The sequence below is a fragment of the Xylanibacter muris genome, assembly GCF_013166605.1.
Classification (GTDB): Bacteria; Bacteroidota; Bacteroidia; order Bacteroidales; family Bacteroidaceae; genus Prevotella; species Prevotella muris.
Window position 1 is genome coordinate 1 of record NZ_JABKKF010000002.1, and the last position, 57,671, is coordinate 57,671.

The following is a 57,671-nucleotide window of genomic DNA, read 5'->3' on the forward strand; positions in this document are numbered from 1 at the left end:
ATAGAATATCAGGTGGTTATTGCGTCGGGGTTCCACCTCTTCCCATTCCGAACAGAGAAGTTAAGCCCGTCTGCGCCGATGGTACTGCACTGCAATGCGGGAGAGTAGGAGGCCGCCTTCTTTATTTTAATCCCCGGACACTAATGAAGTGTCAGGGGATTTTTTTTTGTGTCTGTGTGTCCCATTCTGCTGCAGTGCCGTTTTTTTGTATTTGTGTGTTCCTGTCCCGGCCCCTTCGCCATACTGCCGGCTCCGGCTGGTGCGGGAACGTTTGCCGCCCATCCGGCAGACGGCTCACCCGGCAAACCAGGTTTGATTACGGCCATAGCCTTGTAAGTCAGAAGAGAGGATATGATGGCTCAGTAGAGAATCAGTGGGGATAGATATAGTGGCGGGTATCGTGTGGGAATATCCGTATTGTCGTGGGGAGGAATTCCCGTATTGCCGGTGGATACATCCCCATGTAGGGACATCGCTTTGCGATGTGTCCGATGTAATGTATGCTACAAATACAGCTTGTTCATTAAGGGATATTTCCGTCTGACACGTGCCAAAGGCACGTCCCTACTTGTGGGATGCTCATGTGGGGGGCCTCCGCCCCTTCAATGAATGATGGCACATATTATACAAACCATGGTACATTTATACCATTGCAGATTCGGAATATTCCACATACCCATCCTTTCTCTCCCCGAAAGGGAGTCGGAGGGGCTGTCTGGCATGTCTATACTCGAGCATAGGAAGGTTTATTTTGCAGTGGAGAGCATATTCTATGTTCGGATGGTTCTATGCAACACTTTATAGCCGGAATTTTAATCTTCTGAATTTTCGTCTGATTGCACATATTGCAAGGATATGTCCATGCTGAACTGCCCCACAAAAAGTTAGACACAAAACTTTTTTGGGGGTACACTTCAATCGGTGGGACTCTTTTAGGCTAAATGTCAGGTGGCCATCCAAGATTCGAATTTGAAGATGGAGTTATTTTGATTTCTGTTTTATGAATTTCATTTGTTTTGGCAGTTTCTGCCACTTACCTTTATTAGGGACTTTAATCGTACTTCCATTCCCTTGTGTTAGTATAAGTGTGGAATCATTCTGTAGTGTCAGAGTAGCTTCCAGATCTTCACTTCCATAGTCATTAATGAGGTTAATAGTGGCTTTTTTAGTGTTTTTGCTTTTTATTTCTTTTGATGTGATCAGCCAATAAAAACTATTGTTTGGTTTGGCAAGATATCCGGGTATATTGCCGAATATTTCATGACCGGGTACAGCCAATCCTTCTCCATGTAGATCTAATCTTATATATACATTATATTCATCATTCAGGAAATATCCCTTGAAGTTATATTCTTGGGAGTAAATAGATGTTAGGTATGATATGAGTGCTATTGTGATTAAAAAGAGTTTTTTCATGTCGTTATATATATGAATAGATGTTATATTATGCAAGTTACAAAGGTAAGGCAATAAATGTATTTTGTGCAATCCTTTACGTATAAATTTTTAATTTTAAAAGTTTTTATTTTGCATTTTGCATTTTTTTAGTTATCTTTGCAGCATTATTTATACTTTGTATGGGAAAAGAAATGTTAGTTCCTGACTATATATTCGAGTCAAGTTGGGAAGTTTGTAATAAAGTTGGTGGTATATATACTGTTCTTTCTACCAGGGCAAAAACATTGCAAGAGTCTTTTCATGATAGAATATTCTTTATAGGACCAGATTTCTGGGTAGAAAGTGAGTCTCCGTATTTTGAGGAAGATAAAGAGCTTTTGGCAGATTGGAGGAATGCCGCTTTGAATGATGGTTTGAAGGTTCGTATAGGACGGTGGACAGTTCCCGGCAATCCAATTGCAATATTAGTTGATTTCCGGCCTTATTTTTCAATAAAGAATGAATTGTATGGAAGTCTGTGGGAAGATTTTAGAGTAGACAGTCTTCACGCATACGGGGATTATGATGAAGCATCGATGTTTTCTTATGCCGCAGCTCTCGTTGTTGAACATTTCTATAATAACAATATTTGTTCCGGACAGCGTGTTATCTATCATGGAAATGAATGGATGACAGGTTTGGGCTTATTGTATATTCATAAGAAACTTCCACAGATCGGTACTGTTTTTACAACGCACGCTACAAGTATCGGACGTAGTATTGCCGGAAATATGAAACCTTTATATGACTATCTTTTTGCATATAACGGTGATCAGATGGCTTCAGAGCTTAATGTCGAGAGCAAACATTCTATAGAGAAGCAGACCGCTAAGTTTGTTGACTGTTTTACAACGGTAAGTGATATTACGGCGAAAGAGTGTGAAGAATTGCTTGACAAGCCTGTTGATGTGGTTTTACCGAATGGTTTTGATGACAGTTTTGTTCCAAAAACAGCATCGTTTGGAAAAAAACGTAGGTTTGCTCGTGAAAGATTATTCAAGGTGGCTAATGCTCTTTTGGGAGAACTGTTTGATGATGATACATTGATAGTCTCGACGAGTGGACGGTATGAATTTAGAAATAAAGGTGTTGATGTATATCTTGAGGCAATGAACCGTTTGCTTCGTGACAAGGATTTGAAGAAAAAGGTTCTTGCTTTTATTGAAGTGCCAGGATGGGTAGGAGAGCCCCGTAGGGATCTTGTTGAAAGAATGAGCGAGGGGCTTACATACGATACTCCGCTTGAGGTTCCTCAGGTGACGCATTGGCTTCATGAGATGACTCATGACAATGTTCTGAGTATGATGAAGTTTTGTGATATGCACAACCGTAAGGAAGATAATGTAAAGGTGATATTCCTTCCATGCTATCTTGATGGCAACGACGGGGTGCTTAACATGACATACTATGATGTTGTCTTGGGCAACGACCTTTGCATTTATCCTTCGTATTATGAGCCATGGGGGTATACTCCGCTTGAGGCCGTGGCTTTTAAGGTGCCATGTATTACGACCGACTTGGCCGGTTTCGGTTTGTGGGCAAACAGTGTCAAGGGAAGATACAGCGACATTTCTGACGGTGTCAAGGTTATTCATCGTACAGACTATAATTATTCGGAAGTGGCCGATGCGATAAAAGATACGGTTACTCAATTCTCAAGATACACAAAGAAAGAGATTGATAGTGCAAGGAAGAATGCCGGTGCTTTGTCGAAAAAGGCTTTATGGAGTGAGTTTATAGGATATTATTATGAAGCTTATGATATTGCTTTGCGTAAAGCCAGTGAAAGATAAGATGTGAAGATAATTAAATTAGAATATTTTTAGATATGAAAATTAAGGCTAATTATGTAAATGCTCCTCAATGGAAAGAAGTAAATGTCAAATCAAGTCTTCCGGAAGAGTTGAAGTGTTTAGACGAGATGGCTCACAATATGTGGTGGGCATGGAACTATGAGGCAAGGGATCTTTTCAGAGACCTTGATCCTGTACTTTATCATGATGTAAGACACAATCCTGTTCTGCTTCTCGAGAGGCTGAGCTACGAGCGTAAGGAAGCGATTGTAAAGGATGCGGAAATGATGAAACGTATCAATAGCGTTTACAAATTGTTCCGTGACTATATGGATGTAAAGCCGGACTCAAACCGTCCTTCTGTTGCTTATTTCTCAATGGAATATGGTCTGAATCAGGTTTTGAAGATTTATTCCGGTGGTCTTGGCATGCTTGCCGGTGACTATTTGAAGGAGGCTTCTGACAGTAACGTTGATATGTGTGCTGTTGGTTTCCTTTATCGTTTTGGCTATTTTACACAAAGCCTGAGCATGGACGGTCAGCAAATTGCGAAATATGAAGCTCAGAATTTTAATTCCCTGCCAATAGAACGTCAGCTTGACAAAGACGGGAATCCCCTTGTCGTGGCAGTTCCTTATACAAATTATCAGGTACATGCCTACGTGTGGGTGGCTAATGTAGGACGTATCAAACTGTATTTGCTTGATACGGACAACGAGATGAATTCAGAGTTTGATAAGCCTATTACCCACTCACTTTATGGCGGTGATTGGGAAAACCGTCTTAAGCAGGAAATACTACTTGGTATTGGAGGTGTGCTGACACTTAAGAAACTCGGTATAAAGAAAGATATTTATCATTGCAATGAAGGCCATGCCGCCCTTTGTAACTTGCAGCGAATATGTGATTATATTGACAGCGGCTTGTCTTTCAATCAGTCACTTGAGCTTGTAAGGGCATCTTCCTTATATACAGTGCATACTCCTGTTCCTGCCGGTCATGACTATTTCGACGAGGGACTTTTCGGTAAGTATATGAGTGGATATCCTGCAAAACTGGGTATCACATGGGACGAGTTTATCGGTATGGGCCGCAATAATCCTGAGGATCATTCCGAAAGATTCTGTATGTCGGTATTTGCCTGCAACACCTGTCAGGAGATAAATGGTGTAAGTAAGCTTCATGGTTGGGTAAGTCAGAAGATGTTTGCCCCGATTTGGAAAGGTTACTATCCGGAGGAAAATCATGTAGGATATGTAACAAATGGCGTACACTTCCCGACATGGGCTGCTACAGAGTGGCGTAAGCTTTATACGAAATATTTCGACAAGAATTTCATGGCTGACCAGAGTAATGAGAAGATTTGGGAAGCTATATACAATGTGTCTGACGATGAGATTTGGGAGACACGTATGGCGTTGAAGAATAAGCTTGTCGATTATATACGCGGACAGTTCCGTGATACATGGCTTAAGAATCAGGGTGATCCTTCGCGTGTTGTGGCATTGCTTGAAAGAATCAACCCCAATGCTCTGATAATAGGTTTCTGCCGTCGTTTCGCGACATACAAGCGTGCCCATCTGTTGTTTACAGACCTCGACCGCTTGTCTAAGATTGTAAACAATCCGGAACATCCCGTACAGTTCCTTTTCTCAGGAAAGGCACACCCGGCCGATGGTGCAGGCCAGGGACTTATAAAGAAAATCTATGAGATTAGCCAGCGTCCTGAATTCCTTGGCAAGATAATCTTCCTTGAGGATTATGATTTCCAGCTTGCACGCCGTTTGGTTTCCGGTGTTGATATATGGATGAACACTCCGACACGTCCTTTGGAGGCTTCCGGCACATCAGGTGAAAAGGCTGAGATGAATGGTGTTGTAAACCTTTCTGTGCTTGACGGATGGTGGCTTGAAGGCTATCGTGAAGGTGCAGGATGGGCACTTACCGAAAAGCGTACATATCAGAATCAGGGATATCAGGATCAGCTTGATGCCGCAACAATCTACAGCTTGCTCGAGCGTGAGATTATACCTCTTTACTATAACCGCAATGAGAAAGGATATAGCGAGGGTTGGATAAAGGTAATCAAGAATTCTATAGCACAGATTGCTCCTCATTATACAATGAAGCGTCAGCTTGATGACTATTATGACAAGTTCTATTGCAAGGAGGCTGCACGTTTCAAGGTGCTTTCTGCTGACGATAACCGTATAGCAAAGGAGATTGCCCAGTGGAAAGAGGCCGTAGCTGAGCGTTGGGATGCCATAAACGTTGTTTCGGCAGAGTGGACCGTTCCTGCTTCAGGTGCTGAAACAGGTAAGGAATATACTCTCCGTTACGTAATAAACGAGCAGGGACTTGACGATGCGGTAGGCCTTGAGCTTGTAAATGTTCAGAAAGACAATAACGGTGAGGAACGCGTATGCAATATCTTCCCGTTCACGGTTGTTGGACATGAGGGTAATAATTATGTCTTCGAAGGTAAGGTCGAGCTTAATAACGCCGGTACGTTCAACAGTGCTGTGCGTATGTATCCGAAGAACAGCAAGCTGCCTCACCGCCAGGACTTCAGTTATGTCAAGTGGTTGCAGTTGCCTAATGTGAATGCATAAGTATAATATATTCTTATATAGATAAAATAAAAACCCTTCCAAAATGCCGTTGCCGGTTTTTGGAAGGGTTTTGTTTTACCATTAATAAATGGGATTAAGAATATATTCTCACGTTAAAAGCCGATGGTTTAAAAGTCAGATAAATAGACTTTTAAACCATCGGCTTTTATTAACGGTATATACTGTATATTACGGATAATATAGAACCGACCGTTAAGCATGTGTGTTAATGTTCGATATGCATTGACATCGCTTTGCGATGTGCACACCGTTCATCCGTCTTTATTTCAGGCAGCTTTCCACATAATCTTGGAGTTCCTTTCCCCTAAGTCCCTTTTTCAGGATCTTTCCATTTGTGTCAACCACTACTGTGAATGGTATGCTTTGCACTCCGAACATCTGTGCCGCTGAATTCTGCCATCCACGCAGGTCGGACAGTTGCGGCCAGTTCATTTTCATTGCGTTGACACCGTTCTTCCATGCCTCCATGTTCTCGTCAAGCGATATTCCTACTATTCCGAGTCCTTTGCTGCTGTATTTGTTAAGGATATCCTGCATTAATGGCATTTCCTGTCGGCACGGTCCGCACCAGCTCGCCCAAAAATCGAGTATCGTGATTTTGTTTTCCCCGATTAGTTTTTTTATGCTTTGCGGAGTCCTGTCCATATCATCCATATTGAAATCCGGTATGATTTTTCCTTCTGCCACATTACTTCGTCTGCTAAGCTCTTCCCTGATTGCTTTTGCAGCAGGTCTGTTCTGTTTGTCCTTTGGCATTTTGTCTATCAGTGCCAGATGAGCTTCCACCGGTATAACATCCTTATAATATGTAAGGATGAAATATCCGAATTCATTGCTGATATTCTTTTCCGCATAATTCATTATTACGGATTTGAACCGTTTCGTAAGTCTGTTTATCTCGGCCTCTTTTTGTTTTATTATTTCATGGTCGGGTCTGTTTGTATAGATTTCAGATGCTATGCGGTTTATCCTTATTCCTATGTTCATTACCGTGTCATTCATTTCCTGCCATTTTCTGTTGGTGGATGTTCCTTTCACGTTTGACATCATAGGACTGTCAGCCAGACTGATTTCAATTTTTCCGGGTTCGATGAAAAACGGAATGTTGATATTCCTGTTTTTCGGACTGTATAGCATGCAGAGAAATGTAGAGTCGGCATTGCCTTCCGTGCTGAACTTTCCTTCTTTTACAATAAGCGTATCTATAGGTGTGCCGTTATAGAAATCATTTGTTATAAAGAGAGTGTCGCCGTCTGCAATGTTCCTGCATGTTCCTTCTATCTTATATGATTCGGACTGACACGCCGCAAGTATCAAGCTTGCGGATGCCAGTCCAAGAATATTCCTTATGTTCATAATTCAAATGTATGACTACACCAGATATTGACTGCTGATGCTTTCATTGTTTATAACCCTGCGTATTGTTTCTGCAAACATATCCGCCACCGACAACTGTTTAACCTTTGCACAACGGTGGGAGTAAGGTATTGAGTCTGTGAATACTATTTCCTCGAGTGATGAGTTTTGTACGCGTTCGCTTGCCGGTCCGCTCATGACGCAGTGTGACGCACATGCCCTGACAGTCTTGGCTCCGGCCTCTTTCATTATATCCGCCGCTTTTGTTATAGTTCCGGCAGTGTCGACCATGTCGTCTATAATGACAACGTTTTTCCCTTTTACGTCTCCAATGATCTGCATGCTTTCCACCACATTTGCCCTGGCTCTTGTCTTATTGCAGAGCACCAGCGGGCATCCGAAATATTTCGCGTATGTGTTGGCACGTTTGGAGCCGCCTACATCGGGTGATGCGATTACCATGTCGTTCATCTTCAGGCTTTGCAGGTATGGCATAATGACTCCTGACGCATACAGGTGATCTACCGGGACATTGAAGAAGCCCTGAATCTGGTCGGCATGCAGGTCCATGGTTATGAGACGGTCTATTCCGGCAACGCTCAGGATGTCGGCAACGAGTTTTGCTCCAATGCTTACACGCGGCTTGTCCTTACGGTCCTGTCTTGCCCATCCGAAATAAGGTATTACAGCGTTAATAGTGCGCGCCGAAGCTCTCTTGGCAGCATCTATCATCAACAATAATTCCATAAAGTTGTCTGAGTTCGGGAATGTGCTTTGTACCAGGAACACATCTCTACCACGTATAGACTCTTCGTAAGATACAGAAAACTCTCCATCGGAGAATCTTGTAACGACGAGCTGTCCTAACGGGCATTTTAAACTTAGACAGATTTTTTCTGCCAGGTATCTCGAATTTGTGCCCGAGAAAACCATGTAAGAGTTTTTTTCACTCATTGTGTTTTTGTTAGTTTTGTATATGTATTTTGTTTTATCCTATTGCTTTTCTCAGTTTGTCAAAGTGGGATATAAGTTCTTTGTAGTCCAGTTGCTGATGTATGTCAAACCTGTTCCAAAGATCACCGCATATTACAACACCTCCGAATCCGAGGTCTTTGGCTATGCGTATGTTGTCGAGATTCATTCCTCCCATGGCATAGACACGGCGGTTGATGAGCCCTTTTTGTGAAGCCTCCTTAAGCTGTTCAAATGATAGTGTCGACTTGTTGTTGTCGTCCGACAGGCTGTCGAAGACATATTTCAGCAGGATATAGTCTGAATCTTTTCTGGCAACGCTTAAATCGTCAATGCTTTGGCATGTGCGGCTTAGGCGTCCCTTGAAGCCGTCGGGAGCCGGAGAAAAAGAATCGTCTATGTGGATGCCTCTCAGTTTGTATTCCTCTTTGAGATAGAAATGCTCGTGTACGGTTATCTTTCCGGCATAATCATCGGAAAGCAGGGTGAGAAGCCTCTCTGAATATATCGGAGCAGCACCGGGTTTGTATAAGTGCAGGCTTTCCATACCCTCCTCAAAAAGTGATGTGAGTATCTTGTCTTCTTCCACGAAAAACGTGGGTTTAGTCATTATTATAAGTTTCATTTACTGACTGTCTCTCTTCTGACTGCAAACTTACACATTTTTTTCCATTTATCCGTCTGTTTGATTAAAAAAGTATTGCTACGTGGCTATTCTTTTGACCTGGCACAATTTTTCGCATCAGCACTTTTGAGATAGTAAGGGCGCATGTCGGATATATGTCGCCCGCCACAATGCCATACATATATAAGGTTATATTGTTGTTTGTTGCGCATTGTATGACTTGTGCCAATATCGTGTCGGTTCTTTCATCATTATAAGCGAACATTATGTTTTTGACACTGTGATATGTAATAAAAATTCATGGCCTGCTCAGCGGTATGCGACGGCCCGTATGGTTGTGTTTGTAATTAACTGATATACAGTGGATTAATGTTTGTTAAAAGTATGCCAAAAATGAACAGCCTGTTCTTGCCCGATGAATAGGCTGTTCATGCTTGATGAATAGGCTATTCATTGAGCATGAATGGTATGTTCATCGGAAAAGGATTTTACGTATGGGTGGAAATGTAAATAGATTTCAAAAAAAATGCACCGTCGCTTCTTTATTAACCTTACTGCGTGGCTCTGTTATTATTAAATGAAATAAGGCAATCTGTTTTTTCAGTTTCGGAAAAATGGCTATCTTTGCATTCCATTAAAATACTACAAATGAGCAATACATATAAGAACATACCCACACCTATATATATAATAGAAGAGAAACTGCTGCGTCGCAATCTCCGGTTGATATCAGATGTTGCCCGCATGGCAGACATAGAGATCATACTTGCTTTTAAGGCATTTGCCTTATGGAAGACGTTCCCCATATTTCGTGAATATATAAACTCTACAACAGCAAGTTCGCTTTCCGAGGCTCTTCTTGCCCTTGAAGAATTCGGTGCGCCCGCGCATACTTTTTCCCCTGCCTATACTGACTATGAAATAAAAGATATCGCACGCTGCTCAAGTCATGTTTCATTCAATTCCCTCACACAGTTGCAGCGGTATGCAAAGACAGTGAAAGACGCAAATCCGGATGTGTCTATAGGATTGCGTGTCAATCCTGAATATTCGGAAGTCGGCACATTGTTGTATAATCCATGTGCGCCGGGGACGCGATTCGGGGTGATTGCGGATGAATTGCCTGAGGAATTGCCCTGCGAGATAGAAGGCTTCCATTGTCATTGTCACTGCGAGAGCGGGGCGGATGTGTTTCAGCGTACGTTGGCTCATATAGAGGCAAAGTTCGGAAAATGGCTTCCTCGGCTGAAATGGATAAATTTCGGTGGCGGGCATCTTATTACGCGTGACGGCTACGATGTGGAACTTTTAGTGGGAATGATGAGGGATTTCCATAAGCGTTATCCTGGTCTGCGGGTGATTCTTGAGCCGGGGAGTGCGTTCGCATGGAGGACTGGCTCGCTTGTGTCGCATGTTGTCGACATTGTGGAGAATCATGGAATAAAGACGGCGATTCTTGATGTCAGTTTCACATGTCACATGCCTGATTGTCTTGAGATGCCTTATCAGCCGGCAGTGCGTAATGCCGAAATGCTTCCGTTGGATAAGGCTGACGAGGAGAATACATATCGTTTAGGCGGGAATAGTTGTCTTTCCGGTGATTTTATGGGGTCTTGGCGTTTCCCGGCTTCTTTGAAAGTCGGTGACACTGTGGTTTTTGAGGATATGATACATTATACAACCGTAAAGACAACCATGTTTAACGGTATTGCCCATCCTGCTATTGGAATGGAGAAAACGGACGGCAGCATTGAAATATTGCGTGAATACGGTTATTCGGATTATAAAAATCGTATGGATTGAACTTTTTTTTGAAAAAAACATGGAAAAGTTTTGGCAGTTGAAAAAAAAGCAGTACCTTTGCAACCGCAATCGAGAGAGATGCTCCTTGTAAAAGGATATATGCGGAAATAGCTCAGTTGGTAGAGCACAACCTTGCCAAGGTTGGGGTCGCGAGTTCGAGTCTCGTTTTCCGCTCAGCTTTTTGAACAAAAAAGAGATTGAAAGAGGTTTCAATTTGTTAAATGCCCAGGTGGCGGAATTGGTAGACGCGCACGTTTCAGGTGCGTGTGTCGCGAGGCGTGCAGGTTCGAGTCCTGTTCTGGGCACTCTTTTTTATTCGCATTCTTATATGTTGGAGAGGTGGCGGAATTGGTAGACGCGCTACTTTGAGGGGGTAGTGTCAATCGTGACGTGGGAGTTCGAGTCTCCTCCTCTTCACCATATTCTTGTTTATTGCGGAAATAGCTCAGTTGGTAGAGCACAACCTTGCCAAGGTTGGGGTCGCGAGTTCGAGTCTCGTTTTCCGCTCTTTATGGTTATAAAGAATTTTTTTTCATTTGAAAAACAACACTTCGTTATGAATTTGTATTTGAGATATTTTGATAGAGAAATATTAGTTACCAATGTAGATGATGCCATTTCCTTTTTAGCCAGCATAGATGAGATAGGTATGAATCCTATATTGGAATCCGATGTGAGAGACTATGTGGCCAGTGATGTTTTTTATCCAAAAAGATATAAGATACGTCCGCGTGTTTATTTTATCATAATAAAGACAGAGGCGCCGACAATGGCGGATTTCAAGAACAAGAAAGCCTTGCATACCACTTCTCCTTCCGAAAAAGACCGTACGGGGTCTCCGGTATTGGTGAAGCTTAATGAGGAAGTGTTCGGATGGTACGAAGGGGAGGTTGACTTCAAGCGGGTGCTTCAGGTGCCCGGTACAGGAAAATTCCAGTATCGTGACACTCATTTTGTGGCACGTTGCAAGGCGTATTCCGGTATCGATTGCTATAACCGTATAATCGAGCATCTGCGGCAGCGGGTAGACTCACGCAGTCAGTTTCCTTCGGCTAAAGGAAAGAATTTCAGGTTCAGGTTTCTCGGTCTGTGCAAATAGTCTTTTTTTATTGTATCTTTGTATGTTTTATATTTAAGGTATGAATAAGGTGATGCTTATAGGTAATGTAGGTAAGGAGCCGGATGTCCGTTATGTGGATGCCGGAACCGCTGTGGCCCGTGTTACCGTAGCCACTTCGGAACGCGGATACACCTTGCCGAACGGTACACGGGTGCCTGAGCGTACAGACTGGCATACTGTGATATTTTGGAGGAGGCTTGCAGAGATAGTTGAAAAATATGTCCATAAGGGTGACAAGCTTTATATAGAAGGCAGAATACGTTATACTGTGTATGACGATAAACGCGGAGTCAGGCATAACGCTACCGAGATATGGGCGGAGAATATGGAGATGCTTTCTTCCAAATCCGTTTCATCCGCAGTGGTGGAACAAAATGGAACGGTTGCCGCAAGTGCTTCACAGGAAGACTGCCAAAGGGATAATAATTCGATAAATACGGAAATAGGCAAAGATATGCCTTTTTAAAAATATACAGTTTTGTTAGAAGATTTACAAGCCGCACTGTTACAGGTGCAATTTATCTCACCGGATTTGGGTACGGTAGTTTCCGGAGTACTTGCTTTTTTGCTTTTGTTTATGTCGGCATTTGCATCCGGTTCCGAAATTTCGTTATTCTCGCTGACACCGTCTGATATAGCGGAAATAGAGGAAGAGAAAGACAGGCGTGATTCAATGATAAAGGTATTGAGGAATGATTCCGAGCGCACATTGGCTACGATTCTTATAGCCAATAACCTTGTGAATGTTACTATAATCATGCTTTGCAACAACTTTTTTGAGCATATTGTTGATTTCGGCAATGCGCATATATTGCAGTTCTTGTGTATTACGGTCCTTCTGTCATCATTGTTGTTGCTTTTCGGTGAGGTGATGCCCAAGATATTCTGCGTTCAGCATCCGCTGATGTTCTGCCGCTGGTCGGCTTCCGGCCTTATTCTTGCAAGGAAGATATTCCGTCCTTTTGCCTCGGTTTTGCTCAGTTCCGGAATAATTGCCGGTAAGGTGATGCAGAAAGAAAGCCATGTGCTTAGTGTTGACGATCTGGAACAGGCTTTGGAGCTTACCGACAAAAACGACATCAAGGATGAGCAGAGAATGCTTGAAGGCATAGTCCGCTTTGGTGACGAGACAGCTCAGGAAATCATGACCAGCCGTCAGGATGTTGTGGATTTGGACTTCAGGTCTACTTTTCCCGAAGTGTTGAAATGTATCGTGGAGAATAATTATTCACGCATACCGGTATATCAGAACAATAAGGATAATGTGCGTGGTATATTATATATAAAGGATTTGTTGCCACACTTGGGCAAGCCTTCGAATTTTCGTTGGCAGTCGTTGATACGTCCTCCACATTTTGTTCCTGAGACAAAGAAGATCGACGCCCTGTTGCGTGAGTTTCAGGAGAACAAAGTGCATATTGCCATTGTGGTGGATGAGTTTGGAGGCACGAGCGGTATCGTTACGTTGGAAGATGTCCTTGAAGAGATTGTCGGGGAGATAAATGATGAATATGACGAGGAAGAGAAAAATTATGTGAAGCTGAGTACGAATACTTATATTTTTGAAGGGAAGACATTGCTTAGCGACTTTCATAAAATATTGAATGTCGATGACGATGTGTTTTCCGCAGTGGAGGGAGACGCCGACACCGTAGCCGGCTTGCTTCTTGAATTGAAGGGGGATTTTCCCGCCTTGCACGAAAAGCTTGAATATGCTCCTTTCGCGTTTGAGGTCATGGAGATGGACGAGCGGAGAATATCCAAAGTGAAAGTGACTATAAAAGAAATGGTGCCGGTCTCTGCTGATGGTAAAAAAGATTTATGATGCGTTATTTTATTGAACTTCAGTATGACGGCACGCGTTATCATGGCTGGCAGATACAGCCAAACGGTGTTTCTGTTCAGGAGGAGTTGCAGAATGCCCTTTCCACCTTGCTAAGGGCAGAGACAACGGTTACCGGTGCCGGACGTACGGATGCGGGCGTACATGCGCGGATGATGGTGGCTCATTTTGATTCTGACAAGAAAACAGACTGTGCCGGACTTGTCTATAAGTTAAACCGTTTTCTTCCGCGTGATATATCTGTCGGCAATATATGGCCGGTTTCCGGTGACATGCATGCACGGTTCAGTGCGGTATCACGTACATATCATTATTATATACACACACGAAAGCTGCCATTTGCCGTTTCATATTCGTGTGAGTTGCATTATGAGCTTGATTTCGACCTGATGAATGAGGCGGCCTCCGTTCTTTTGGAGTATAAGGATTTCGGTGCATTCTGTAAGAGCCATTCGGATGCCAGGACTACATTATGTGACGTGACGGATGCCGGATGGCGGAAGATATCATCATCGCAGTGGTATTTTACCATAACGGCCAACCGTTTTCTTCGTAATATGGTGCGTGCTGTTGTCGGCACTCTTATCGAGGTCGGGCGTCACAGGTTGACACCCGAGGATTTCAGAAAGGTCATTGAAGGCGGAAAACGTACGGCGGCAGGAGAGTCTATGCCGGCACATGCATTGTTCTTGGAAGAAATAAAGTATTGACATGTGGTTGGTTTTAGCATTTTTTTCTGCCGCTTTATTGGGATTTTATGATTCTTTCAAAAAGAAAGCATTAGGCGGCAATGCCGTAATACCGGTATTGTTCCTGAATACGCTTTTCTCGTCTCTCATATTTTTGCCGTTTGTCTTGTTGAGTATGTATACAGGAATGCTTGACGGAACTGTTTTCCATACTGCGGCAGGAGGATGGGAGGAGCATAAGTACATATTGCTTAAGAGCTGTATCGTGTTGAGCAGTTGGGTTCTGGGGTATTTCGGCATAAAGCATCTTCCGTTGACTATTGTAGGGCCGATAAATGCCACACGTCCGGTGATGGTGTTGGTCGGTGCGTTTGTGTTTTTCGGTGAGCGTCTGAATTTGTGGCAGTGGACCGGTGTGTTGCTGGCTGTTATGTCGTTTTTCATGCTCAGTCGCAGCGGAAAGAAAGAAGGTATCGATTTCAGGCATGACCATTGGATATGGATGATTGTCGGGGCGGCCGTGCTTGGAGCCGTTAGCGGTCTTTATGATAAGTATCTGATGGCTCCGGCGGGAGAAGGTGGTGTCGGCCTTGACCGTATGATGGTACAGAGCTGGTATAACATCTACCAGTGTTTTATGATGGGAGGTATGCTGTTGCTTTTGTGGTGGCCGAAGCATAAGACAACCACACCGTTCAGATGGGATTGGGGAATAGTATGTGTGAGCATATTTCTAAGCGCCGCTGATTTTGTATATTTCTATTCTCTGAGTCTTCCCGGAGCCATGATAAGTGTTGTTTCGATGGTAAGGCGCGGAAGCGTATTGGTCAGTTTCCTCTTTGGAGCCGTTGCTTTTCACGAAAAGAACCTTAAGTCTAAAATTGTCGATCTTGCCCTTGTGCTGCTTGGAATGATATTCCTTTACATTGGTTCCGACTGACAGTTTGTAGGATTTTGTATCAAGATAGTGGATTTTTGTTTCCAGACAAGAGATAAAAGGTAAGAATATTTGTATATCCGGATATTAATGTTTATATTTGCATGGCAAGTATAAACATTAATATCAAGATATTATGATAGATTATATCTCCGGACATCTTTGGCAACTTTGGTCTGTAATAGCATTTCTATGTCTTATTTTCGAGATGACCACGGGCACGTTTTACCTTCTGTGTTTTACGGTTGGTGCCGTGGGTGCGTTGTTGTCTTCGTTTGTGTGCGGCTTTTATGCCCAGATTGTCGTGTTTGCGGCAGTATCTGCAATATGCGTGTTTCTTGCGCGTCCTTTTGCAGTTAGATACTTTCATCATGACGGAGAGGCACGTGTGAGCAATGCTGACGCTATAATAGGGCGTATAGGCACTGTAACTCAGGTTATAGAGAAAGACGGCTACGGACGTGTGGCAATTGACGGTGATGACTGGAAAGCGGTTTGCTCTGCCGGATTGTTGATTCCTGCAGGAAATAAAGTGAAGGTTATAGGGCGCGACAGCCTGATTATCGACGTTGTTCCGGCATCGTCCGTGGATATTGCCTGATGGTGAGTATTACTGTAATTTTAATTATTTAACTATACGTTTATGGATATAGCATTTTATGTAATCGTTGTTCTCTTGGTCTTTGTTGTAGTGTTGGCCAAGAAGGCTATTTTGATAATTCCTCAGAGTGAGACGAAGATAATCGAGCGTTGGGGACGTTATCATGCCACGTTGAGTCCCGGTGTGAATTTTATTGTTCCGTTGATGGACAAGGCAAGGAGCATTGTCGTTCTGCGCCGTGGTCTATACACATATTCCACGACTATTGATTTGCGCGAGCAGGTTTACGACTTTCCTAAGCAGAACGTCATCACCAAGGATAATGTTCAGACAGAAATCAATGCCTTGCTTTATTTCCAGATTGTAGATCCGTTCAAGGCTGTATATGAGATTGATAATTTGCCGAATGCGATAGAGAAGCTGACCCAGACGACATTGCGTAATATAATCGGAGAACTTGAGCTTGACGAGACACTCACAAGCCGTGATACAATAAACACAAAGTTGCGGATTGTGCTTGATGACGCCACAAATAAATGGGGTATAAAGGTTAATCGGGTGGAACTTCAGGATATCACACCTCCTGCAAGCGTGCTTAATGCCATGGAAAAACAGATGCAGGCTGAGCGTAACAAACGTGCCACTATTCTTACGAGTGAAGGAAAGAAGGCATCGGATATCCTTCAGTCAGAGGGAGAGAAGGCTGCAATAATAAACAGGGCAGAGGCAGACAAGCAGCAGGCTATTCTCAGGGCAGAGGGTGAGGCACAGGCGCGTATACGCAAGGCGGAGGCCGAGGCTGTCGCTATACGTAAGATAACGGAGGCTGTCGGGCAAAGTTCGAACCCTGCAAACTATCTTTTGGCACAGAAATACATACAGATGCTTCAGCATCTTGCGGAGGGAGATAAGACAAAGACCGTTTATCTGCCGTATGAAGCGACGAATCTTATGGGAAGTATCGGTGGTATAAAAGATTTGTTCAAGTCGGAATAAAGACACAGACTGCCACAAAGGCCGGAAGCCTGAAATGATAGGGCTTCCGGCCTTTGTGGCGTTTCTGACAACAGCCTTTACATTATATTCAGACCATAGGTATGGTTTTAAAGTGAACTGAATCTTTCTGTGAGCTTCTTGCGGTATACTTTTCCGACTCTCACGTGAAGGATATTGTCGAAAGGCGGATAGAAATAGCAGGTGTTGTTTCTTACTTCCAGCAGGTAGTTTATGTTGATTATGAATTTCTGGCTTACTTGTATGAAACGCTTGTCTAATGCCAGCAGGTTTTCATTGTTGATGTTACGTTTCAGTTTTATTGCTTCTTTGCTGCATGCCACGATGACCTCCCATACTCTTGTCTCGGAATTATATTGAAACACGCAGATGTCTTGGGTGTGCACAAGTTTGAAGTCCGCGGTGTTTGTATAAAATAGGATTTTTTCGTCTGTTTTCTGTTTTATAAGTCCGCTTATCGAAGTCGACACCCCGTTTTGATAGTTGGCATATACTCTCTTCATCACTTCTTCGAGTTCGTTGTCGTCCACCGGTTTCATCAGATAGTCGAACGCATTGCTTCTGAATGCCGGAAGCATATAGTTGTGGTGTCCGGTATACATGACAATCTGACACCATTCCGTTAGAGTCTTGTTCAGTTGTTCCAGGATTGTGAGCCCCGACATATCCGGCAACTCTATATCAAGAAATATAAGTTCCGGATTTGTTTCTTTTGCAGCGGTTATTCCATTTTCTCCATTATATGCTTTTCCTACTATTTCTATTCCGTTAAACTTTTTGAGTTTTTCGGAAAGTATTTCCGTTGCTGTGATGCTGTCGTCGATAATTAATACTTTCATGAGTCGTTGGGATCTATATTTATATTATATTCGTTAGTTTTATCTTTTGGGGAATATATAATTCTACCGTGCATCCGGATATTTCATTGCCGTTCTTCACGTTTTGTATGTTCATTTTAATCCTTGCATTTTCCCTCTTGTCCTGATTTATAATCATGATAGTCTTTCTGATTATGTCCAGTCCGTTTTTCCCCGTTTTGTTGTTGAAGTTCCTTATGTCAAATCCGGTTCCATTGTCGGTGACCGCAATAATGGTGCCGCGTGGCCTTCCGGAAATGTTTATATCAAGACGTTTTTCTTTAATTGTGTTTTTAAATCCGTGCTTGATTGAATTCTCAACAAGTAACTGTATGAACATTGACGGTATCATTATTTTATCTGGTTCTACATTGCTGTCTATGTTCATGCTGAATTTTATCTTGTTGTCAAGCATACTGTTTTTCAGTTCGACGAATCTTTGTACGAAATCAAGTTCCTCGCTTAGTGTTATGTACATTCTGCATGACAGGTCGAGGTTCGCACGTATAAGTCTTGACAGTTTGTAAAGACCGTCGGTTTTCTGTTCGTTGTTTTGTTTGCCTATTTCTGCATTTAAGATGTTGAAAACAAAGTGTGGTGTTATTCTTTGTCTGATATTTTCCATTTTGAGGTTGAGCATTTTTATCTGTGCCGTAGCCTTTTTATTCTTTGTGTATACGACAGATGCCCCGAGACATGTGCTAAGCAGGAGCACGACAAATGCCATCAGCCATAAAGTTGTTGATGTCTTATATAAGTCCGCGTCTTTTTTACTTATCTCGATTGCGTGGTTTAGTTTTAGTGTGTCCTCTGTGAATTTCTGCATTATCTCTGAGGCTCTCATGCCCATTTTGTTATGCATCGCAGAGTCGGAGGCTGCCGTAGCCTTGCTAAATATCTCGTATGCCTTTTTGTAGTTGTCGGTTGCCTTATAGTATTCTGTCAGGTATCTGTCCCTTATATTTATGAGGTTTTGTTCTTTGATTTTTCTTTCATGTTTTTCTTTATTCATTATTCTTTCGACCTCATCGTATCGTTTCTCTTTTATTGCTGTGCCTATCTTGATTGTGTTTACGTAATGAATGGCGGGAAGAATGTTTTTCTTGATGAAAAAATCCTCTGCGTCATTGATGTATTTCAATGCCGCTTCCGTACTGTCTAAGTTTAAATATACGTCTGCAAGGTTGATTCTGCATAAATACACGTCTATGATGTTGTTGCATTTATTGGCGTGAAGATGATTTTCCATTCGTTTGAATACTTCAAGAGCTTTGGGATAATCCTTTTTGTAGTAATACATATTTCCGAAATTGTTAAGGAAATACAGTTGCATATTGAGTTTTATCCTGTCAAAATGTTTGTCGGTCTGTTTGTAGAAATATTCGGCAGATGTAAAGTCTTCAAGATTTGTGTATATCTGTGCCAATCCCATGTATAATGAGATGTTCTTCCTTTCAGGAAGTTGAAGCGAGTCTACAAGAAACAGTGCTCTTCTGTACCATTTTGCAGCTTCGGGCAAATTGTTGGCCATTGTGTATGCATCAGCGAGGTTTGCGGCAATTTCCGGTGAAAAGTCTATTATGTCGCTTCTCATTGCCAGTAGATATGCATTATAGTTTGTTTTTATTGTGTTTTCGTTATTGCGTCTGAACACGTAGTCTGTTGCTGCCTCGATGGCCAGACTTTTTGCCAACAGTCCGTTGCGTCGTGGTGATTCTGGCTGTTTTTCCGCAAATGCCTTTGTCTTTGCGGAAAAGTGCAGAGAAGTGTCGTTGGATTCCGATATAAGATAGTGTTTGCCTTTCAGAAGGAAATAATCGTAGAATGTAAAGCTGTCTTTAGCCTGTGTCATCATGCTGTCGCAGAGCCTCAAGGCATTTGGCGCCATTTGTTCAATGGAGTCTGTGATGTTTCTAAGGGTTGTTCTCTCTTCTTCGGAACGGTATCCGTTGTTGTCTGTCTTACACGAAAAGAGATAGGCTATGATGACAAATAAGACTAAATGTAAAAATTTCCCCCCCCCCATAAAATATAGGTTTTTGCTGTTTCATACATACTTTTATTACTCTATATTATTCATGAGTGCAAATATAAGAAAAATAATACAAATACAGCGAATCTGTATAGTTTATTTTATTAAAAATATGAGGCTTTGTATGTTTTTTGTCGGATTTCACACGGCTTTTCCAGCCTTGTCAATCTTTCTGAAGCCGGCTATCGCCGGTGGGGCTTGAACGAAACGTTTCTTCAGGGTTACGTTATATATGACGCTGTCAGCATAATGCATGCGTGTTTTTTCTTCGGTAATTCTATTTGATAAAATGATTTTGTTTTGGTTTAAAAACGTTCGAATTATAAAAAATAGATTTAAAATATTTCTGATTACAATATTATTATGTAATTTTGCAATCTAAATTTAGAATAACTCCTTATGGTGCATAATATTTTTAAAGGATTAGGCATTGCCTTGATAACTCCGTTTTCCGATGACGGTTCTGTTGACTATGATTCATTATCGCGTTTGATTGATTATCAGTTGTCTAATGGGGCGGATTTTTTCTGTATTCTTGCAACGACCGGGGAGACTCCTTGTCTTACTTCCGATGAAAAAATCAAGATAAAGAATTTTGTTGTGAGTAAGGTTGCCGGGCGTGTCCCGATTTTGATGGGATGTGGAGGAAACAATACTCTTGCGGTTGTTGATGAACTGAAAAACGGTGATTTTAGTGGTGTTGACGGTGTTCTTAGCGTGTGCCCTTATTATAATAAGCCGTCTCAGGAAGGACTGTACCAGCATTTTAAGGCAATTGCCGGTGCAACCAGGCTTCCTGTTGTGCTTTATAATGTTCCCGGCCGTACGGGGGTTAATCTGAAGGCGGAAACGACAGTGCGTCTTGCTGTTGACTGTAAGAATATCGTGGCGATAAAGGAGGCGAGTGGCAATTTGGAACAGGTCGATGAGATTATAAAGAAAAAACCGGATGGCTTTGATGTTATCAGCGGTGATGATGCTCTTACGTTCCCAATGATTTCATGCGGAGCAGTGGGAGTGATAAGCGTTATAGGAAATGCATTGCCAAAGGAGTTCTCAAAAATGATAAGGCTTGAGTTCAGGGGCGAATATGAAGGTGCGCGTAAGATACATCATCGTTTTACGGACCTTTTCAGTTTGCTTTTCGTTGACGGCAATCCGGCCGGTGTAAAGGCAATGCTTCATGAGATGGGCATGATAAAGAATGTGTTGCGGTTGCCTTTGGTGCCAACACGTATTTCTACCCTTCAGCGCATGAGCGAATTGATGAAGGAGCTTAAAATATAAATGTGATGCACTGGGTATGAAGGTAAATGCACTGATGTGAGGTATCTTCAATTAAAATCACAAAAAAAAGTGTATTGAAAATTTGGTGGTAATAAAAAAAAACAGTACCTTTGCATCGCAATTCGGGAAGCGAGGCTTTTGCCAACGATTTTGCGTATGGAATAAGGACGGCTCCTTAGCTCAACTGAATAGAGCATCTGACTACGGATCAGAAGGTTGCAGGTTTGAATCCTGCAGGAGTCACGAAGAAGGACATAGTCTTTCTTTCCGATTCCTTATAATGTTTATAGCCAGTTTTGTCGGCTCCTTAGCTCAACTGAATAGAGCATCTGACTACGGATCAGAAGGTTGCAGGTTTGAATCCTGCAGGAGTCACGAAAAGCGGAAAGTTTGTAATAAGCTTTCCGCTTTTTTATTGCATGTAAATGTTGCCAGTGGATTTATATAAAGGAGCACTGCCATATAAATATGGAAATTTTCTGAATTCAACAAAAGAGGGACATCTCTTTGCTATGTGGATAAAAGTTTCCATGATTCCACAAATGGGAGAGAAAGGGCGGTTTATGGAAACATTCCCTTTGGTAAATCACCCCGGTTGATGTTCAAGAATTTAAGGAAATCTCCCCTCTTATGCTTTTTGTCATGTAATGTCTCACATCATCGGGATCGCTGTATTGCGCCTGAAGATACATCAGTTTTGTCACGGCACTTTCCACCGTGCTGTCATATCCGCTTATCACTCCGGCTGACTTCAAATGAAATCCGGTGTCGTATAACCCCATCTCAACGCGTCCTGTCATACATTGACTGATGTTTATTATGACTTTTCCTGAGTCGGAAGCCTCTTTGAGCATATTTGTGAGCCATGATTGTTGAGGGGCGTTGCCGCTTCCGTAGGTCCTCATTACAATTCCGCGTAGTGACCGGAAACTTAAAACATGATTGACCAGTTCTTTTGATATTCCGGGAAACATTGTGAATACTATCACATTGTTGTCCAAAAGAAAATGGGGAGTCATTTCTTTTGTGTAGTCGGGTTTCATCATCCTGTCTTCATGGTATGTGATGTTTACCCCGACATCGGCAAGGTGCATATAGTTGAAACTCTCGAACGCATTGAAATTTTCGGCACTTTGTTTCGTGGTTCTGTTGCCTCTCATAAGATGCCCGCTGAAATAAATGCCGACTTCCGGCACCATTGCTTTCCCGTCTTTATTCTTTGCAGATGCAATTTCGATGCTTGTTATAAGGTTTTCCTTTCCGTCTGTTCTCAACTGTCCTATGGGGAGTTGGCTTCCGGTAAGAATCACTGGCTTTGTAAGGTTCTCAAGCATATAACTGAGCGCAGATGCCGTGAATGCCATAGTGTCAGTGCCGTGAAGAACAACAAAACCGTCATATTTTTCATAGTTGCCGGCAATGATACGGGCAAGATCGGTCCATAATGCCGGAGACATGTCGCTGCTGTCTATTGGAGGTGTAAACTGGTAGGTGGCAATGTTTGTTGATACATGTGCCAATTCCGGAACATTGTTAAGCAAGTGTTCAAAGTTAAAAGGCTCCAAAGCTCCGGTTATGGGGTTGCGGTTCATACCGATTGTACCTCCCGTGTAAATGAGCAATACTTTATTTGTACACGTCATCGTTTACGTTAATTTTTCTGCAAAAATAATGAAACTTTTCGAGAATACGGAATTTATTTATTAATTTTGCGACACAAGATATGAATAATACTTAAAACAAATAAAAAACATCTGAATCTTATGAAACAATTTAACGATGAGAACTTCCTGCTCGATACAGAGGTTGCTCAGGACTTGTTCCACAATCATGCGGCAAAGATGCCGATAATAGACTATCATTGCCATCTTATACCGGAAATGGTGGCCAATGACCATAAGTTCAAGAGCATAACCGAGTTATGGCTTGGCGGTGACCACTACAAGTGGCGTGCCATGCGTACGAACGGTGTTGATGAGAAATACTGCACAGGCAAGGACACCAGCGATTGGGAGAAGTTTGAGAAGTGGGCGGAAACTGTTCCTTATACATTCCGTAATCCGTTGTATCATTGGACCCATCTTGAACTTAAGACAGCGTTTGGCATAACAAAGCAGCTAAGCCCGAAAACAGCACGTGAGATATTCGACGAGTGTAATGAAAAACTTAAGTCTCCGGAGTTCTCTGCCCGTGGTCTTATGCGTCATTACAATGTGGAGTGTGTATGCACAACGGATGATCCTATTGATGATTTGCGTTATCATAAGCAGACACGTGAAAGTGGTTTTGAGATAAAGATGATACCGGCATGGCGTCCGGACAGAGCCATGAATATAGAAAAACCTGATTTTTCTGATTATGTGAATAAGCTCGGTGAGGTGGCCGGTGTCACCATTACGACCTTTAAGGATATGACAGATGCCTTGCAGAAGCGTCATGATTTCTTTACAGAGAACGGATGCCGCCTGTCTGATCATGGTATTGAGGAGTTCTATGATGAGGAATATACGGATTCCCAGATAGAGATAATATTCAGTAAGGCAATGCGTAAGCAGCAGCTTTCCGAATTGGAAATACGTCAATATAAGAACTGTTTCCTTACCAAGATGGCTGAAATGGATGCCGATGCCGATTGGACACAGCAGTTCCATTATGGTGCCATTCGTGATAACAACACCTTGATGTACAATAAGCTGGGCGCAGACACGGGCTTTGATTCAATAGGAGAGTTCAATACGGCACGTGCGATGAGCAAGTTCCTTAATAAGCTTAACATGGAAGGCAAGCTTACACGTACAATATTATATACGCTTAATCCGTGTGCAAATGAGGTAATTGCGACCATGCTCGGTAATTTCCAGGGCGGATGTCCGGGAAAGATACAGTTCGGATCCGGATGGTGGTTCAACGATCAGCTTGACGGTATGACACGTCAGATGAATGCATTGTCGGTGCTTGGCCTTCTTAGCCGTTTTGTGGGCATGCTCACAGACTCACGCTCTTTCCTGAGCTATCCGCGTCATGAGTATTTCCGCCGTCTTCTCTGCAATATTCTTGGTAACGATGTCGAGAAAGGCCTGCTTCCTAACGATACGGAGATACTCAGCCGTATGGTGGAGGATATTTCTTACAACAATGCCAAGAACTATTTTAAGTTCTATTAATGTACTGGGCTTTTGAAACCATAGGATAAAAATCAAGTCCTGTCAGGTAGGAAAGTAAATAAAAAAACTGAAGGGTATACCGTTTCTTTCGATTCGGTATGCCTTTTTTTCTGCCGTTTTATTTTTCTATGTATTTTTTTGTTTAATTAGAAAAATAGGTGTAAATTTGCAGCGGTTTAAACAGTTTTACTAAATGACAATCAAGAGAAATATTATTTTGCCGATAGTTCTTATAGCTATTGTTGTAATGTTTGGCAGTTGTTCAAGCACCAAAAACGTTGCTTATTTCCAAAATAGTGACACAGTCAGTCTGGAACAGTCAAAAGGACTTTATGATGCACGTATAATGCCTAAGGATCTTCTGACAATCACTGTAAGTACTTTGGACGATGCCGCTGCCGCCCCTTTCAATCTTACTGTTCCTACGACATATTCTGAAGCCACAAATTCCGTGACTTCACAGCCAAAGCTTCAGAGTTATCTTGTGGATAACAACGGGGATATAGTGTTCCCGAAAGTAGGAAGAGTGCATTTGGGAGGCTTGACGAAATCTGAGGCGGAAAAGGTTATAGAGGATAAGATAAAGCCGTATATGAGTGAGACGGAGAACCCTATTGTCACAGTAAGGATGTCGAACTATAAGTTTGCGGTGATGGGAGAAGTTGCCCGTGCCGGAGTGTATACGGCGGCAAATGAGAAGACAAGCATATTGGAAGCTTTGGCCCAGGCCGGTGACCTTACTATATATGGTGTGCGCGATAATGTCAAGCTTATACGTGAGGATGCCACAGGGCAGAAAACAATACATGTGCTGAATCTAAATGATGCACGCCTTATAAACTCTCCTTATTATTATCTTCAGCAAAACGATATAGTATACGTTGAACCAAATAAAGTGAAGGCACAGAATTCGAATATCGGCAGCATGACCACACTGTGGTTTTCGGCAACCTCGATACTTATTTCACTGACATCGTTGCTGTATAATATATTGAATTAAAATACCATAAAGTTTAAAGGAGGAACATAGGCCATGTGTGGAATTGTAGGGTATCTGGGCGAGAAGGATGCTTTCCCTGTATTGATAAAAGGTCTGAGACGTCTGGAATATCGTGGTTATGACAGTGCCGGAGTGGCTTTGGTAAACGGGAATGGCAATCTGAATGTTCTTAAGAGTAAAGGAAAGGTTGACGACCTTGTCGCTTTTTGTGAAGACAAGGATATTTCCGGTTCGGTGGGTATCGCCCACACTCGTTGGGCAACTCATGGTGAGCCTTCATCAGCAAATGCGCATCCGCATTATTCTCAATCTAAAAATCTTGCCATCATACATAATGGTATTATTGAGAATTATGCGGATTTAAAGAATAAGCTTATAGCAAAAGGGATTAAATTCCGTTCAGATACGGATACGGAAGTTCTTGTGCAGCTTATAGAATACATACAGGAACGTAAATCCCTTGATTTGCTTACAGCAGTCCAGCTTGCCCTTCATGAGGTTATCGGAGCTTATGCGATAGCCGTTATAGACAGACGTATCCCGAATCAGATCATAGCTGCTTGCAAGCAAAGTCCGCTTGTTGTCGGTATAGGCGACAATGAGTTCTTCATAGGCTCTGATGCGAGTCCCATTGTTGAATATACCGATCAGGTCGTTTATCTTGATGATGGAAATATTGCAGTTTTAAGACTTGGTGAAGAACTGAAGGTGGTAAGTATTCTTAACAGGAAGCTTTATCCTGAAATCCAGACAGTGGATATCAATCTCGGCCAGTTGGAGAAAGGCGGATATCCTCATTTTATGCTCAAGGAGATATTCGAGCAGCCTGAATGTATAACCAATTGTATGCGCGGCCGTGTTAATGTAAACGGTGATAATGTGGTGCTCAGCGCGGTGATAGACTATAAGCAATATTTGCTTAACGCAAAGCGTTTTATCATTGTGGCATGCGGCACATCATGGCATGCGGCACTTATAGGGAAACAGATGATAGAGGGATTCTGCCGTATACCGGTGGAGGTGGAATATGCTTCAGAATTCCGTTACCGGAATCCCGTAATAACAAAAGACGATGTCGTGATAGCTATATCGCAGAGCGGTGAAACGGCAGACACATTGGCGGCTGTAAAGCTTGCACGCCAGCATGGAGCCTTTATTTATGGGATATGCAATGCTATCGGGTCAAGTATTCCACGTGTGACAGATACTGGTTCCTATATACATGTCGGTCCGGAGATCGGTGTCGCTTCCACAAAAGCCTTCACGGGACAGGTTACCGTGCTTACCATGCTGGCCTTGGCACTTGCCAAGGAAAAGGAAACCATGTCGTATGAATGTTATAGGAAGATAGTGAAGGAACTTCATGAGATACCGGGTAAAATGCGTGAGGTGCTAAAGCTTAACAGCTGGATAGCCGATCTTAGCCGAACTTTCACATACGCGAGAAATTTCCTTTATCTTGGACGTGGATACAGTTATCCTGTAGCACTTGAGGGTGCGCTGAAGCTTAAGGAAATAAGTTATATACATGCAGAGGGGTATCCTGCCGCAGAAATGAAACATGGTCCGATAGCCCTGATTGATTCAGATATGCCGGTAGTCGTTATTGCGACACATAACGGCATGTATGAGAAAGTGCTCAGCAATATACAGGAGGTGAAGGCAAGAAAGGGAAAGGTCATCGCTCTTGTGACAAAAGGTGACGACACAATAAGCCGTATTGCAGATGAGGTCATTGAGCTTCCTGACACTATAGAGTGTCTCGAACCGTTGTTGGCCACCATACCGCTTCAAATGCTTGCCTATCACATAGCGGTATGCAAGGGAAAGAACGTAGACCAGCCCAGAAACCTGGCAAAGTCAGTGACTGTGGAATAGATTGAAAGGCACTTTACACTTTATATGTTATTGGGATTAGAGTAAAAAGGATAACCACTATATTTATCAGACATACAATTAAATGGAGCAATTAAAACACGAATGTGGTGTGGCAATGATACGACTGTTGAAGCCACTCGATTATTACCAGCGTAAGTACGGCACATGGATGTACGGTTTGAACAAACTCTATCTTATGATGGAGAAACAGCACAATCGCGGACAGGAAGGAGCCGGTATGGCATGTGTGAAACTTGCCACGAAACCCGGGCATGAGTATATGTTCCGTGAACGTGCGGAAGGTTCAAATGCCATTACTGAGATTTTTGGGATTGCTCAAAAAGATTTTCGTGGACTTTCTCCCATGCAGCTTAATGATGTGGAGTATGCAAAAGCCAATTTGGATTTTGCAGGGGAAATGTATATGGGACATCTGAGATATTCCACAACGGGTAAGAGTGGTTTGAAGTATGTGCATCCTTTCCTTAGGCGCAACAACTGGAAAGCAAAAAACCTTTGCCTTTGCGGAAACTTCAATATGACGAATATTGATGAGATTTTTGATAAAGTGACCTCACAGGGACAGTGCCCGCGTATTTACAGCGACAGTTATATCATGCTCGAATGGATGGGGCATCGTCTTGACCGTGAAGTGGAGCGTAATTTTATAGAGGCGAAGGAAAAGGGGCTTGAAGGAACGGACATTACCGACTATATAGACAATAATGTTCTTATGGAGAATGTATTGAAGACCACTATGCCTGATTTTGACGGCGGATATGTCGTATGCGGACTTACCGGCAGCGGCGAGATGTTCTCAATGCGTGACCCATGGGGCATACGTCCGGCATTCTATTACAAGAACGATGAGATAATCGCTTTGGCCAGCGAGCGTCCTGTGCTACAGACAACATTTGATTTGGAATGTGATGACGTAAATGAATTGGAGCCGGGGCACGCCCTGATAGTAAATAAAGAGGGACATGCAAAGATAGAAAAGATTCTTGAACGTCGCGGTGATTCTGCATGTTCTTTTGAACGCATATATTTCAGCCGCGGTTCCGACCGTGATATATATGATGAGCGGAAGAAACTTGGAATGCAGCTCATGACACCTATTCTGAATGCCGTCGATGGTGATGTTGAGCATACTGTATTTTCTTTTATTCCAAATACAGCAGAGGTTGCTTTCTATGGAATGCTCAGAGGTTTTAAGGAATACATGAATGAACAGAAAATAAAGGCCATTGAAGAGATGGGGCGTATTCCTACACATGATGAGCTTGTCAGAATCATGAATATGTATGTACGTTCGGAGAAGGCTGCATGGAAGGATATAAAGCTGCGTACGTTTATTACAGAAGGAAATTCGCGAAATGACCTTGCATCACATGTATATGATATTACCTACGAGGTGTTGGAGAAGAATGTAGACAATCTTGTTGTCATAGACGACAGTATCGTGCGTGGAACTACATTGCGTGAGAGCATAATAAAGATTCTCGACAGACTGCATCCTAAAAAGATAGTCATAGTAAGCTCATCGCCACAGATCAGATATCCCGATTATTATGGAATAGACATGTCAAGTCTTGAGGAATTCATAGCTTTCCGTGCATGCATCGAGCTGATAAAGGAAAGGGGAATGCATTCACTTATAGACGAGACATACAAGAACTGCAAGGAAGAGATAACCAAGGCAAAAGGCGATATGAGATGTTGTGTGAAGGACCTTTATAAACCGTTTACCGTAGAAGAACTTAATAATAAGATGGTGGAACTGTTAAGGCCGGCTGAAGTTACAACTCCTATAGAATTGGTATTCCAAAGTATAGAAGGACTGCATGAGGCTATACCTAATCATAAAGGCGACTGGTATTTCACGGGAGATTATCCTACTCCTGGAGGCATGAGGCTTGCCAATCAGGCTTTCATCAACTATATTGAGAAAGTATATCAGTACGAGCAGAAATTTTAAATAAAGACCAATACTTAAATTATACAGATGAAGAGCGTTACATTAGTCCTTGAGGACGGAACGGAATTTCATGGCAAGTCATTCGGTTATGATAAACCTGTGGCGGGAGAGGTGGTCTTCAATACGGCAATGATGGGATATCCGGAGTGTCTTACGGATCCGTCGTACGCCGGACAATTGATGACGCTTACTTATCCTTTAGTTGGAAACTATGGCGTGCCTCCTTTTACGGTTGGTGCGGATAAGCTTGCAACATTCATGGAAAGTGACAAAATCTACGCTTCGGCTATCATTGTGGCGGATTACAGTGAAGAATATAGCCATTGGAATGCGGCGGAAAGTTTGGCTGAATGGCTTAGGCGTGAACAGGTTCCCGGTATAACGGGAATAGATACCCGTCAGTTGACAAAAGTGTTGCGTGAACATGGAGTCATGATGGGAAAAATTCTTTTTGATGACCAGCCTGACAATATTCCTACGGCTGATTACTCCGGAGTAAACTTTGTAGACCTTGTAAGTTGCAAGGAGATCATCCGCTATAATGAAGGTGCAGGAAAGAAGGTAATTCTTGTAGACTGCGGTGTGAAAAACAACATTATCCGTTGTTTGGTCAGCCGTGGGGTGGAGGTTATCCGTGTGCCGTGGAATTTTGACTATACCGGTATGGATTTTGACGGATTGTTTCTTGGAAACGGTCCGGGTGATCCTGATATGTGTGAGGAGGCCGTTACAATTATACGCAAACAGATGGATAATTCACGTAAGCCTATATGCGGTATCTGTATGGGTAACCAATTGTTGGCTAAGGCCGGAGGAGCAACAATATATAAGTTGAAATACGGACACCGTTCTCACAACCAGCCGGTTCGTGAGGTTGGTACAGAACGATGTTATATAACAAGTCAGAATCACGGGTATGCCGTTGATGCAAGAACGTTGGGTTCCGGATGGCGTGAACTGTTTGTAAACATGAATGACGGCTCTAATGAAGGTATATGCCATAAGGAGAATCCTTGGTTTACGAGCCAGTTTCATCCGGAAGCATGTTCAGGCCCTGTAGATACAGAATTTATGTTTGACCGTTTTGTTGATAAATTAAAGTAAGGACAATGAAAGACGAAAATATAAAGAAAGTTCTTCTGCTCGGCTCAGGTGCGTTGAAAATAGGTGAGGCCGGTGAGTTTGACTATTCCGGTTCTCAAGCCCTTAAGGCACTGCGTGAAGAGGGAGTCTATACAATATTGATAAATCCCAATATCGCGACAGTACAGACATCGGAAGGCGTTGCCGACCAGATTTATTATCTTCCTGTGCAGCCATACTTTGTAGAGCGTGTGATAGAGAAAGAGCGTCCGGATGGTATTCTTCTTGCTTTTGGAGGACAGACGGCGCTGAATTGCGGTGTGGCTCTTTATCAGAGCGGTGTCCTTGATAAATATAATGTCAGGGTTCTTGGCACTCCGGTGCGTGCCATCATGGATACGGAAGACCGTGAGCTTTTTGTCGGAAAACTTAACGAGATAGGTGTAAAGACGATAAAAAGTGAGGCTTGTGAAACCATTGAACATGCAAGAAAGGCTGCGAGTGAACTCGGCTATCCGGTTATTCTCCGTGCGGCTTATGCCTTGGGAGGTCTGGGCAGCGGTTTCTGTGACAATGAGGAAGAACTTGACAGGTTGGCCGAGAAGGCTTTTTCTTTCTCTCCACAGGTCCTTGTGGAAAAGAGCCTGAAAGGCTGGAAGGAAATAGAATACGAAGTTGTGCGTGACCGTTATGACAACTGTATCACCGTTTGTAATATGGAGAATTTCGATCCGTTGGGTATCCATACCGGTGAAAGCATAGTCATTGCCCCTTCCCAGACCCTTACGAATAGCGAATATCATAAGCTTCGTGCATTATCCATAAAGATTATCCGCCATATAGGTATAGTGGGAGAATGTAATGTGCAATATGCATTTGACCCAAAGAGTGAGGATTACAGGGTCATAGAGGTAAATGCCCGACTTAGCCGTTCTTCTGCCCTTGCATCAAAAGCAACGGGATATCCGTTGGCTTTCGTTGCTGCAAAGTTGGGTATGGGCTATGGATTGTTTGAACTGAAAAACTCTGTGACAAAGACTACAAGTGCGTTCTTTGAGCCGGCACTCGACTATGTGGTATGTAAAATACCCCGTTGGGATTTAAGCAAGTTCCGTGGTGTTGACAAGGAGCTTGGTTCATCCATGAAGTCTGTAGGAGAAGTTATGGCCATTGGGCGAAACTTTGAGGAAGCCATCCAGAAAGGTCTGCGTATGATAGGACAGGGTATGCATGGTTTTGTAGAGAATAAGGAACTTGAGATACCGGACATTGATTCTGCCTTGCGTGAGCCGACAGACAAACGTGTGTTTATTATATCCAAGGCCATGCATAAGGGATATACCATCGACCATATACATGAGCTTACAAAGATAGACAAATGGTTCCTCAGAAAGTTGAAGCACATAATTGATATAGATGAGCGTATGAAAGCTCTCAATAATATCAATAATCTTGATAGGGAATTATTGCGCGAAGCTAAAATATATGGTTTCACGGATTTCCAGATAGCACGTGCCGTAGGACTTGAAGCCGAATTGAAGAGTATGGCAAAAGCAGGTCTTGTCGTGAGGAATCTTAGAAAAGGATATGGTATCCTGCCATACGTAAAACAGATAGACACTTTGGCTGCGGAATATCCCGCACAGACAAATTATCTGTATCTGACTTATGCTGGTGTGGCTCATGATATCAAGTTTGAAAGGGACAAGCGCTCTATCGTTGTTCTTGGTTCCGGTGCATACCGTATCGGTTCTTCCGTGGAATTTGACTGGTGCGGAGTACAGGCACTTAATACTATTCGAAAAGAAGGATACCGTTCTGTAATGATAAACTATAATCCTGAGACAGTGTCTACGGATTATGACATGTGTGACCGCCTTTATTTTGATGAGCTTACGTTTGAGCGTGTTCTTGATATCATAGATTTGGAAGTTCCTTATGGCGTTATTGTTTCCACGGGCGGACAAATACCGAATAATCTTGCCATGCGTCTTGACGGACAGCATGTGCCTATACTTGGAACTTCCGCTAAAGATATAGACAATGCAGAGGATAGGGCAAAATTTTCTTCAATGCTTGGACGCAACGGTATTGACCAGCCGGCATGGAGTGCGCTTACATCCATGGATGATATAAATAAATTTATAGACAATGTCGGCTTTCCCGTGCTTGTGCGTCCTTCATACGTATTGTCCGGTGCGGCAATGAATGTATGTTCAAACAAGGAGGAATTGGAGAAGTTCCTTTGCCTTGCGGCAAATGTAAGCGAAGACCATCCGGTTGTTGTAAGCCAGTTTATTGAGCATGCCAAGGAGGTTGAGATGGATGCAGTGGCAAAGAACGGTGAGATAATCGCCTATGCCATCAGTGAGCATATAGAGTTTGCCGGTGTCCATTCAGGAGATGCGACTATTCAGTTCCCGCCGCAAAAGCTCTATTGTGAGACAGTAAGGAGGATAAAGCGTGTAAGCAGGATGATAGCCAAAGAGCTTCACATCAGCGGGCCTTTTAACATACAGTTCCTGGCTAAGGATAACGATATAAAGGTCATTGAGTGTAATCTTCGTGCGTCACGTTCGTTTCCGTTTGTAAGTAAGGTTTTGAAGATAAACCTCATAGAGCTTGCGACCAAGGTGATGTTGGGGCTTAATGTTGAGAAACCGCATAAGAGTCTGTTTGATTTGGATTATGTAGGAATAAAGGCAAGCCAGTTCTCTTTCAACCGCTTGCAGAAAGCCGATCCGGTTCTTGGCGTTGATATGGCTTCAACCGGTGAAGTGGGGTGTCTTGGTGATGATACGAGTACGGCTTTGCTTAAGAGCATGTTGTCTGTAGGCCATCGCATACCGGAAAAGAATATTCTTCTTTCCACAGGCGGTGCAAAACAGAAAGCGGAAATGCTGGATGCTGCGCGTATGCTTGTCAGTCATGGGTATAATATCTATGCTACGGGCGGCACTTCAAGATTTCTTAAGGAGAATGGTGTCGAGAATACTATGGTTTACTGGCCGTCTGAAGATAAGAAGCCGCAGGCTCTTGACATGTTGCATGACCATGAGATAGATATGGTGGTGAATATTCCAAAGGACCTTACTGCAGGTGAACTTTCAAATGGCTATAAGATACGCCGTGCGGCTATCGACCTTAATGTTCCGTTGATTACGAACAGCCGTCTTGCAAGTGCCTTTATACATGCTTTCTGTACGGTCGGAATAGATGGAATCGGCATAAAAAGCTGGGCTGAGTATAAATGATAATATATAATAAACATACATTTAAATATATAAATAAAAGATATGAAAGCATTTGTTTTTCCCGGTCAGGGAGCACAGTTTGTCGGAATGGGCAAGGAACTTTATGACAACAATCCATTGGCAAAGGAACTTTTTGAAAAAGCAAACGATATCCTCGGTTATCGTATTACCGATATAATGTTTAGCGGGACTGATGAAGAACTGAAACAGACAAAAGTAACACAGCCGGCAGTATTCCTTCATAGCGTTATCAAGGCATTCTGTCTTGGTGATGATTTTGCACCTCAGATGGTTGCCGGTCATTCTCTCGGTGAGTTTTCTGCTTTGGTGGCTGCCGGTGCGTTGAGTTTTGAAGATGGCTTGAAGCTTGTTTATGCCCGTGCGATGGCTATGCAGAAAGCTTGTGACATGGCACCTTCCACAATGGCGGCAATTGTGGGTTTGCCTGATGAGAAGATTGAGGCGATATGTGAAGGGATAAGCAAGGATGGTCATGTGGTTGTTCCTGCAAACTATAATTGCCCTGGCCAGTTGGTGATTTCCGGTAATATAGAGGCAATAAATGAGGCCTGTGAGCAACTTAAAGCCGCCGGTGCCAAACGTGCATTGCCATTGAAGGTCGGTGGCGCGTTCCACTCTCCTTTGATGCAGCCTGCAAAAGATGAGCTTCAGGCAGCTATTGAAGGCACAGACTTCTCTGCTCCGAAGTGCCCGGTTTATCAGAATGTAGACGGCAAACCACATGTTGAGCCGGAAGAGATAAAGGCAAATCTGATTGCCCAGCTTACAAGTGGTGTGCGTTGGACATCGTGTGTGCAGAATATGATTGCAGACGGTGCTGATGACTTTACCGAGTGCGGTCCGGGAAAAGCTCTTCAGGGCATGATTGGACGTATAGACAAGAATGTGGCTGTTTGCGGTATAGCATAACTGCTTGTTAAATAATCCTTTGCTATGAGAAAACAGGACTTTGTTTTCCGGCAGAGGATTATTTGTTTTAATAAAACAATCAAAGATTTCCTTTATGAATAGCAAAATAATAATCTATCAGATATTCACACGTCTTTATGGAAACCGTAATCTGACACGAATGTATAATGGAAGTATTCTGGAGAACGGTTGCGGAAAGATGAACTTTTTCACTCTTTCTGTGTTAAAGGAAATAAAGAAACTTGGTATTACCCATGTGTGGTATACCGGTGTGATACGTCATGCCACAAAGACTGATTATTCCGGATATGGAATACCTGTAAATCACAAGGCTGTGGTTAAAGGCAATGCCGGTTCGCCATATGCCATTACAGACTATTATGATATTGATCCGGATCTTGCAGAGAATGTAGGCAACAGGATGGAGGAGTTTGATGCTTTGCTTAAGCGTACGCATAAGTCGGGATTGAAGGTTATAATAGACTTTGTGCCGAATCATGTTGCACGTCAGTATCATTCTATTGCCAAACCGGCGGCAGTGGTTGATTTGGGAGAGAATGATAATGTTGGCGAAGGATTTAGTCCCCGGAATAATTTCTATTATTGTCCTGGGTGCCGGTTTCATCCTGATTTTGACTTGCATGACGAAACCGGTAAAGAGTATATGGAAGAACCTGCAAAAGCAACGGGGAACGACTGTTTTGGTCCGAATCCTGGTGTGAATGACTGGTATGAGACAGTAAAGCTTAATTATGGTGTTGACTATTATGCAGGTAGGATAGGTTATTTCAATCCGGTTCCTGATACTTGGAAGAAGATGCTTGATATACTTCTTTTCTGGGCCGGTAAAGGTGTGGATGCTTTTAGGTGTGACATGGCGGAAATGGTGCCTGCCGCATTTTGGAAATGGGCTACGGGTAAAGTGAGAGAGGCTTATCCGGAAATATTATTCATAGGCGAGGTTTATAATCCGGCCGAATACCGTAATTATATCAGTTCCGGATTTGATTATCTTTATGATAAGGTTGGAATGTATGACACTATGCGTGCTGTCATTTGTGGAGCTGCTTCTGCTTCGGCCATTACCGGAGCATGGCAGGCTACTGATGATATAGAAAGCAACATGCTTTATTTTCTGGAGAATCATGATGAACAGCGTGTGGCGAGCCGTTTCTTTGCCGGTGATGGTTTGAAGGCTGTTCCGGCTCTTGTTGTAAATGCTCTTATGCGTAGGAATCCGTTCATGCTTTATGCTGGTGAGGAGTATGGTGAAAAAGGTATGGATGTAGAAGGATTCAGCGGATGTGACGGGCGTACTACTATTTTTGATTATTGGAGTATTGACACTTTGTGTCGTGCTGAAAACGGTGGGCTTACTGAGGATGAACGGAGGCTTTATGATATACATGTAAAGGTTCTTAATATAGCCCATACGGAAAAAGCTGTGGGTGAAGGAGCCTTTTTTGATTTGATGTATGTTAACGGTCATTCAGAGGTGTTCAATCCTGACAGGCAGTATGCTTTTCTGCGTAAGTGTGATGACAGCCTGCTTATTGTTGTTGCAAACTTTGATTCGTCAGATGTTGACATAGAACTGACTATTCCCGCCCATGCCTTTGACTGTCTGGCCTTGAAAGGGGGCTTGGTTATGGCATCAGACATCCTGAATGGCAGTAAGCGTAAGTTGAATTTGGTTAAGGATGGACGTATTCCGATGAGAATCTTAGCCAATGGAGCCGCAGTGTGGAAAATAAAGCTCAGTTAAAGGTTATGGTTCTTAATAAAACAGAATATGGAAGACGTGGTTTTAAACGTACACAATAAGGAGGAATTTCCTCCTGCACATACTGCAGAACATTTGCTGAACCAGGTAATGGTGAGAATGTTCGGTTGCGAGCGTTCGGTGAATGCACATATAGAGCGTAAGAAAAGCAAGATAAGCTATATACTTGACCATAAGCCCGACCGTCATGAAGAAAAGGCAATTGTGGATAGAATGAATGAGTTGATAGCTGAGGATTTACCTGTTGAATATGAGTTTGTAGACCGTGACAATATACCTGACGGAGTAAGGTTGGACCGGTTGCCTGAGGATGCTTCAGAGACGTTGAGACTTGTGCGTATTGGCGACTATGATGTGTGCCCGTGTATAGGCAGACATGTACGTTCAACGGGGCAAATCGGCAGATTTGAATTGCTTGGAACAAATTGGGATGAAGAAAAGCACTCGTTCAGGATACGTTTCAAGATTATTGCATCCTGATAGTCCAAAGAGTGGATTTATGTGATAAAATAAAATGGGGAGTTAAGGATTTATATTTGTTATGTTCCTTAGCTCCCCATAAAATACTATTTTGTTTCTATTTCCTCTTTCATATCAATGAAGTTGCCTTTGCTGTCGTAGAACTCATACTGCAGGAAAGCCAATTTCTGTGATGGAATTACATTTAGGCCGAATCCGTATTTCATCTGCCACTTACGTTTAATAGATATAAGCCCTTTATTTATATAGGCTTCTACGTATGGATGCACATGAAGTGTGAGCTTTCTTATGCCTATCTTGTTTACTAACCGGTCAATTTTGCTCTCTAATTGGTCTGTGAATAGAATACTTGACTTTATCTTGCCTTTACCAAAGCATGTGGGGCAGGTCTCTTCCACATTCACGTCTATGGCCGGCCTTACACGCTGACGTGTAATCTGCATGAGGCCGAATTTGCTCAATGGAAGAATGTTATGTCTTGCCCTGTCTTTCTGCATGTTTTTGCACATGCGTTCATAAAGCATCTGGCGGTCTTCCGCCAAATTCATATCAATAAAGTCCACAACGATTATTCCGCCCATATCCCTAAGGCGTAACTGGCGTGCAAGCTCATCGGCAGCTCCGAGGTTTACTTCCAGTGCGTTGGCCTCTTGGCCGTTTTCTGCGCGTGTACGGTTTCCGCTGTTCACGTCTACTACATGAAGAGCTTCTGTATGTTCAATGATAAGGTATGCTCCGCGCTTATAGTTTACCGTTTTCCCGAATGACGACTTTATTTGTTTTGTGATGTTGAAGTTGTCAAAAATGGGAACCTGTCCGGTATATTTCTTTACGATATCTGCTTTTTCCGGGGCTATCAGTCCTACATAATCTTTTATCTGGCCGAATATTTCATCGTCATTTACATAGATTCCGTCATAAGTAGGGTTGAACAGGTCACGCAATAAGGCAACAGCCCTGCCGGTCTCTTCGTATATGACCTGAGGCCTGTTCACGGTTTTCTGTACTTTTGTGATAGCGTCTTCCCATCGTTTCAGCAGTATTTTCAGTTCGCTGTCCAGTTCTGCTACACGCTTTCCTTCTGCAGAAGTGCGCACAATAACACCGAAGTTTTTCGGTTTGATACTTTGAATCAACTGTTTTAGTCTTGTGCGTTCTTCTCCTTTTTTAATTTTAGTGGATACCGATACCTTGTCGTTGAAAGGTATCAGTACGATATAACGGCCTGCAAAACTCAGTTCACATGTAAGTCGTGGACCTTTTGTGGAAATGGGTTCCTTTACAATTTGCACCATCACTTCCTGTCCGACTTTCAGAGTGTTCTGTACGCTTCCGTCTTTTTTCAGGTCGGGAAGGCGTATTGCTTTACTGATAGGATATAATTTCTTTTTGTCGCTTTGTACCTGTTTGAGGTATTTTTCGTAAGAGCTGAATTGTGTACCTAAATCAAGATAATGCAAAAAAGCATCACGTTCGAAGCCTACATCTACGAAACATGCGTTCAAGCCAGGCATTAGTTTCTTAACTTTTGCCACATAAATGTTTCCTACAGAAAATGATGCAGAGCGCGGCTCGTTCTGGTATTCGACCAGGCTTTTGTCTTCGAGCAGTGCTATTGATATCTCTTTCTGTTGTACATCGATAATTACTTCGCTTGTCATTGCTTTTAAGTCTTGTTTTTATTACGGTTCTCTTATTTTAAGAGAAAGGGTGTGCCATTGTCCTTTTACCGGACCAAATGACACACTCCGCTCATTCCTTTAAAACAGAACTTTCATAAGTTTATTTGTCTGTAATTGGTGATTACTTGCTCTTATGTCTGTTCTTTCTTAATCTTTTTTTACGCTTGTGAGTAGCCATCTTGTGGCCCTTTTTCTTTTTTCCGCTTGGCATAGCTTTAAAAATTTAAATTGTTGTTATATTTACTGATGTTTATTGTTTCAAATGTGTCTATTGCATTTTTGCAATAAAACTCTTTGCCGGCTTGAATGCCGGATAGTCATGCGCCTCTATTACGATTGTTGTATTTTTGGAAATGTTACGTGCAGTTTTCTGTGCACGGTGTTTCACTATGAAACTGCCGAAACCACGAAGGAACACATCTTCTTTTTTCACAGACAGGCTTTGGCGTACCTCTTCCATAAAGGCTTCCACTGTAGCCGCAACATCTTTCTTCGCAAGACCTGTATCCTCTACAATCTTGTTAATGATATCTGCTTTAGTCATTTCTGATTTTATATATTTTAAAGTTATAGTATTCTTATAATTCCTCAATTTGGAGTGCAAAGATACTGATTTTCAGCGTTACACGGAAATTTATTTTGCTTTTTTTTCTAAAAACTTCATTTCATGTATCAGATAATGTGCAATTGTATGAGTCTTTTAAACCTATACTGTATTTTTTGACATCGCGTATGTCGTTTGACAGTACAATGTTTCATTTATGGTATGTTTTTTTCTGTATATCATGGAAAAAATGTAATTTTGCACTGCATAAAACAGACTTAAATATGAAACAGACAAAGATTGTAGCTTCTGTCAGCGACCGCAGATGCAGTGTTGAGTTCATCCGTCAGCTTTTTGATGCAGGAATGAATGTCATACGTATGAATACCGCCCATGCGACTCCTGATGGAATAAGGGAGATTATCAGAAACACACGTAAGGTATCGAATCATATTGGAATATTGATAGATACTAAGGGGCCTGAAATAAGAACAACGGGTTGTGAGGCCCCAATACCGTATAAGACGGGTGATGTGGTAAAAATATTCGGGCGTCCGGGAATGGATACCGAACATGATATTATAAATCTTTCATACCAGAATTTTGCCAATGATATTCATATTGGCGATGATATTCTTTTCGATGACGGGGCGTTGAGTATGAAGGTTATAGGAATTAACGGCCCGGCTGTAATTGCACAGGTACAGAATGATGCCATGCTCGGGTCACGTAAGAGTGTCAACGTGCCGGGAGTTCATATCGATCTCCCTGCGCTTACGGAAAAAGACATACAGAATATAAATCTTGCGATAGACGAGGATATCGACTTTATTGCCCACTCTTTTGTGCGCAGTGCGGACGATGTGATGGCGGTGCAGGCTGTTCTTGACAAGCGCGGGAGTGATATCAAGATAATATCCAAGATTGAAAATCAGGAAGGTGTCGATAATATAGACGAGATAATTGAGGCATCTTATGGTATAATGATTGCGCGTGGGGATTTGGGCATAGAAGTGCCGATAGAGTGTATTCCGGGTATACAGCGTAAGATTATCCGTAAATGTGTGCAGGCAAAGAAGCCGGTGATTGTTGCTACTCAGATGCTTCATACGATGATAGACAACCCGCGACCGACACGTGCCGAGGTGACGGATATTGCCAATGCTATATATTACCGTACGGATGCACTGATGTTGAGTGGTGAGACCGCAAGCGGAAAGTATCCGGTGGAGGCCATAAGGACAATGGCTCAGATTGCAGAGCAGGCAGAGAAGGATAAATATCGTGAGAATGATATTCACATACCTTTGAGTCCTGATTGTGATGTGCGTGAGTTTATGGCTCACAGTGCCATCGAGGCAACCGAGATAATGGGTGTGAAAGGTATCATAACAGATAGTTCCACCGGACAGACCGCACGTATCCTTGCTGCATTCAGGGGGCCGAATCCTGTGCTTGCTATATGTTATAATGAGAAATTGCAGCGTTGGCTGAATTTGAGTTATGGGGTTACCCCTGTCTATCAGAAGGAGCATATATCATCTCAGGATTTGTTTGTTGCGGCTGTGAGAATGCTTCGTCAGAAAGGGTATATATGTCTTGATGACAAGATTGCATATCTGAGCGGCTCGTTTGGAGCCGGTGGCGGAACAACTTTCCTTGAAATAAATAAAGTGAGAGAGGTGTTTGACAAGTCTTATAAATTTCATTTGCCTCAATAGGTTTTGACCGTCTCATAGAAAGGCGTATTGCATATCGAAAGCGGTGGCAATACGCCTTTTGTGTTATTTTTTGCTCGGCTAATTTGCTACTGAGCCGCATAAAATGTAAAGGGTTTCTGATTGCAAAGCCTTTAGAAACAAGAAGCCCTGCATAATCTTTCGATTTGCAGGGCTTTTCCTGGGTGGGTGGTGGGGCTCGAACCCACGACATTCAGAACCACAATCTGACGCTCTAACCAACTGAACTACATCCACCATGTTTCTTGCTTCTTTAAAGCGAGTGCAAAGGTACGTATTTTATTTTAAATGGCCAAATAATTTACGTACCTTTTTACATCTTTTTAGAATTAAGTGTGAAATTACTTAAATTACTTTGCTGGATTTGTTGCAGCTTCAGTTGCAGCATTGTTTTCACCGCCCTTGTTGGGTTCTGCTTTTTGGTTACCGTTTGCTGCGGGTGTTGCCGGATTGGTTTTGCTTGCTCCGAATCCCGGAAGATTGTTCGGGTTTGTTGTTGGGTTTTCAACACCTTCCATTACAGAAATGTTGGTTGTGGCCTGAGGGACAACGTATGCGCATGCAATACTGATGACAACCATTGCTACTGCCAATCCCCATGTTGTCTTTTCAATGAAGTCGGTTGTCTTGCGGACACCGCCAATTTGATTGTAAGAGGCGAAGCTGGATGACAGTCCACCGCCTTTTGACTCCTGAATCAGCACTATGCCAATCATAAGCAGTGCTGCGATGCAGATAAGAATTACTAAAAGTGTGTACATTTTACTATTTTTGTTTATTACTGTTTATTATCAATTTCTCTAAGAAACGAATTTGGTCTGCAAAGTAAGCATTTTTTTTTGGATAATTCAAACTTAATCGCTTAATTATTTCCAGTGCCTTTGAATATCTTCCTTGTTTTATGTATATGCGGGCCAAGGTTTCTGTAAAAATGCCTTCATCGTTGTCTTTTTCATCTTTATTGCCTTGGTCTGAAATTTGCGGGATATATTCCGGTGTTTCATTTAGTATGATTTTCCCCTTGTCGTTTTCAATGAAACTGTCTATCAGGCTGTGTCCTTTCAGTTGAGGTGTCTTTTCTTCCTCTTCTTCCTGATTGCTTTCGCTTTCCATTAGGTATGCGACATAGTCCACTGCTGCGTCTGCGGGTGTGGGTTTGCGTTTTTTCTTTTCTTCCCCGTTGTTGTGAGGTATCGTATCGAGAAAACTGTCTATCAGCGATATCGTTCTGTTGTCGTTGCCTGCTGTCGGATTCTTTTTCTCCGGAGATTTCTGCTGGTTTGGCTTCAGTTTGTAATGTGCGGCCTCTACCAGTTGAAATATGATGTTTCTGTCTGTAATGTATATTGCGGCTCTTCTTAATTCCTCATCGAATGAAGGGTCGTGCAGGAGATAAAGATTTTGGAGCATGAGCAGTCTGGCAGTCTGGAAATACGGATACAGCGCAAGCATCGAACGCAACTCATAGAGTGTATCGCGGTCGAGTTGTTCAGGATGTTTTATCAGCTCTGTTATTTCCATAATGATATAGCCTTGTTACCTTCTTGCTTATTTGTTTTGTCGTTTTTACAAACTACCAGTTTGCCACCGTCGCGTTAAATATCTGGTCTGTTATTTCCTTTACCATTTGCGTTACAAGCTCTTCCTGCACGGAGTTGAGTGACTGTGTCGTTTCATAACTTGCCTGTGCGGAGAACTGTCTTTCAAAGTCTTCGGAATGGTTTGCATTGTTTGTAAACCTTACGTTGACCGTCATTGAAAGCTCCGTCTGTGCGGAGTATCCTTCGCTTGAAACGGCTTTGTTACGTTGGTTGTATTGCGTTATTTCCCCTTCTATTTTCATGTCTCCGTTTCTTTTCACAAGTATAAGGCGCGTGTTGTTGGCATATACATCCTTTAATTGGTTGTTGAATATGCTGGCCATCGGTCCCCATACATAGCTTGACCTTATCGGGAAGTCTGCAATCTGTATTGTTTTTGTTTTTGAATAGTCTATGCTTGCACCGTTGAATTTGTATGATACGGAGCATGAACTTAGTATGAGGCTTATAAGCATAGTCCAAAAAGACACAAACAGGGAATGTCGGTGCCGTTCTGTTCTGATGTATTTTATAATATGTGTATTGTGCCTCTTGTCCATTTTTTGTAGAATTCGTGAATTACCGGCATATCCTGGTTGGTTATGCGTCATCCATCCTATTCAAGTCCGTATTGTTTTATTCTTCTGTATAAAGTCCTGTCGGAAATTCCAAGTTCGTTGGCTGCTTTCTTTCTGTTTCCGTTGTTTTTCTCAAGGGCTTTTATGAGCATCTGCTTCTCGATGTCGTTGAGATTCAGGTTCTCCTGTTCTTTTGTCGGTTCCACATACTCTTCCGCCACGGCGTCTTCTGTTATCGGTTTGTCGTGCCTGTGCAGATACATGCCGCCCTGTTGTATTTCGGTGTGGTGTACGGCAGGCTGTATGTGTTGCGGTATCGTTGTCTGGATTGACGTGCTGCTTTCTATGTTGTCGTTTATTATTTTTGCGGCCTGGTTTTCTTCAAGCTGTTTCTTCAGCATGGCCATTTCTCTTCTTAAGTCATTCACGTTTCCTTTCAGGTCAAAGAGAATCTTATATAAAATTTCCCTTTCGTTTTCAAAGCTTCGGTCCTTACCCTGTTGTATCGTTGCCAATTGGGTGCTTTCCGTATCCTGGGGGATGAATTTCGCCAGAATCTGTGCGCTGATGTTTCTCTCGGTGCTCAGTATCGATATCTGTTCGGTAATGTTTTTAAGTTGTCTTACATTTCCCGGCCATTTATATCTCATGAGTATACTTTTTGCATCCTCGCTGAGGACAATTTTCTCCATTCTGTATTTTTCCGCCATCTGCATGGCGAATAACCTGAACAGTAGGATTATATCTTCGCCTCTGTCTCTTAGCGGCGGCATTTGTATAGGTATTGAGTTCAGACGATAATAAAGGTCTTCACGGAATCTGCCTTCGCTTATAGCCTTGCGTATGTTGACATTTGTTGCTGCAACGATTCTTACGTCGGTCTTCATTACCTTTGTCGCTCCGACCGGAATGTATTCTCCTGTCTCGAGCACGCGTAGCAATCTTGCCTGTGTGGCAATTGGAAGCTCGCCCACTTCGTCAAGAAACAGTGTGCCTTTGTCTGCCACTCCAAAATATCCTGGGCTGTCATTTATGGCACCTGTGAATGATCCTTTCACGTGTCCGAACAGTTCGCTGTCTATGGTTCCTTCCGGAATGGAGCCGCAGTTTATGGCAAAATATTTTTCACGTTTTCGTGGAGAATTGTCATGGATGACTTTAGGGATTATTTCTTTTCCCACACCGCTTTCTCCTATTATAAGCACACTAAGATCTGTCGGTGCCACTTGTAATGCGACATCGAGTGCATGATTCAACGCCTCGCAGTTGCCCACGATGTTGTATCTTTGTTTTATATTTTGAAGTTCGGATTCCTTCATTTTGCTTACAAAATTACATATTTTATCCGATAACGTGGCTCTTGATGCCTATATTTTAATAAAACTTGTGGATTTCTTTATCTTTTCTTGTCGAATTTTATCATAAGAAGTCCTATCGCGGTCCATATAAGTTCACGTAGCCTTACAATTAAGGCGACGAATATTCCGGCATTTGCTGTCAGGGCCAGTCCTTTTGCCGACATCAGAAAACCTCCCTCACGACCTCCTAACTGTAATGGCATGAAGAAGAGCATATTGGCGAATAGGGAGGTGAAGGCCAGGATTAGTATGCTTTGCGGATAGCTCGCGTCCGGAGTTATTACAAGTAGAATGAAATATATTTCGAGTGCCGAGATAATGCGGCATGCGAGTTCGAGCATCACGGCACTGATAAATGTCTTGCGGTTCTGGTTATGAAGTGCGGCGATCTGTGAGTCGATGTTGTCTAACTGTTCCTTATGCTTTTCGATGAATCCGCTTGCCCATCGTCTGATCATGGGAAAGTGGCTTAGTATGTTCATGCATCTGAATGCGATTCCCTTCTTGTATCCTTTTATGAAAAACCATATTGCGATGATGCAGAATGCGGCCACTGCGGCTAAGAGGGTTCCGATAGGAATGCTTATTTCCTGTGTGATGATGTACAGTATGACAGACAGCAGCCAGAACCAAAAATGGGAAAATATATGTGTCATGGCATACAGTATCACGGATGAAGAGGCTTTTTCCGTGCCGGTTTTCGGTGTGAGCGACATAATCCTGTAGGGTTCTCCTCCCATAAGTCCTCCGGGTGTGGCATAGTTGAGTGCAAAGCCGCTTACCGTTATTTTGTACAGCCACCAGAAGCTTATTTTAGTATGTTGCCCGATATTGTCTGTTGTTTCTTCTTTGCTCTTGTCGCCATTTACCGTGCTGTTTATAATGATGTACCATGCTCCTGTATTGAATATGTACAGGAACATCCACAAGACTATCACTGCAAAGAACCAGTATCCGGCTCTTTGCAGTCCGTCCCATACTTGGGTGAAATCGAGCTGGCTCACCATCAGCGTCAATACGGCAATGCCGAAGATGAAAAACCCGTTTTGGTATTTTTTGTTCATTCTTTTTTCGTTTCCGTGTCTGTCGGTGCCTGATTGTGTCTGCCGTATTGTTTGTTGTCGTCCTTCTTGAACATATCCTTAGGGCGTGGAATGGAGAATCTTGTTTTCTCACTGTCATCCCTTTTCTCATGATATAGCTTAGGCAGCGGGTTCTTCATTGGCGCATCGTATTCCTTTCTGTTGCGGAATATGTCTATGGCTGTGTATATCGCTTGTCGGAACGAGTTTTCGTCAGCTACACCCTTTCCGGCAATGTCGTATGCCGTTCCGTGGTCAGGTGATGTGCGTACTACAGGCAGTCCGGCTGTGTAGTTGATGCCGTTTTCTGCGGCCAGTGCCTTGAACGGGGCAAGTCCCTGATCGTGATACATGGCAAGAACCGCATCGAATTTTGTGTATTTGCCGCTGCCGAAGAGTCCGTCGGCAGGGTAGGGGCCGAATGCCTGTATTCCGTTTTCTTCAAGTTCGCTTATTGCCGGAATGATAATGTCTTTTTCCTCCGTGCCGATAAGTCCGTTGTCACCGGCATGCGGGTTCAGTGCCAATATGGCAATACGCGGGTTTGATATACGCAGGTCGCGCTTAAGGCATTTGTGTAATATTGTTGCTTTTTCTACAATTATTTCTTTGTTTATCGCTTCTGCCACATCCTTTATTGCAAGATGGGTGGTTACGAGAGCCACTCTCAGGCTGTCGTTCATAAGAATCATAAGTGCCTTGTCTCCTTCGCCAAGACAGTCTTCAATGTATTCTGTATGTCCGCAGAAGTTGAAAAGGTCGCTTTGTATATTGTTTTTGTTTATAGGGGCAGTCACCAGCACATCGTATAATTCTGCACGATAATCTGTCATGGCTCTGTCCAAGGCTTTCAATGCGGCGTTTCCTGCTTCCTTTGAAGATATTCCCATGTCTACTTTCACGTCTTCTTCAAATGTCGTAAGCATGTTTAGTTTGCCATCTACGGCCTCTTCCGCATTGTTTATTATTGTAAAGTTTGTTTGCAGGTTCAGCATTTTTCTGTGATAAGCTGCGACTTTGGGCGAGCCATATATAATCGGTGTGCACAGTTCCAGCATCTCCTGGTCTGCAAATGTCTTCAGTATCACCTCGTAGCCAATGCCGTTGGTATCGCCATGCGTGATGGCCACGCGTATTTTCTTATTTTCCATCGGGTTTATTATTTCTTGTTAGTATGTTGATGAATACGGCCTATGCCGTTTCCTGTATTTCTCGTTTTTTACGCTTGTTTTAATTTTCGGTCTTGTTATTTGAAATCATTTTCGGTCTTCTTTTTCTTTGCGGTGCTTAATAGTCCGCAAGCAGCAAATATGTCCTGTCCGCGGCTTGCCCTTATGGTTGTGAATATTCCATGTTTTGTAAGATAGTCGCGGAAGTTCTCCATTTTCTTGTTGTCGGTTCCATGCAGTTCCACATTTGGTATCTGGTGGAACCTTATTAGGTTGAAGCGGCATTCGAGCCCGCTTACAAGTTTTACAATCTCGCGTGCGTGAAGCGTCGTGTCGTTCAGACCGTCAAACATCGTGTATTCGAATGAGGCCCTTCGTTGGTGTGTGAAATCATATTGTTTTAGAAGTTCCACCACCTCTTTTATTGTCATTTGTCTTTCTGCCGGCATCAGCATTTCACGTTGTTCATGAATCGGTGAATGCATGCTTATTGCTATATGGCATTCGCTTTCATCGAGAAAACGTTTCAGTTTGTTTTTTATCCCAACGCTGCTGACTGTTATTCTTTTCGGGCTCCATGCGTATCCGTATCCGGCAGTCAGAATGTCTGTAGCTCTTAATACATTGTCTAAATTATCCATTGGCTCGCCTTGTCCCATGAAAACAATGTTTGTAAGCTGCTCCTGCTCCGGCAGAGAATATATCTGGTTTAATATGTCCGCTGCCGTGAGGTTGCCTTCGAATCCCTGTTTCCCTGTCTGGCAGAACATGCAATTCATTTTGCATCCCACTTGTGAGGATACGCATAAGGTGGCTCTGTCGCCGTCAGGAATGAAAACGGTTTCTACAAATTTGCCGTTTTCAGTGGGAAACAGATATTTTATGGTTCCGTCTTTCGAATGCATGCTTTCTATAGGCGACAAGGCTCCTACTTTATATTTTTCGCTGAGTCTTGACCGGTTTTTAATGGATATGTCAGTCATTTCGTCAATACTTCTTACGTGTGACACATAAAGCCAACGTGCTATTTGGCTGGCGGTGAATCCTGGCATTTCCAGTTCCCCGACAACGTTTTTAAGCTCGTCGAGAGTCATTCCAAGAAGTACTTTCTTTGCATTTTCTTTTGAATCCTGCATATTCTGCATTGTTGTTTAATTTGCAAAGTTACAGTAAATGATGCTTATAACCAAATAAATGACTGTCAAATTGACATCCGGTGATTTGTAGAATGTATATAAAAAGTAATGTGTGTCTGAGACCGTTTCTCTGGTAAGCCGTCTTAGACACACATCACATGTTTTTATTTTTCAATTTCGTAAGTCTTGTGTTTCTTTGCAAAGTCGGTCCAATTGTCCACCTTGTAGAGGTCAAAGGAAGCGATGCTCTGTCCTGTTCTGTAATCGTCAAAGTACCCACGGAAGAACTGTCCTCTCCAGTTTGAGTATTGTTCATAGTCGCGTATTATGATACGGTAGTGGTCTTCATGGAAGTACATGTATATCATTCCGTTTCTTACTTCCCAGTCAAATGTCGACCAGGATTCCTCACCGGTGTATCTGCAATAATCATACTCTGTTCCGACTCCTCCTTTTGCGAAAGCCCCGTCTTGTCTGAACTGTATTTCCGTGATCCATTCCGTTCTGCGGCTGTTAAAACGGTCTGAGTAATAGTCACCGCGTATTGTGCCTTGCCATATTCCGTTTAAGTCGTAAGCCTGGTCTGCATCATCGTCCTGACAGCTTGAGAGCGTGTTTACGGTGAGAACAGCCATAATCAGTAATGTAATGTAAGTGTATAGTTTCTTCATAACGTAAATGTTTGGTTCTTGTTTGCAAAGATAATCCAAATAATCATATTATGAAAGGAAATAATCCTATAATAGCATAGGGAATTCCCTACGATAAGCATACATTATTATGCCATTTATATTGTTTTCGTTGCTTGTTATGTGAAAAAACAGTATATAAATGCGTCTTTTCTCTCAAATTATTTTGTTATATCAAATATAATATATACCTTTACAATGTCTTAGAAAAATAGAATTTATACATCTTATGGAGATTTAAGAATTCTTTTCCATTATTAATACTATCTATCATTAAAAGATAAAAAGCAGCTTGGTTGTGAAACTTACGCTGCTTATTTTTTATTATTATGTGTCTGTTTTTATGGGACGTGTTTGGCAGTGGAGCATCAGTCGCAGATTTTATCATTCATATTCATACGCGTTTTTCTCTTCATGGCAATGCCTGAGCAAGCTTGTCTTTATTCCTACGACCTCGTTATTATCCATTCAGAAATGTTTTTTTTGAAATCTATTTACATATTGGACTGTGTATAAAATTCTTTTTCAATGAACATGCTATTCATGCTCGATGAATAGCATGTTCATCGGTCGAGAATGGCCTATTCATGAAGCGTGAATAGCCTGTTCATTTTTGGTATATTTGGGATAACCGCTAACATATTGTGTTTCAATGTGTTGCGTGTCTTATGCTTTTTGCTTGGAGTGATGTTTGTCTTTGGCGTGAATTTTTATTACAGAATAGGCGTTGCCGGCATTGCTTTCAATGAAATGTATATATAAAAAACAGAATACCCGTCGGATTTGTGTTCCGGCTTTCAGCATGCCGGTCCGAGGGGTATTCCGTGTGATTTTGCTTCTGTTGACGTAAAAGCTGTGGCTTTCATATAAAGACTGCGGGACAGTCTATTCTTTCTCTACAGATTTTTCTGATGTCTTTTTTCCAAAGTTCTCATCTATTCTCAAGAAGGCAGATACGATATATGTTATTGCACATGTGGCCATTACTATTATGAAGAACATGCGGTAGCCTACCGCCTCCTGGACGGCTCCGGCAAAGAGACCGGGTATCATCATCGATAAAGCCATAAATGCCGTGCATAGGGAATAGTGGGATGTTTTATGTTCGCCTTGGCTATAATATATAAGGTATAGCATATAAGCGGTGAATCCGAAACCGTATCCGAACTGTTCCACCAATACGCATGTGTTTATTATAAGAAGATTTGAAGGCATGGCATAACTGAGATATACATATACAATATCCGGCAGCGTGATGGCTACGACCATTGGCCATAACCATTTTTTCAGGCCCCCGTCGCTTACCGCAACACCTCCGATAATACCTCCCAGTGTCAGTCCGACGACTCCCACCGTGCCTTGGACAAGACCGTATTCGGCTGGAGAAAGACCTAATCCGCCGTTATGAGGGGCGTCGACAAGGAAAAGAGCCGATACTTTTGCAAGCAGCCCTTCCGGCATGCGGTAGAATAGCATAAAGCAAATACCGGTCATTACCTGAGGCTTGCGGAAGAATGTTACTACGGTTTGCCAAAGTTCCTTGTTCATGCCTGATGCCGTGATGTTGTCATGTTCATTGTCTTCCGCCGGCCGTGGTAATATATAGCTGTGGTATAGCCATAATGCTATAAACATTCCGGCTATGAAATAAAATGTAATGCTCCATGAATATCTGATGTTTCTTGTGAGTACTTCCAGATTCCCTGCAATCATGACAAGCAGCCCTTGTCCGAATATGGTCGCAATGCGGTAGAATGTGGAGCGTATTCCCACGAATAACGACTGTTGCCGCTCATTCAGACCGAGCATATAGAACCCGTCGGCGGCAATGTCGTGTGTCGCGCTCGAAAATGCCATGAGCCAGAAAAAGCATAGCGTGCCTTGAAGCCAAAACGAAGTGGGGATTGTGAAGGCCACCCCGCCAAGCGCCGCGCCTACAAGCAGTTGCATTGCCGTAATCCACCATCTCTTTGTCTTGATAAGGTCGATGAACGGACTCCAGAAAGGTTTTATTACCCATGGCAGGTACAGCCAGGAGGTATACAGGGTGATGTCTGCGTTAGACATTCCCAGACGTTTGTACATAATGAGTGATATGGTCATTACGGCAACATAGGGTATTCCTTCCGCAAAGTATAGTGTAGGCACCCATGCCCACGGTGTTGTGTGTTTCATCAGACGTTATTTATAAAGCTTTGTTATTTCAGCTCCGCTGTAGTAGTGCAGCAATATTTCATTGTAGTTGAATCCGTTTTCACCCATCATTGCCGCTCCGATCTGGCATAATCCTACACCGTGTCCCCATCCGGCTCCGTGCAGAATGAACTTCTGGGGTATTCCGTTGTCGTCGTATGATGCCTTTTCTACCACGAATGCGCTGCTGTACAGATGGGTGTCGCTGAGAGTACGGCGTATTTCAAGTTCTTTGCCTATGGTGAGTTCCTTCTTTGTTCCGGTTATTCTTAATTTGCTTATACGTCCGCTTTTCCCTCTTTCCAGCGGTATCAGGTCTTTTATATCTCCGAAATCATCTTTTTGTTTGTCGTTGATGAGGCTTGAAAGCTGCTCTTGGGTATATTCTTTTTCCCACCTGTAGAAATCAGCCGTTTCCTGATCGTAGTCGTTCAGCACTTGCGACAATACTTTTCCGTTATGAGTATTACAGAAAGCGTCGGGGGTGCCCAATATCCATTTTTCCGCGTCTTCTTCCTTTGTGAGGTCGTATCTGCCTCCTTCGGCTGTATCTCGTATTGCGGCAAGATATTGTTTGGGTGTGTTTTCCCAACAGAACTGAAACTCCTCTGTCGCTCCTCCGCAGCATTTGCTGAAACGTGCGTCACATATCTCATTGTTGTATGAAAGCACCTGTCCGCGTGTTTCCTCAATGGCTTTTATCACATGGGGGTTGTTTATTTTTGTTATGCCCTGATAGCGTTGGCAGTGGTCATCAGCGCAGACGTCAAATATCGTATGGTCCTCACGGTCGTACCATCTGATTATCTCATCGTCTTTTTTTATAAAAGAGAAGAAGTCGTTCTGGTCTCCTTGTGTCAGGTGCTTGCGTTTCTCCATCTGAGCCAGCAGCCAGCTTCTTGATATTACGGCATGAGCCTTGAGCAGTTCTATCGACGACGTGTCTTTCATTTCACTGGATATGACGCTTGTGAGATAGCTCTCGACCGGCAACTCGTTTATTGCAATGATGTTGTCTGCCTCTACAACCAGTTTCAAAGTGCCGTTGAAAACCTGTGTCTCCTTGCGTTCCCAATGAAAATCCTTACCTATGGTGACTTCATGCAGTGAGAAGGAAGCGTCTGCCGACAAGGGCGTGAATGTCAGCTCACGGTATTGACATCCGTTCCACAATATGCCTCCTTCTGAAAACTCCACAATCTGTTCGCCTTTTATGGTCTCTCCCTTGGCCATGTATGGAGCATTAAGCGAGAATGTTATTTTCTGTCCGTTTACTATGCCGACTTTTACTTCCGGCTCGCACGTGTATGATACACGGCATTTTTTATTTTCAATGCCTTCTTTTATCTTTTCGGCGATTGAATCAATCTCACTTTCTGTAAGTGATACTTCTTTCAATATTCCTGACGCTCTTTCTACGGTGATTTTGTTGAAGTCCTCTTTGCGCGGCATCACAAGAAGTCCGGCCATGTCAAGGGCTCCGGGGCTTACCAGACATTGTGTGTCATCATTGCTGTAGTAGCATTCCGGACGGTGCTTGCTCCTTGGAAATACCACTGTAATGAAATTGTTGCTGTTTTTCCATGCCACAATGTTAATCATGGGTTCCGTATCACCCTCTTTAATTGGTAGCGCATGATACAGTCTTGTAAACAACTGGCCGTAGGTATCGGAGGAATGGGCTTTTATTACAAGTGCCGCGCACGGGTAATCGCTTACAATCCATATACCCTCACTTTCGTTTATAGTTATTATCGGTGTAAGGTTGCGGCTTAATCTCGCCCAACTCTGCTGCAACGGCAGCACTCCGCTTGTACCGGCTTGGAAGTGGGCGTGGTCGGGAGCCGACGCTCCGCATTTCGGTCCGTTGTAGAATACTGTGATTTCAGGATATTCTTCAAGAATCTTATGGATCTCATCGTAATATCCGTAAATCTGTTGCGGACTGTGTGTTTTCAGCGGAATGGTGAAATGGGTGGGCAGTATGGGGTAAGGGTTAACCAATAAGTCAAAACGGTTGTCAATGACTCTTTTGGCCTGTACCTCCGGACGGTTGTTTTCGCAAAGGAAGCATGGTCTTTGCGATATGTCGTTTTTGTTGATGCTTGCTCCTGTCGACACCATTCTTGCCGGATTGTGTTGTGCGATTATGCTGAATGTGTCTCCGGAAAGCTCTTTTGTCTGTATGTTGTGCATGTCGCGGTAACGCATCCTTGCTTCTTCCCATGTCTCAATCTGTCTGTAGAAGAACCTGTGGAGAGGACTGTCGGCCATAATGTCGGTCTTTCCCGTCATCATTTGCCGGCGTGCCGATATTTCCAAAGTGCGTAGCCGGTCTTTATACAGGTTGTTTGCGTTAATCTTTTCTATGGGAAGTGCGGCATCGCTGTTGCCCGACCATCTGCGGCATAGATATAACTCGTCATAGATTCTTCCTATGCGGTAGCGGCGCGAGAAGATGAGTCCGATGGCATAGTCTTCCCCGTAGCTTGTGTTTGGAAACTGTATTTGTCTGAGCAATGGGGTGAAGAAAGCGCGTGGCGCCCCAAGCCCGTTTATCCGCAGTGCGTTGTTGGCACCGTTGTCGTCTGTCCATTCCCTATGGTCGATAAGTCCCGGAGGCAGTGTGTTAAGTTCGAAGTCGCACATGCGGTATGAGCCTATGACCATTGCTGCTTTTTGCTTTCTGAAAGCATATACAATGGTTTGTATGGTGGCAGGCGAACTGTATAGGTCGTCACTGTCGAGTTGTATGGCAAACCTCCCGCATCTTTCATCGTTGACAGCCATATTCCAGCATCCTCCGATGCCGAGGTCTTTGCGTTTGGGTATCAGGTGTATAAGCCTTGGGTCGGCGATGCTTTCAATAAGTTTGGAAGTGTTGTCGGTGGAGTGGTTGTCTACGACTATTACGTTGAACTTGAAGTCGGTTCTTTGGCTCAGTGCGCTGTTTATGGCATCGAGGATCGTCTTTTCGCGGTTTCTGACCGGTATGATGACAGAAGCTTCAACGGGAAAATCCTGTTCGGTGAAGTCAGGGACTCTGCAGAACACACAGTCGATCTTTGCTCCGATAGCGTCAAGATGTGCCGTGGCGACGTCTTCCATTTCTTTTTGAACTTCTCTGTTGGCGGGATTGACATAGTCAAATTGTTTCACTCCGCTTTCTCTGAGGTCGATCTGCTCTTCTGTATATAAGTATTCGTTGATATGGAATATGTTTCCGTTGCGGCTCAGAAACAGTCTTAAATCATACCATCCGGCATATTGGTAGTTCGTGTCGGTATTTGTTTCGACATATTTATGAATGTGCTCTGATTTTATCAGGACAAGAGAACCGAAATCAAAGTCGTCGCGTATGCTTCCTGCTTGATAGTCGATGGTCGGGTGTTGCTGCAATGTTCCGTCTTCCATTGAGTAATAGTCACTGTAGACCATGGCCGCATCCGAGTCGTAGGCAACGCGCAGCATGCGTGACAATGCCGGCATGTCGATGTCTATATGAGTCGCTTTCAGACTGAGCAGTACATAATCGGCATTTGTGTGTTCGGATATTTTTCGTATAGTATCACTGTCTGTAAGTCCTTTCACTGTGATTTCCGAACATCCGTTCGGTGTGCTGTGGCCGGATGGCTTGTTTACAAGCAGGTTTATATTTTGTACTGTTCTGCTGTCACGCAGCATGGTTATTATTGATTCTGTCTCATTTATATCTCCGCATGCCAGGAAACAGTCTATTTTTGAGCGCATATTCTATATTCGGATATTTTATTGGTTTGTCTAAGTGGATTAGAAACTAAGGCTTTTCAGTTTTGATATTGTCATTTCGTATTCATCAATAAGTGTATTGATGATTTCACTTACGGGTTTTATCTCCTTTATGGCAGATGCGACTTGTCCTATTTCAAGTTCTCCGTTTTCTGTGTCGCCTTCGAATATTCCGCGTTTTGATGCCGCCTTGCCTAATATTTCTTTAAGTTCTTCGGCATGAGCGCCGCGCTCCTCAGCCTCGGCCACTCTGTTATAAAGATGGTTTTTGACAAGCCGTGTCGGCGCGATTTTTTTCAGGCATAACATGGTGTCGCCTTCATCAAGGTTTATACATCTTTTCTTGAATGCTTCGGATGCGGAGCTCTCTTCGGAAAGGGCAAACATCGTTCCTATCTGTACACCGTCGGCACCAAGTGCGGTGGCGGCGGCAAATGCCTGTCCGCTTCCAATACCTCCTGCTGCAATCAAGGGTAATGATGTGGTTTGCCTAACTTGAGGTATAAGGGTCATTGTGGTGGTTTCTTCACGTCCGTTGTGTCCTCCGGCCTCAAAGCCTTCGGCCACAATGGCGTCAACACCGGCCTCTTCGCATTTGAGGGCAAATTTGCTGCTTGACACCACATGGGCCACCTTTATCCCTGCCTCATGAAACTTTGCGGTGTATTTCTTTGGACTTCCTGCAGAAGTGAATACGATTCCCACTTTTTCTGCAATAAGAATGTCTATGAGGCGGTCTATTTCCGGATACATAAGCGGCACGTTCACACCCCACGGCTTATTTGTCGCTGATTTTATTTTATGTATATGTTCGATAAGTGTTTCCGGATGCATGGAGCCGGCTCCAAGTAATCCTAAGCCTCCGGCATTGCTTACGGCTGCTGCCAGTTTCCATCCGCTGCACCATACCATTCCACCTTGTATTATAGGGTAGCGTATACCAAACAAGTTGCAAATTCTGTTCATATATCGGTCCGTTGTCTTGTTATTATGTTTATTCTAAATAAAAAAGTTCCTTTAGCGGGATTGTCACCGGTGAGTTATCCGGATTGACTTCCATAATGTCTGCCATCATGTCCCACCACTTCTGGGTGATTGGGTCAACATTAGCCGTGTCCTGGCTGTTTGTTTCTTTAGAGCATTTCTGCACAGCGAAGAGAATGTTTGTTTCCTTGTCCCAGAAAATACTGTAGTCGCTTACTCCCTGGTCCTTTATCATTTGTTTAAGTTCCGGCCAAATGGCAGCATGACGTTTTTCGTATTCTTCCTCGCATCCTTTTTTAAGAATCATTTTAAATGCAAATCTTTTCATGGTCTTTGTTGTTTTAGTCAGTGATTATTGTTTTATGTTCAGGAAATATCCTAATCTGTATAGATTGAATATAAACAAGTTCGGATTGTTGCCTGTGAGCCATGCCCGTTCCATTCTGCCGAAAAGCCTGTGCCAAAGCTTTATGATATTTGTCAAGGCTGGTATTTTATTGATTTTGCCAACGAGAGACAATATGGCGGTATATCCGTTAAGCTCTTCACTAAATCTGAATAAAGTGCGTAGTCCCTCTTCGCTTTTGTTGATAAACGACTCGTTTGTCTCGAAGTTGTCGAACAATACAGGATTCTGTATATGCGTGATTTTTATTTTATTCTGTTTTAGCTTTTTCCCGAATAATACGTCTTCGTATCCGTAGTTCTTGAATCTTTCATCGAAGAGGTTTTCAAGCATAATGTCGCGTCTGATAAGAAAATTGGCTGTGTGGAAATCCTTATACTTGTTCTTTATCCGTTTTTCAAGAGTATGTTCCGGTTCCGCTTTCCTTTCATAAAGGAACCTTAGGTTGTTTCTGTATTCTTTATGGCTTCCTCCTATTGTAATGCCTCCGTATACCACATCGTTTCCTTCGCTTTCAATATAGGATTTAAGGAAACTCTGGTCTGGTATGGCAAGGTCGCTGTCCAGAAACAGCAGATAGTCATTCTTTGCTTGTTGTGCCATGAAGTTCCTTATACATGAACGCCCTGTATTGTATCCCCTTATGATGTATCTGCAATGAGGCAGGGTGTTTATTTCCATGTTAGCCTTCATGGCATCTTTGTTTGTGGAACCGTCATCGGCTACAATAATCTCGTAAGAGAATCTCCCATGGCTTAAAAAGCAAAGATGCTCGGCCTGAATATGCAGGTCGTATACCATTTTCATACACATATTATTATATGTAGGCAGAAGTATAGATATGCTGTTCTTGGTATGGCCGGCAGTCATATGTGATTTTCTGTTTCGTATGATTATTGTTTCTCTACCCGTTAAATAGTAGTGCAAAAATAGCGAAAATAAATGATAAAAGGCAAAGTTTATACTAAAAAGTTTGGCCTTTATGCAAATAGGTATTAATTTTGCCGGGGTTTAAATTTTAAGAAATGAAAAAAATATTATTAAAGTCATTGACATTATGTGTGATGCTTATGTGTTGTGTTTCAACCAATGCACAGATCGATTTAGGTGAGATTTTGAAAGGCATCGGCAATTCTTCTGAAGGAGCCGGTTCTGGTGATTTGATTTCAAACCTCACATCTGTGTTTTCAAAAGACAAGCAGGCTTCAAAGAAAAGTATAGTTGGGACATGGATATATTCAGAGCCGGCGATAGTGTTTCAGTCAGACAATCTGTTGGCTAAGGCCGGAGCAAAACTGGCAGCGGGAAAGATTGAGAAGAAATTACAGGAGCAATTAGGAAAATATGGTATAAGTGAGGGCGCCTTGCGGTTTACTTTTAATGAAGACGGTACTTTCACGGAAGTGCTGGGCAAGAAAACAATGAAAGGAAAATGGGAGGTGAAGAATTCGGTTTTGAATATCACTTATCTTGGTGTCAGGACCATAACTATAACGACACAGCTTGAAGGAGACAACCTCATGTTCGTTACTGATGCAACCAAACTACTGAATCTTGTACAGATAATAGGTAATAAGTCTTCCAATGCAAATATCAAGACAGTTGCGACTTTGATGAAGAGCGTTAAAGGCATGCAGGCAGGTATAACTCTGAAACGCGAGAAGTGAATCATATAGTTTTTTGTGTAACTATTCGGCACAGACATGGCTGAATAGTTATTTTTTTGTACGTTGACAAATAAAAAGAGTTAAAAAAAGCATTGTATGGTTGTTTTGTGTGTTTATTACCTTAAATAATACGAAAAAATGACTACCTTTGCAGCCGCTGTCACGAGTTGGCGGCATTAAATTCAAACCTAATTAAAAATAAAATTAAAAATGGCAACAAAAATCAGATTGCAGCGCGGCGGTCGTAAGAACTATGCTTTTTACAGTATCGTAATCGCTGATTCAAGAGCACCACGTGATGGTAAATTTACTGAGAAGATTGGTACTTATAACCCCAACACCAATCCGGCCACAGTAGATTTGAATTTTGAACGTGCCCTTCACTGGGTGGAAATTGGCGCACAGCCTACAGACACAGTACGCAATATTCTTAGCCGTGAGGGTGTTTATTTGATGAAGCATCTTCGTTGCGGTGTAAAGAAAGGCGCATTTGACGAAGCTACTGCACAGACGAAGTTTGACGCATGGAAAGCAGACAAGGTAAAGG

Annotated in this window: 44 protein-coding genes, 7 tRNA genes, 1 rRNA gene and 1 pseudogene (1 of these 53 running past the window's edge); 29 read left to right on the forward strand and 24 right to left on the reverse strand. The window is 42.8% G+C overall.

Annotated elements, in window-relative coordinates; genetic code table 11:
• Window positions 1-8 precede the first annotated feature (8 nt).
• A 5S ribosomal RNA gene (gene rrf, locus HPS56_RS02075) occupies window positions 9-121 on the forward strand.
• A 19-nt stretch (window positions 122-140) separates the two neighbouring features.
• Here the strand turns inward: rrf and HPS56_RS02080 are convergent.
• Together HPS56_RS02080 and HPS56_RS02085 are read right to left on the reverse strand one after the other, a co-directional pair.
• On the reverse strand, window positions 141-326 hold the full coding sequence (locus HPS56_RS02080; protein ID WP_172273134.1) for a hypothetical protein: 186 nt from the start codon (window positions 324-326) through the stop codon (window positions 141-143).
• A gap of 655 nt (window positions 327-981) precedes the next feature.
• A complete protein-coding gene (locus HPS56_RS02085) occupies window positions 982-1,416 on the reverse strand; it encodes a hypothetical protein (RefSeq protein ID WP_172273137.1) in 435 nt (144 codons plus the stop codon).
• A gap of 161 nt (window positions 1,417-1,577) precedes the next feature.
• Here HPS56_RS02085 and HPS56_RS02090 point away from each other — a divergent pair, with 161 nt between their 5' ends.
• Together HPS56_RS02090 and glgP are read left to right on the forward strand one after the other, a co-directional pair.
• The gene (locus tag HPS56_RS02090) at window positions 1,578-3,230 is read left to right on the forward strand and encodes a glycogen/starch synthase (protein WP_172273140.1); all 1,653 of its coding nucleotides are present in this window, start codon (window positions 1,578-1,580) and stop codon (window positions 3,228-3,230) included.
• A 35-nt stretch (window positions 3,231-3,265) separates the two neighbouring features.
• Entirely contained in the window at window positions 3,266-5,842 is a 2,577-nt protein-coding gene (glgP, locus tag HPS56_RS02095) for an alpha-glucan family phosphorylase (protein ID WP_172273143.1), read from the forward strand.
• Window positions 5,843-6,124: 282 nt separating this feature from the next.
• Here glgP and HPS56_RS02100 read toward each other — a convergent pair whose 3' ends face one another.
• Genes HPS56_RS02100 through HPS56_RS02110 form a run of 3 tightly spaced genes read right to left on the reverse strand, consistent with a single transcriptional unit; the run spans window position 6,125 to window position 8,816 of the window.
• On the reverse strand, window positions 6,125-7,219 hold the full coding sequence (locus tag HPS56_RS02100) for a TlpA disulfide reductase family protein (RefSeq protein ID WP_172273146.1): 1,095 nt from the start codon (window positions 7,217-7,219) through the stop codon (window positions 6,125-6,127).
• Window positions 7,220-7,234: 15 nt separating this feature from the next.
• The gene (locus tag HPS56_RS02105; RefSeq protein WP_172273149.1) at window positions 7,235-8,173 is read right to left on the reverse strand and encodes a ribose-phosphate pyrophosphokinase; all 939 of its coding nucleotides are present in this window, start codon (window positions 8,171-8,173) and stop codon (window positions 7,235-7,237) included.
• Window positions 8,174-8,207: 34 nt separating this feature from the next.
• The gene (locus HPS56_RS02110) at window positions 8,208-8,816 is read right to left on the reverse strand and encodes a thiamine phosphate synthase (protein ID WP_172273152.1); all 609 of its coding nucleotides are present in this window, start codon (window positions 8,814-8,816) and stop codon (window positions 8,208-8,210) included.
• A 648-nt stretch (window positions 8,817-9,464) separates the two neighbouring features.
• Between HPS56_RS02110 and nspC the strand changes: the two genes are divergently transcribed.
• The 12 genes from nspC (at window position 9,465) to HPS56_RS02170 (ending at window position 16,805) form a co-directional block, all read left to right on the forward strand.
• Window positions 9,465-10,619: a carboxynorspermidine decarboxylase gene (gene nspC / locus HPS56_RS02115; RefSeq protein WP_172273155.1), complete on the forward strand. Its 1,155-nt coding sequence runs from the start codon at window positions 9,465-9,467 to the stop codon at window positions 10,617-10,619.
• 101 nt (window positions 10,620-10,720) lie between these two features.
• A tRNA-Gly gene (locus tag HPS56_RS02120) sits at window positions 10,721-10,793 on the forward strand.
• Window positions 10,794-10,842: 49 nt separating this feature from the next.
• Window positions 10,843-10,924: transfer RNA gene (locus HPS56_RS02125), tRNA-Leu, on the forward strand.
• 28 nt (window positions 10,925-10,952) lie between these two features.
• Window positions 10,953-11,039: transfer RNA gene (locus tag HPS56_RS02130), tRNA-Leu, on the forward strand.
• Window positions 11,040-11,053: 14 nt separating this feature from the next.
• Window positions 11,054-11,126: transfer RNA gene (locus HPS56_RS02135), tRNA-Gly, on the forward strand.
• Between the two features lie 49 nt (window positions 11,127-11,175).
• Window positions 11,176-11,718, forward strand: a complete 543-nt coding sequence (locus HPS56_RS02140; protein ID WP_172273158.1) for a hypothetical protein — start codon at window positions 11,176-11,178, stop codon at window positions 11,716-11,718.
• A 40-nt stretch (window positions 11,719-11,758) separates the two neighbouring features.
• Window positions 11,759-12,205 carry a single-stranded DNA-binding protein gene (locus tag HPS56_RS02145; protein WP_172273161.1) on the forward strand — a complete coding sequence of 149 codons (447 nt, stop codon included), beginning with the start codon at window positions 11,759-11,761 and terminating at the stop codon, window positions 12,203-12,205.
• Window positions 12,206-12,217: 12 nt separating this feature from the next.
• Window positions 12,218-13,564 (forward strand): gliding motility-associated protein GldE, encoded by a 1,347-nt coding sequence (gene gldE / locus HPS56_RS02150; RefSeq protein WP_256372601.1) that lies wholly within the window; start codon window positions 12,218-12,220, stop codon window positions 13,562-13,564.
• Window positions 13,561-14,292: a tRNA pseudouridine(38-40) synthase TruA gene (gene truA / locus HPS56_RS02155; protein WP_172273164.1), complete on the forward strand. Its 732-nt coding sequence runs from the start codon at window positions 13,561-13,563 to the stop codon at window positions 14,290-14,292. The genes gldE and truA overlap by 4 nt, the downstream gene beginning before the upstream one ends.
• Before the next feature lies 1 nt (window position 14,293).
• Complete coding sequence (locus HPS56_RS02160; RefSeq protein WP_172273167.1) at window positions 14,294-15,211, forward strand: DMT family transporter; 918 nt, start codon at window positions 14,294-14,296, stop codon at window positions 15,209-15,211.
• 133 nt (window positions 15,212-15,344) lie between these two features.
• Entirely contained in the window at window positions 15,345-15,809 is a 465-nt protein-coding gene (locus HPS56_RS02165) for an NfeD family protein (protein WP_172273170.1), read from the forward strand.
• Between the two features lie 42 nt (window positions 15,810-15,851).
• The gene (locus tag HPS56_RS02170; RefSeq protein ID WP_172273173.1) at window positions 15,852-16,805 is read left to right on the forward strand and encodes an SPFH domain-containing protein; all 954 of its coding nucleotides are present in this window, start codon (window positions 15,852-15,854) and stop codon (window positions 16,803-16,805) included.
• Window positions 16,806-16,912: 107 nt separating this feature from the next.
• On the opposite strand, the gene HPS56_RS02175 is transcribed toward HPS56_RS02170, so the two are convergent.
• Window positions 16,913-17,662 (reverse strand): LytR/AlgR family response regulator transcription factor, encoded by a 750-nt coding sequence (locus HPS56_RS02175; RefSeq protein WP_172273176.1) that lies wholly within the window; start codon window positions 17,660-17,662, stop codon window positions 16,913-16,915.
• A 19-nt stretch (window positions 17,663-17,681) separates the two neighbouring features.
• Entirely contained in the window at window positions 17,682-19,706 is a 2,025-nt protein-coding gene (locus tag HPS56_RS02180; RefSeq protein ID WP_172273179.1) for a tetratricopeptide repeat-containing sensor histidine kinase, read from the reverse strand.
• Between the two features lie 405 nt (window positions 19,707-20,111).
• On the opposite strand from HPS56_RS02180, the gene dapA reads away from it, so the two are divergent.
• From dapA to HPS56_RS02195, 3 genes are all read left to right on the forward strand, one after another.
• Window positions 20,112-20,999 carry a 4-hydroxy-tetrahydrodipicolinate synthase gene (gene dapA / locus HPS56_RS02185; protein ID WP_172273182.1) on the forward strand — a complete coding sequence of 296 codons (888 nt, stop codon included), beginning with the start codon at window positions 20,112-20,114 and terminating at the stop codon, window positions 20,997-20,999.
• Window positions 21,000-21,168: 169 nt separating this feature from the next.
• Window positions 21,169-21,242: transfer RNA gene (locus tag HPS56_RS02190), tRNA-Arg, on the forward strand.
• A 58-nt stretch (window positions 21,243-21,300) separates the two neighbouring features.
• Window positions 21,301-21,374 (forward strand) — tRNA-Arg (locus tag HPS56_RS02195).
• Window positions 21,375-21,601: 227 nt separating this feature from the next.
• Here the strand turns inward: HPS56_RS02195 and HPS56_RS02200 are convergent.
• Window positions 21,602-22,642: an asparaginase gene (locus HPS56_RS02200; protein ID WP_172273185.1), complete on the reverse strand. Its 1,041-nt coding sequence runs from the start codon at window positions 22,640-22,642 to the stop codon at window positions 21,602-21,604.
• A 120-nt stretch (window positions 22,643-22,762) separates the two neighbouring features.
• Between HPS56_RS02200 and uxaC the strand changes: the two genes are divergently transcribed.
• From uxaC to HPS56_RS02240, 8 genes and pseudogenes are all read left to right on the forward strand, one after another.
• A complete protein-coding gene (uxaC, locus tag HPS56_RS02205; RefSeq protein ID WP_172273188.1) occupies window positions 22,763-24,163 on the forward strand; it encodes a glucuronate isomerase in 1,401 nt (466 codons plus the stop codon).
• A gap of 193 nt (window positions 24,164-24,356) precedes the next feature.
• On the forward strand, window positions 24,357-25,163 hold the full coding sequence (locus HPS56_RS02210) for a polysaccharide biosynthesis/export family protein (RefSeq protein WP_172273191.1): 807 nt from the start codon (window positions 24,357-24,359) through the stop codon (window positions 25,161-25,163).
• Window positions 25,164-25,196: 33 nt separating this feature from the next.
• Window positions 25,197-27,041 carry a glutamine--fructose-6-phosphate transaminase (isomerizing) gene (gene glmS, locus HPS56_RS02215; protein ID WP_172273194.1) on the forward strand — a complete coding sequence of 615 codons (1,845 nt, stop codon included), beginning with the start codon at window positions 25,197-25,199 and terminating at the stop codon, window positions 27,039-27,041.
• A gap of 82 nt (window positions 27,042-27,123) precedes the next feature.
• Window positions 27,124-29,019: an amidophosphoribosyltransferase gene (locus HPS56_RS02220; RefSeq protein ID WP_172273197.1), complete on the forward strand. Its 1,896-nt coding sequence runs from the start codon at window positions 27,124-27,126 to the stop codon at window positions 29,017-29,019.
• Between the two features lie 27 nt (window positions 29,020-29,046).
• On the forward strand, window positions 29,047-30,123 hold the full coding sequence (gene carA / locus HPS56_RS02225; protein ID WP_172273200.1) for a glutamine-hydrolyzing carbamoyl-phosphate synthase small subunit: 1,077 nt from the start codon (window positions 29,047-29,049) through the stop codon (window positions 30,121-30,123).
• Between the two features lie 5 nt (window positions 30,124-30,128).
• Window positions 30,129-33,356 (forward strand): carbamoyl-phosphate synthase (glutamine-hydrolyzing) large subunit, encoded by a 3,228-nt coding sequence (gene carB, locus HPS56_RS02230; RefSeq protein WP_172273203.1) that lies wholly within the window; start codon window positions 30,129-30,131, stop codon window positions 33,354-33,356.
• A gap of 42 nt (window positions 33,357-33,398) precedes the next feature.
• On the forward strand, window positions 33,399-34,286 hold the full coding sequence (fabD, locus tag HPS56_RS02235) for an ACP S-malonyltransferase (protein WP_172273206.1): 888 nt from the start codon (window positions 33,399-33,401) through the stop codon (window positions 34,284-34,286).
• Window positions 34,287-34,380: 94 nt separating this feature from the next.
• Window positions 34,381-36,549: pseudogene (locus tag HPS56_RS02240) on the forward strand (alpha-amylase family glycosyl hydrolase).
• A gap of 86 nt (window positions 36,550-36,635) precedes the next feature.
• On the opposite strand, the gene HPS56_RS02250 reads toward HPS56_RS02240, so the two are convergent.
• Together HPS56_RS02250 and HPS56_RS02255 are read right to left on the reverse strand one after the other, a co-directional pair.
• Entirely contained in the window at window positions 36,636-38,210 is a 1,575-nt protein-coding gene (locus HPS56_RS02250; protein ID WP_172273215.1) for an Rne/Rng family ribonuclease, read from the reverse strand.
• A gap of 289 nt (window positions 38,211-38,499) precedes the next feature.
• Window positions 38,500-38,775: an HU family DNA-binding protein gene (locus HPS56_RS02255; RefSeq protein ID WP_172273218.1), complete on the reverse strand. Its 276-nt coding sequence runs from the start codon at window positions 38,773-38,775 to the stop codon at window positions 38,500-38,502.
• A gap of 284 nt (window positions 38,776-39,059) precedes the next feature.
• Here HPS56_RS02255 and pyk point away from each other — a divergent pair, with 284 nt between their 5' ends.
• Window positions 39,060-40,496, forward strand: a complete 1,437-nt coding sequence (gene pyk, locus HPS56_RS02260; RefSeq protein ID WP_172273221.1) for a pyruvate kinase — start codon at window positions 39,060-39,062, stop codon at window positions 40,494-40,496.
• 181 nt (window positions 40,497-40,677) lie between these two features.
• Here the strand turns inward: pyk and HPS56_RS02265 are convergent.
• The 14 genes from HPS56_RS02265 to HPS56_RS02330 form a co-directional block, all read right to left on the reverse strand.
• Window positions 40,678-40,751, reverse strand: a tRNA-His gene (locus HPS56_RS02265).
• Window positions 40,752-40,864: 113 nt separating this feature from the next.
• Window positions 40,865-41,275 (reverse strand): preprotein translocase subunit SecG, encoded by a 411-nt coding sequence (gene secG / locus HPS56_RS02270; RefSeq protein ID WP_172273224.1) that lies wholly within the window; start codon window positions 41,273-41,275, stop codon window positions 40,865-40,867.
• Window positions 41,276-41,279: 4 nt separating this feature from the next.
• Window positions 41,280-42,035 (reverse strand): DUF8458 domain-containing protein, encoded by a 756-nt coding sequence (locus tag HPS56_RS02275; protein ID WP_172273227.1) that lies wholly within the window; start codon window positions 42,033-42,035, stop codon window positions 41,280-41,282.
• Between the two features lie 52 nt (window positions 42,036-42,087).
• Window positions 42,088-42,570 carry an LptE family protein gene (locus HPS56_RS02280; protein ID WP_253952365.1) on the reverse strand — a complete coding sequence of 161 codons (483 nt, stop codon included), beginning with the start codon at window positions 42,568-42,570 and terminating at the stop codon, window positions 42,088-42,090.
• A gap of 140 nt (window positions 42,571-42,710) precedes the next feature.
• Window positions 42,711-43,991, reverse strand: coding sequence for a sigma-54 interaction domain-containing protein (locus HPS56_RS02285; protein ID WP_172273233.1), 1,281 nt, complete (start codon window positions 43,989-43,991; stop codon window positions 42,711-42,713).
• Between the two features lie 77 nt (window positions 43,992-44,068).
• Window positions 44,069-45,094, reverse strand: a complete 1,026-nt coding sequence (locus tag HPS56_RS02290; RefSeq protein WP_172273236.1) for a lysylphosphatidylglycerol synthase transmembrane domain-containing protein — start codon at window positions 45,092-45,094, stop codon at window positions 44,069-44,071.
• The gene (pdxA, locus tag HPS56_RS02295) at window positions 45,091-46,263 is read right to left on the reverse strand and encodes a 4-hydroxythreonine-4-phosphate dehydrogenase PdxA (RefSeq protein ID WP_172273239.1); all 1,173 of its coding nucleotides are present in this window, start codon (window positions 46,261-46,263) and stop codon (window positions 45,091-45,093) included. Before pdxA ends, HPS56_RS02290 begins: the two co-directional genes overlap by 4 nt.
• 95 nt (window positions 46,264-46,358) lie before the next feature.
• A complete protein-coding gene (gene rlmN, locus HPS56_RS02300) occupies window positions 46,359-47,426 on the reverse strand; it encodes a dual-specificity RNA methyltransferase RlmN (RefSeq protein WP_253952366.1) in 1,068 nt (355 codons plus the stop codon).
• Between the two features lie 155 nt (window positions 47,427-47,581).
• Entirely contained in the window at window positions 47,582-48,088 is a 507-nt protein-coding gene (locus tag HPS56_RS02305; RefSeq protein WP_172273242.1) for a hypothetical protein, read from the reverse strand.
• A gap of 903 nt (window positions 48,089-48,991) precedes the next feature.
• On the reverse strand, window positions 48,992-50,281 hold the full coding sequence (locus tag HPS56_RS02310) for an MFS transporter (protein WP_172273245.1): 1,290 nt from the start codon (window positions 50,279-50,281) through the stop codon (window positions 48,992-48,994).
• Between the two features lie 6 nt (window positions 50,282-50,287).
• A complete protein-coding gene (locus tag HPS56_RS02315; protein WP_172273248.1) occupies window positions 50,288-54,049 on the reverse strand; it encodes a DUF4922 domain-containing protein in 3,762 nt (1,253 codons plus the stop codon).
• Window positions 54,050-54,088: 39 nt separating this feature from the next.
• The gene (locus HPS56_RS02320; RefSeq protein WP_172273269.1) at window positions 54,089-55,033 is read right to left on the reverse strand and encodes an NAD(P)H-dependent flavin oxidoreductase; all 945 of its coding nucleotides are present in this window, start codon (window positions 55,031-55,033) and stop codon (window positions 54,089-54,091) included.
• A gap of 28 nt (window positions 55,034-55,061) precedes the next feature.
• Window positions 55,062-55,379 (reverse strand): L-rhamnose mutarotase, encoded by a 318-nt coding sequence (gene rhaM, locus HPS56_RS02325; protein ID WP_172273272.1) that lies wholly within the window; start codon window positions 55,377-55,379, stop codon window positions 55,062-55,064.
• Between the two features lie 24 nt (window positions 55,380-55,403).
• The gene (locus HPS56_RS02330; protein ID WP_349665775.1) at window positions 55,404-56,327 is read right to left on the reverse strand and encodes a glycosyltransferase family 2 protein; all 924 of its coding nucleotides are present in this window, start codon (window positions 56,325-56,327) and stop codon (window positions 55,404-55,406) included.
• Between the two features lie 155 nt (window positions 56,328-56,482).
• Here HPS56_RS02330 and HPS56_RS02335 point away from each other — a divergent pair, with 155 nt between their 5' ends.
• Both HPS56_RS02335 and HPS56_RS02340 read left to right on the forward strand, forming a co-directional pair.
• Entirely contained in the window at window positions 56,483-57,124 is a 642-nt protein-coding gene (locus HPS56_RS02335) for a lipocalin-like domain-containing protein (protein WP_172273278.1), read from the forward strand.
• A 210-nt stretch (window positions 57,125-57,334) separates the two neighbouring features.
• Window positions 57,335-57,671 carry the 5' portion of a 30S ribosomal protein S16 gene (locus HPS56_RS02340; protein ID WP_172273281.1) on the forward strand. It continues 218 nt past the right edge of the window, so only the first 337 of its 555 coding nucleotides appear in the window; the start codon lies at window positions 57,335-57,337; its stop codon lies beyond the right edge, outside the window.

Excerpts from the sequence above, each read along its gene's own strand:
- carB (WP_172273203.1), top strand. The coding sequence starts at position 30,129 with ATGAAAGACGAAAATATAAAGAAAGTTCTTCTGCTCGGCTCAGGTGCG.
- HPS56_RS02085 (WP_172273137.1), bottom strand. The coding sequence starts at position 1,416 with ATGAAAAAACTCTTTTTAATCACAATAGCACTCATATCATACCTAACA.
- glmS (WP_172273194.1), top strand. The coding sequence starts at position 25,197 with ATGTGTGGAATTGTAGGGTATCTGGGCGAGAAGGATGCTTTCCCTGTA.
- HPS56_RS02250 (WP_172273215.1), bottom strand. The coding sequence starts at position 38,210 with ATGACAAGCGAAGTAATTATCGATGTACAACAGAAAGAGATATCAATA.
- HPS56_RS02255 (WP_172273218.1), bottom strand. The coding sequence starts at position 38,775 with ATGACTAAAGCAGATATCATTAACAAGATTGTAGAGGATACAGGTCTT.
- HPS56_RS02140 (WP_172273158.1), top strand. The coding sequence starts at position 11,176 with ATGAATTTGTATTTGAGATATTTTGATAGAGAAATATTAGTTACCAAT.
- uxaC (WP_172273188.1), top strand. The coding sequence starts at position 22,763 with ATGAAACAATTTAACGATGAGAACTTCCTGCTCGATACAGAGGTTGCT.
- HPS56_RS02320 (WP_172273269.1), bottom strand. The coding sequence starts at position 55,033 with ATGAACAGAATTTGCAACTTGTTTGGTATACGCTACCCTATAATACAA.
- HPS56_RS02280 (WP_253952365.1), bottom strand. The coding sequence starts at position 42,570 with ATGCTTATAAGCCTCATACTAAGTTCATGCTCCGTATCATACAAATTC.
- pyk (WP_172273221.1), top strand. The coding sequence starts at position 39,060 with ATGAAACAGACAAAGATTGTAGCTTCTGTCAGCGACCGCAGATGCAGT.
- secG (WP_172273224.1), bottom strand. The coding sequence starts at position 41,275 with ATGTACACACTTTTAGTAATTCTTATCTGCATCGCAGCACTGCTTATG.
- fabD (WP_172273206.1), top strand. The coding sequence starts at position 33,399 with ATGAAAGCATTTGTTTTTCCCGGTCAGGGAGCACAGTTTGTCGGAATG.
- HPS56_RS02335 (WP_172273278.1), top strand. The coding sequence starts at position 56,483 with ATGAAAAAAATATTATTAAAGTCATTGACATTATGTGTGATGCTTATG.
- HPS56_RS02200 (WP_172273185.1), bottom strand. The coding sequence starts at position 22,642 with ATGACGTGTACAAATAAAGTATTGCTCATTTACACGGGAGGTACAATC.
- HPS56_RS02145 (WP_172273161.1), top strand. The coding sequence starts at position 11,759 with ATGAATAAGGTGATGCTTATAGGTAATGTAGGTAAGGAGCCGGATGTC.
- HPS56_RS02110 (WP_172273152.1), bottom strand. The coding sequence starts at position 8,816 with ATGAAACTTATAATAATGACTAAACCCACGTTTTTCGTGGAAGAAGAC.
- HPS56_RS02290 (WP_172273236.1), bottom strand. The coding sequence starts at position 45,094 with ATGAACAAAAAATACCAAAACGGGTTTTTCATCTTCGGCATTGCCGTA.
- HPS56_RS02100 (WP_172273146.1), bottom strand. The coding sequence starts at position 7,219 with ATGAACATAAGGAATATTCTTGGACTGGCATCCGCAAGCTTGATACTT.
- HPS56_RS02165 (WP_172273170.1), top strand. The coding sequence starts at position 15,345 with ATGATAGATTATATCTCCGGACATCTTTGGCAACTTTGGTCTGTAATA.
- HPS56_RS02220 (WP_172273197.1), top strand. The coding sequence starts at position 27,124 with ATGGAGCAATTAAAACACGAATGTGGTGTGGCAATGATACGACTGTTG.
- HPS56_RS02210 (WP_172273191.1), top strand. The coding sequence starts at position 24,357 with ATGACAATCAAGAGAAATATTATTTTGCCGATAGTTCTTATAGCTATT.
- HPS56_RS02285 (WP_172273233.1), bottom strand. The coding sequence starts at position 43,991 with ATGAAGGAATCCGAACTTCAAAATATAAAACAAAGATACAACATCGTG.
- pdxA (WP_172273239.1), bottom strand. The coding sequence starts at position 46,263 with ATGGAAAATAAGAAAATACGCGTGGCCATCACGCATGGCGATACCAAC.
- truA (WP_172273164.1), top strand. The coding sequence starts at position 13,561 with ATGATGCGTTATTTTATTGAACTTCAGTATGACGGCACGCGTTATCAT.
- HPS56_RS02330 (WP_349665775.1), bottom strand. The coding sequence starts at position 56,327 with ATGACTGCCGGCCATACCAAGAACAGCATATCTATACTTCTGCCTACA.
- HPS56_RS02170 (WP_172273173.1), top strand. The coding sequence starts at position 15,852 with ATGGATATAGCATTTTATGTAATCGTTGTTCTCTTGGTCTTTGTTGTA.
- glgP (WP_172273143.1), top strand. The coding sequence starts at position 3,266 with ATGAAAATTAAGGCTAATTATGTAAATGCTCCTCAATGGAAAGAAGTA.
- nspC (WP_172273155.1), top strand. The coding sequence starts at position 9,465 with ATGAGCAATACATATAAGAACATACCCACACCTATATATATAATAGAA.
- HPS56_RS02275 (WP_172273227.1), bottom strand. The coding sequence starts at position 42,035 with ATGGAAATAACAGAGCTGATAAAACATCCTGAACAACTCGACCGCGAT.
- HPS56_RS02315 (WP_172273248.1), bottom strand. The coding sequence starts at position 54,049 with ATGCGCTCAAAAATAGACTGTTTCCTGGCATGCGGAGATATAAATGAG.
- rlmN (WP_253952366.1), bottom strand. The coding sequence starts at position 47,426 with ATGCAGAATATGCAGGATTCAAAAGAAAATGCAAAGAAAGTACTTCTT.
- HPS56_RS02080 (WP_172273134.1), bottom strand. The coding sequence starts at position 326 with ATGGCCGTAATCAAACCTGGTTTGCCGGGTGAGCCGTCTGCCGGATGG.
- HPS56_RS02105 (WP_172273149.1), bottom strand. The coding sequence starts at position 8,173 with ATGAGTGAAAAAAACTCTTACATGGTTTTCTCGGGCACAAATTCGAGA.
- carA (WP_172273200.1), top strand. The coding sequence starts at position 29,047 with ATGAAGAGCGTTACATTAGTCCTTGAGGACGGAACGGAATTTCATGGC.
- rhaM (WP_172273272.1), bottom strand. The coding sequence starts at position 55,379 with ATGAAAAGATTTGCATTTAAAATGATTCTTAAAAAAGGATGCGAGGAA.
- HPS56_RS02305 (WP_172273242.1), bottom strand. The coding sequence starts at position 48,088 with ATGAAGAAACTATACACTTACATTACATTACTGATTATGGCTGTTCTC.
- HPS56_RS02310 (WP_172273245.1), bottom strand. The coding sequence starts at position 50,281 with ATGAAACACACAACACCGTGGGCATGGGTGCCTACACTATACTTTGCG.
- HPS56_RS02160 (WP_172273167.1), top strand. The coding sequence starts at position 14,294 with ATGTGGTTGGTTTTAGCATTTTTTTCTGCCGCTTTATTGGGATTTTAT.
- HPS56_RS02090 (WP_172273140.1), top strand. The coding sequence starts at position 1,578 with ATGGGAAAAGAAATGTTAGTTCCTGACTATATATTCGAGTCAAGTTGG.
- HPS56_RS02180 (WP_172273179.1), bottom strand. The coding sequence starts at position 19,706 with ATGGGGGGGGGGAAATTTTTACATTTAGTCTTATTTGTCATCATAGCC.
- HPS56_RS02175 (WP_172273176.1), bottom strand. The coding sequence starts at position 17,662 with ATGAAAGTATTAATTATCGACGACAGCATCACAGCAACGGAAATACTT.
- dapA (WP_172273182.1), top strand. The coding sequence starts at position 20,112 with ATGGTGCATAATATTTTTAAAGGATTAGGCATTGCCTTGATAACTCCG.